Below are 56,838 nucleotides of genomic sequence, written 5' to 3'. Positions count from 1 at the left end.
GGCACCCGCCAGGAGGTCAGGGCCGGGGGATCCAGCGGGGAGTCCTCGGTGATCGCCGCGCCCTCGCCGAACACCCAGATCCCACCGGTGTGCACGTACGGCTTGTCGCTGCCCTCGAGCCCGGCGAGTACCGCGGTGACGAAGGCGTCGTCGGTGGGGGCGCTCGACTCGTCGCCCGGGGAGGCGAGGTGGATGACGCCGTCGCTCTCGAGGGCGAGGTGGGTCACGATCTCGCGATCGGTGAGCTCGCCGAGCACGGCGCGGGCGCCCAGCGCCTCGACCGCCTCGACGGCGGAGGAGGAGCGCACGAGGGCGACGACGTCGCGACGCTGGTCGCGGAGCTGACGGAGGACTGCGGAACCGATGAAGCCGGTCGCGCCGGTGAGGAGGATTGCCATACCCCGATTCAACAGCCAGACCGGCCCCTCATTCCAGACGTGGCAGAATAAGTCCCTGCGATCGTGCGCGTCCGTCCGGCGCCGATCACACCGACACTCCAGAGGAATGCGTGAGCCCCAAAGCCCTGAAGGCCCTCCAGCCGGCCTCCACCGACCCGGCATTCATCCGCAACTTCTGCATCATCGCGCACATCGACCACGGCAAGTCGACGCTCGCCGACCGCATGCTCGGCATCACGGGTGTCGTCAGCGACCGTGACATGCGCTCGCAGTACCTCGACCGCATGGACATCGAACGCGAGCGCGGCATCACCATCAAGAGCCAGGCTGTGCGCATGCCCTGGGCGCTCGACGGCCAGAGCTACGCCCTGAACATGATCGACACCCCCGGCCACGTCGACTTCTCCTACGAGGTCTCCCGCAGCCTCGCCGCGTGCGAGGGCGCCATCCTGCTGGTCGACGCGGCGCAGGGCATCGAGGCACAGACGCTCGCGAACCTCTACCTCGCGCTCGAGAACGACCTCACGATCATCCCGGTGCTGAACAAGATCGACCTGCCGGCGGCCGACCCCGAGAAGTACTCGAAAGAGCTGGCGAGCCTGATCGGCGGCGACCCGGCCGACGTGCTGCGGGTCAGCGGCAAGACCGGCGAGGGCGTCGAGGCGCTGCTCGACCGCGTCACCCAGCTCATCCCCGCCCCGGTGGGGCAGGCGGATGCTCCGGCCCGCGCCATGATCTTCGACTCCGTCTACGACGCCTACCGCGGCGTGGTGACCTACGTGCGCATGATCGACGGCAAGCTCAGCCCGCGCGAGCGCATCCAGATGATGTCGACCCGTGCCACCCACGAGATCCTCGAGATCGGTGTCTCCAGCCCCGAGCCGACCCCCAGCCAGGGCCTCGGCGTCGGCGAGGTGGGCTACCTCATCACGGGTGTGAAAGACGTGCGGCAGTCCAAGGTCGGCGACACGGTCACGACCGCGGCGAAGCCGGCGACGGATGCTCTGCCGGGCTACACCGAACCCCTCCCCATGGTCTTCTCGGGCCTCTACCCGATCGACGGCAGCGACTACCCGGTGCTGCGCGAGGCGCTCGACAAGCTGAAGCTCAGCGACGCCGCCCTCGTCTACGAGCCCGAGACCTCCGTGGCGCTCGGCTTCGGCTTCCGCTGCGGCTTCCTCGGCCTGCTGCACCTCGAGATCATCACCGAGCGCCTCGAGCGCGAGTTCAACCTCGACCTGATCGCCACCGCCCCGAGCGTGATCTACGAGGTCACCACCGAAGACAAGCGCACCGTCACGGTGACGAACCCGAGCGAGTTCCCGGGCGGCAAGATCGTCAGCGTCAGCGAGCCCGTCGTGAACGCGGCCATCCTGGCGCCGAAGGACTACGTCGGAACGATCATGGAGCTCTGCCAGCAGCGCCGTGGCACCCTGCAGGGCATGGACTACCTCGGCGAGGACCGGGTGGAGATCAAGTACACGATGCCCCTCGGCGAGATCGTTTTCGACTTCTTCGACAACCTCAAGTCGAAGACCGCGGGGTACGCCAGCCTCGACTACGAGCCCGCCGGCGAGCAGGACGCCGACCTGGTGAAGGTCGACATCCTGCTGCAGGGCGAACAGGTCGACGCGTTCAGCGCGATCGTGCACCGCGACAAGGCCTACGCCTACGGCGTGCTGATGACGGGGCGCCTGCGTGAGCTCATCCCGCGACAGCAGTTCGAGGTGCCCATCCAGGCGGCCATCGGAGCGCGCATCATCGCGCGCGAGTCGATCCGCGCCATGCGCAAAGACGTTCTGGCCAAGTGCTACGGCGGTGACATCAGCCGCAAGCGCAAGCTGCTCGAGAAGCAGAAGGAGGGCAAGAAGCGCATGAAGATGGTCGGCCGCGTCGAGGTGCCCCAGGAGGCGTTCATCGCCGCGCTCTCGGGCGACGTCGAGAAGAAGGACAAGAAGTAGCGGTGTCGGCCACGCTTCCCCGCCCGGCCGCCGAGACCCCGCTCAGCTACGCGGCCGTCGGGGCGACCCAGGCGCCCGACCTGCTGTACTTCCCGCCGAAGGGCTTCCGGCCCATGCAGGTGCGCGCCCGGCTCGGCAGCGGGCAGGCCCGCTTCGAGGAGGCGTCGTCGCGGCTGATGGCGTGGGGTGTGCAGCGGGGGGCCGGCATCCGCGTGGGGGAGATCCAGCCGCCGGCTCCGTCCGAGACCGACTGGGCCGGGCTGCGGTACGACGAGACGGGGGCCCCGCTCGGGCCGCTCGCCGCGCATCCGGAGCAGGCCTACGGCGCAGACGGCACCCCGCTCGTTACGGCCGGCACCACGGCCGAGCTCACCATCTCGGCGTTCGGTCTCAAGGTCACCGCCCCCGTGCGGGTCGTCTACCTCGTCGACGAGCCCGGTCGTCTCGGCTTCGCCTACGGCACGCTGCCCGGCCACCCCGAGTCGGGCGAGGAGAGCTTCGTCGTCGAGCGCCTCGCCGACGACTCGGTCTGGATCGTCATCCGCGCCTTCTCGCGCCCGAGCAGCTGGCTCTACCGGCTCGGCTACCCCGTGCTGCGGTTCATGCAGTGGCGCTACACCCGTCGCTACCTGCGCTCGCTGCTGCCGGGCCGGGTGCCGCTGGCACCGGCCAAGGCGGCCGACGACACGCTCGGCAGCAGCGCCACCGGCAGCAGCGCCACCGGCCGCATCACCGACGGTCGCTGACCGTGCCCTCCGCCCTCCCGCTCGGCGACCCGGCTCCGGCCGACGGTCTGCTGCCGCCCCCCGCCGATCGCGCCGCCGGGGCCGCGCACCGCGACTTCGGTCTCTACGTGCACGTGCCGTTCTGCCGGGTGCGCTGCGGCTACTGCGACTTCAACACCTACACGGCCACCGAGCTGCGCGGCGCGAAGCAGGCCGACTACTGGCAGGAGGCCGTGGCCGAGATGCGCTTCGGCGCCGAGGTGCTCGATCGCTCGGGCTACGCGCCGCGGCCGATCTCGACCGTGTTCTTCGGGGGCGGCACCCCGACGCTGCTGCCCGCCGAGCAGCTCGTCGGCATGCTGCACGCGGCCCGTGACACCTGGGGCTTCGCCGACGGCGCCGAGATCACGACCGAGGCGAACCCCGACTCGGTCGACGCGGCGTACCTGCAGACGCTCGCCGACGCGGGCTTCACCCGGGTCAGCTTCGGCATGCAGTCGGCGGTGCCGAGCGTGCTGGCCACGCTCGAGCGCACGCACGACCCGGAGCGGGTGCCCGACGTGGTGCGCTGGGCCAAGGACGCCGGGCTGCAGGTCAGCCTCGACCTGATCTACGGCACCCCCGGCGAGACGATCGACGACTGGCAGCGCTCGCTCGACGCGGTCGTCGCCGAGCGGCCCGACCATGTCTCGGCCTACGCGCTGATCGTCGAGGAGGGCACGAAGCTCGCCCGGCAGATCAAGTCGGGCGTGGTGGAGGCCCCCTCCGACGACCTGCAGGCCGACATGTACGAGCGGGCGGATGCGACCCTCGGCGACGCGGGCTACGACTGGTACGAGGTCAGCAACTTCTCCACCGGCCCCGAGACCCGCTCGCGCCACAACCTCGGCTACTGGGTCGGGCACGACTGGTGGGGCGTCGGCCCCGGTTCGCACAGCTACGTGGGCGACACCCGCTGGTGGAACGTCAAGCACCCCGCCGCCTACGCGCAGCGGATGGCCGCGGGCGAGTCGCCTTCGGCCGGCCGCGAGACCATCGACGCCGACACGCACGAGCTGGAGCGCATCCTGCTGCTCAGCCGCGTGCGGGGTGCGCTGCGCACCGACTCGCTCGGCCCCGAGGCGCGCCGCGAGGTCGCCGGGCTGATCGCCGACGGTCTGGTGGACGGAAGAACGGCCCTCCGGGGCGAGATCACTCTCACCCTGAAGGGCCGTCTGCTGGCCGACGCCGTGGTGCGGCGTCTGACCTGACTGCTCGACGGAGCAGCCGGCGTTACTTGATGAAGCGGAAGGTGAACGGGTAGCGGTAGGTGCCGCCCGCGTTGACCTTGACACCGGCGATGATCGCGAACACGACGCCCACGATCTGCACGGCCCAGGCCAGGAAGTAGAACAGGAAGCCGATCAGCACCACCGAAAGGATGGTGCCGAGGATGTAGAGCGCGACGACCGCGATGGCGACGGAGATCTGGAAGTTCAGCGACTCCTTGCCCTCCTGGTTGGTGAGCGGGCCGCGGTCTTTGAAGATCAGCCAGATGATCAGCGGCGGCAGGAAGCCGAGGATGCCGCCGAGCTGGGCGAGGAACGCCCACTGCTTGTCGTCGGCCGGGGAGAGCGGGGCCTGCGGGGCGGCCTGCTGGTAGCCGGGCTGCTGCTGGTAGCCGGAGCCGGGCGGCGGGGCCTGGTAGCCGGGCGGGGGCGCCTGGTAGCCGGGAGGCGGAGCCTGGTATCCGGGAGGCGGCGTCGGCTGGCCCGCGGCCGGATCGTTCGGCGTCGTGTTGGGGTCGGTCATGGTGTCGCCTTTCAGACGGATGGGCGGGGTCGTACACGGACAAGATAGCGCTCGGCCCCGAAGCGAGCAATGATTTTCACTCACTGTGTCTCCGGCCGATGTCGGTCCCGGCGCGATATGATTGGCACTCAGCCCGTCAGAGTGCCAGAAGGAGGTGGTCGTCATGGTCTCCGAACGCAGCCTCGAGGTGCTCCGCGTGATCGTGCAGGACTACGTCGCCTCCCGAGAGCCCGTCGGGTCCAAGAGCATCGCCGAACGCCACTCCTTCGGCGTCTCGGCCGCGACCATCCGCAACGACATGGCGCTGCTCGAGGAGGAGGAGCTGATCACGGCCCCGCACACCTCGAGCGGTCGCGTGCCCACCGACAAGGGCTACCGGCTCTTCGTCGACCACCTCTCCGAGGTGCGCCCGCTCACCCCGGCGCAGCGGCACGCGATCGAGGCCTTCCTCGACTCCAGCGTCGACGTCGACGACGTGCTCGCGCGCACCGTGCGCCTGCTGTCGCAGCTCACCCGCCAGGTCGCCCTGGTGCAGTACCCGCTGCGCTCGCAGGCGCGGGTGCGGCACATCGAGGTCGTCGCACTGGCGCCGCGCAAGCTCATGACCGTCATCATCACCGATGCCGGGCACGTCGAGCAGCGCATCGTCGACGTGCCCTCCGACATCGACGACGCGCTCATCGGCGAGCTGCGCCAGCGCTTCAACGAGGCGGTGGGCGGCAAGGGCCTCGTCGAGGCGGCGGGCGACCTCGACGGCGTGCCGGAGCGCTTCCCGGCCGAGTCGGCGGCGACCGCATCCGTCGTCGCCGTCACGCTGAAGGAGCAGGTCTCGGCCAACCGCCAGGAGAAGCTGCTGATCGCCGGCGCCGCCAACCTCGTGCGCACGGAGGACGACTTCCACGGCAGCATCCTCCCCGTGCTCGAGGCGGTCGAGGAGCAGGTGGTGCTGCTGCGCCTGTTCAGCGAGCTCGAGGCCGACCAGCGGGGCCTCGTGGTCTCGATCGGCCGTGAGAACGAGTCGTTCGGGCTCGGCGAGACGTCGATCCTCGCCAGCGGCTACACCGGCATCGGCAGCGCCATCTCGCGCCTCGGCGTACTCGGCCCCACCCGCATGGACTACTCGAACAACATCTCCGCGGTGCGCGCGGTCGCACGCTACCTCTCCCGCACCCTCGGCGAGACCGGCAGCGCGAGCTGACCGGCGATCCGACCGCAGACCCGACATGACCGACGACCCGACCTGACGACCCCTACCGACTCCCACGACTCTCGAACGACAACGAAGGAGAAGCCCCTGGTGGCTGACCATTACGACGTGCTCGGCGTCTCGCGCGACGCGACGACCGAAGAGATCAAGAAGGCCTACCGCCGACTCGCCCGCGAGCTGCACCCCGACGTCAACCCGAGCCCCGAAGCCCAGGAGACGTTCAAAGCGGTCACCCACGCCTACGACGTGCTGAGCGACCCCGGGCAGCGACGCGACTACGACCGCGGCCCGCAGCAGGGCTTCGGCGGCGCAGGCGGCCAGGGCTTCGGCGGCTTCGGCGACATCTTCGAGACCTTCTTCGGCGGGCAGGGCGGCGGCAACCGCGGCCCGAAGTCGCGCGCCGAGCGGGGTCAAGACGCCCTGCTGCGGGTCGAGGTCGACCTCGGCGAGGTCATCTTCGGCACCCACCGCGACCTCGAGGTCGACACCGCCGTGCTCTGCGAGACCTGCAACGGCTCGTGCTGCGCCCCGGGAACCTCGCCGGTCACCTGCGACATCTGCCACGGCTCCGGCTCCATCCAGCGCACGGTGCGGTCGCTGCTCGGCAACGTCGTGACGAGCGCCCCCTGCGGCACCTGCCGCGGCTACGGCACGATCATCCCGAACCCGTGCCCCACCTGCCAGGGCCAGGGCCGCGTGCGCGCCCGCCGCACCCTGCCGGTCGACATCCCCGCGGGCGTCGACACCGGCCTCCGGCTGCAGCTGCCCGGCCAGGGCGAGGTCGGCCCCGCCGGCGGCCCCCAGGGCGACGTCTACCTCGAGATGAAGGTGCGTCACCACGACGTCTTCTCCCGCAACGACGACGACCTGCTCTGCACCCTCGAGGTGCAGATGTGGGACGCGGTGCTCGGCACGACCACCACCGTCAAAGCACTCGACGGCGACATCGAGCTCGAGCTGAGGCCCGGCATCCAGAGCGCCGAGGTGCTCACGGTCAAGGGTCGCGGCGTCACGCACCTCAGGGGCAACGGCCGCGGCGACCTGCGGGTCGGCATCCAGGTGGTCACGCCCACGAAGCTCGACCACAAGCAGAAGGAGCTGATGAAGCAGCTCGCCGCCGCCCACAAGTACCCGGCGCCCTCGCTCGGGCAGTTCCAGCAGGGGCTGTTCGCGAAGCTCCGTGACCGCTTCCTGAACGTCTGAGGCACCGATGAGCTCCCTCTTCCTGCTCGACGAGCTGTCTGTGGTACCGCACCAGCAGGGTGACGTGGTCACGCTGGGCGGCGACGAGGCACGCCATGCGGCGACGGTGAACCGGATGCGCGTGGGCGAGCACACCGCGATCGGCGACGGTCGCGGGCTGATCGTCGAGGGCGTCGTGGTGCGGGCCGAGGCCAAGGAGCTCGACCTCGCGGTCGAGCGGGTGCACGAGCATCCGGAGCCCTCGCCCCGCATCGTGCTGGTGCAGGCCCTCGCCAAGGGCGACCGCGACGAGCTCGCCGTGCAGACGGCCACCGAGCTGGGCGTCTCGGGCATCGTGCCGTGGCAGGCCGAGCGCTCGGTCTCGCGCTGGGCCGGCCCCAAGGCCGCCAAGGGCGTGGAGCGCTGGCGCAGCATCGTGCGCGAGGCGGCCAAGCAGTCGATCCGGCCGTTCGTGCCGGCGGTCGGCGACCTGGTCGACCTGCCCGAGCTGATCGCCGAGACCGACGGCTGCCGGATGCTCGTGCTCGAGCCGAGCGCGACGACGCGACTCACCTCGCTGACCTTCGGGGCCACCGCCGGGGGCGACGCCGACGACCGCTCGATCATCCTCGTCGTGGGGCCGGAGGGCGGCATCTCGCCGCGGGAGCTCGAGAAGCTCGACGAGGCGGGCGCGGAGACCGTGCGGCTCGGCGAAGAGGTGCTGCGCACCTCGAGCGCGGGGCCGGCGGCGATCGCGGTGCTGAACGTGGCGCTGGGGCGCTGGTAGCGCGGCTGCACGCTCAGAGCGAAACCCGCGGATCGGCGCCGTCGACCCCCTCCTCGGTGTCGGCGGTCGAACCTAAGATGGAATCATGTCCACCGAAACCGAGTCCCCCTCGATCTTCTCGCGCATCGTGGCCCGTCAGATCCCGGCCACGATCGTGCGCGAGACCGACCGCGTCATCGCCTTCGAGGACATCGCGCCCCAGGCCCCCGTGCACGTGCTCGTGGTGCCGAAGACCGAGCAGTACCGCGACGTGGTCGAGCTCGCCGCGGGCGATCCGGGCCTGATGGCCGAGATCGTCGACACGGCCCGCTCGATCGCCGAGGAGCGCGCCGACGGCGAGTTCCGTCTCATCTTCAATACCGGCGAGAACGCCGGTCAGACCGTCTTCCACGTGCACGCCCATGTTCTCGCGGGCGGGCTGAAAGAGTAATTTGGCTCCCACCGAACCCACCCCCCAGGCCTCGCAGGGCGACCGCGCCGAACGCTCCGGCCGCTCCGAGGCGAAACTGCACATCGACGGCATCGAGATGGTGCGACTGCTCGGCCCGCAAGACCGGCTGCTGACCACCGTCGAGCGGCGCTTCCCCGAGGTCTCCGTGCTGGTGCGCGGCAACGACATCACCATCTCGGGGCCGGCCGACCAGGTCGACAGCGCCAGGCGGCTCGTCGAGGAGCTGCTGCAGATGGTGCGCAACGGCCATGACCTCACGCCCACCGAGGTGTCGTCGTCGGCGCGCATCCTCGAGAACGACCGGGGCTCGAGCCCGGCCGAGCTGCTCAGCCAGGCCATGGTCACGGCGCGCGGCAAGAGTGTGCGCCCGAAGACCCTCGGCCAGAAGGAGTACGTCGACTCGATCGACGAGAACACCATCGTCTTCGGCATCGGCCCGGCCGGTACTGGCAAGACCTACCTCGCCATGGCGAAGGCCGTGCAGGCGCTGCAGCGCAAGGAGGTCGAGCGCATCATCCTGACGCGTCCGGCCGTCGAGGCGGGGGAGCGGCTGGGCTACCTGCCCGGCACGCTCACCGACAAGATCGACCCCTATCTCCGACCGCTCTACGACGCGCTGAACGAGATGATGGATCCGGAGATCGTGCCGAAGCTGCTCGCCGCCGGCACCATCGAGGTCGCGCCCCTGGCCTACATGCGCGGGCGCACCCTGAACAGCTCCTTCATCGTGCTCGACGAGGCGCAGAACACCACGCCCGAGCAGATGAAGATGTTCCTCACCCGCCTGGGCTTCGGCTCGAAGATGGTGGTCACGGGCGACATCACCCAGGTCGACCTGCCGAACGGCACCTCGGGCCTGCAGGTCGTCAGCCGCATCCTCGACCGCATCGACGACATCCACTTCGCGCTCCTGACGAGCGCCGACGTGGTGCGGCACACCCTGGTGGGCCAGATCGTCGACGCCTACACCGAGTACGACCAGGTGCAGTTGGCCCGCCAGCAGGGGCACGACTTCACGAGCGAGCGCGATCGTCGCTACACCAAGGGAAAGCGGTAGACACCCCGTGTCGATAGAGGTCAACAACGAGTCGTCGGTCGACGTCGACGAGACGGCGCTGCTCCGGCTCGCGACGTTCGCGCTCGACTTCCTGCACGTGCATCCCGACGCCGAGCTCGCCATCGTGCTCGTCGACGAGGCGGCCATGGAGCAGCTGCACGTCCAGTGGATGGACGAGCCCGGCCCCACCGACGTGCTCAGCTTCCCGATGGACGAGCTGCGCCCGGGCACCGAAGACGCACCGACGCCGGCGGGCCTCCTCGGCGACGTCGTGCTCTGCCCGCAGGTCGCCGAGGCGCAGGCGCAGACCGCCGGCCACTCCACCCTCGAGGAGCTGCTGCTGCTCACCACCCACGGCATGCTGCACCTGCTCGGCTTCGACCACGCCGACGCCGAGGAGGAGCGCGAGATGTTCGGCATCCAGCGCGACATCCTGGTCGGCTACGCGATGAGCGAGCGCCGCCGCCGGTAATGACGATCGTCGTCTTCCTCCTCGCCGCCGTGGTGCTGGTCGCCCTCGGCGGCCTGTTCGCGGCGGTCGACTCCGCGATGACGTCGCTGTCCCGCGGCGACCTGCTCGATCTCGCCGAACGCCACCGGGCGAAGCGGTCGCTCCGGGCGATCGCCAACGACGTGGGCGCGCACCTGAACGCCGCGAACTTCGCCCGCGTCGTGTTCGAGACGACGGCGGCGGTGCTCGTCACCATCTCGTTCGCCTTCACGATCGACGAGCTGTGGATCGCGCTCGTCGTCTCGGCGGTGGTGATGATCGTGGTGTCGTTCGTGCTCGTGGGGTCGAGTCCGCGCAGCGTCGGGCGCGTGCATCCGCGCATCGTCGTGCGCTACGGCGCCGTCCCCGTGCACATCGTGCGCGTGTTCCTCGGCCCCATCGCCACGTTGCTGGTGGCGATCGGCGACCGCGTCACCCCGGCCCGCGCCCGCTCGGCCGGCTTCGCCTCCGAGGAGCAGCTGCTCAGCATGGTCGACGAGGCCACCGAGCTCGACGTGCTCGAGGAAGACGACCGCGAGCTCATCCACTCCATCCTCGAGTTCAACGACACCGTCGTACGCGAGGTGATGATCCCGCGCACCGACATGGTCACCATCGACGACGACGCCACCGTCGGGCACGGGCTCGGCCTCTTCCTCAGCAAGGGCGTCTCACGCATCCCCGTCGTGGTCGACGACGACGTCGACGAGATCGCGGGGGTGCTGCACCTGCGCGACGTCGCCCGGGTGAGCTACGAGCGCCCGACGCTCGTCGACACGATGCCGGTGCGCGAGCTCGCCCGGCAGCCCCTGTTCATCCCCGAGTCGAAGAAGGTCGACGACACCCTGCGGCAGATGCAGACCGAGTCGAACCACCTGGCGATGGTGGTCGACGAGTACGGCGGCATCGCCGGGCTCGTCACGCTCGAAGACCTGATCGAGGAGCTCGTCGGCGACATCTCCGACGAGTACGACCGCGACGTGGTGGAGGTCGAGCCGCTCGACGACGACGCCGGCTTCCGGGTGAGCGCCCGCCTGCCGGTCGACGAGCTCGGCGAGCTGTTCGACCTCGAGCTCGACGACGACGACGTCGACTCGGTGGGCGGCCTGCTCACGAAGGCCCTCGGCCGACTGCCCGAAGCGGGTTCCACCGCCGAGGCGCTCGGTCTCGTGCTCACCGCCGACCGCATCGACGGCCGGCGCAAGCGGGTCGTCACGGTGCTCGTGCACCGGGCCGAGCCCGCGCACCCCGACAATGGTGAGGTGCCCGCCGACGCCCCCGACGACGACGCGGCCGGCGCCGCCCCGGGCAGCACGCCCCGCACCACCCCCAGCAAGGAGAACGCATGACCGACACCGGCACCCCCGCCCCCGACGACTTCCGGGCGGGCTTCGTGACCTTCGTCGGCCGCCCCAACGTGGGCAAGTCGACCCTCACGAACGCGCTGGTGGGCGAGAAGGTGGCCATCACGAGCCCCAAGCCGCAGACCACCCGCCAGACCATCCGCGGCATCGTGCACGACCCGGCCGGTCAGCTCATCCTCGTCGACACCCCGGGAATGCACCGCCCCCGCACCCTGCTCGGCGAGCGGCTGAACTCCCTGGTGCAGTCGACCCTCGGCGACGTCGACGTGATCGGCTTCTGCCTGCCCGCCGACGAGAAGCTCGGCCCGGGCGACCGCTTCATCAACGAGCAGCTCGACCAGTACCCGAAGGCCAAGAAGGTGGCGATCGTCACCAAGATCGACTCGGCCTCGAAGCAGCAGGTGGGGGAGCAGCTGCTCGCGATCTCCGAGCTCCGCGACTGGGAGACGGTCATCCCCGTGTCGGCGACCAGCCGCATCCAGCTCGACGTGCTGACCAGTGAGCTCATCCGCCTGCTGCCCCGCTCCGAGCGGCTCTACCCCGACGACCAGTACACCGACGAGGGCATCGAGAGCCGCATCGCCGAGCTCATCCGCGAGGCCGCGCTCGAGGGCGTGCGCGACGAGCTGCCGCACTCCATCGCCGTGACGATCGACGACATGCGCCAGCGCGACGACAAGGAGATCGTCGAGATCTACGCGAACCTCTTCGTCGAGCGCGACAGCCAGAAGGGCATCATCATCGGCCCCAAGGGGTCCCGGCTCGGCGAGGTCGGCGCGCGGGCGCGGGCCGAGATCGAGCCCCTGCTCGACAGCCAGGTGTATCTGAACATCCGGGTCAAGGTCGCGAAAGACTGGCAGCGCGACCCGAAGCTGCTCGGCCGGCTCGGCTTCTGAGCGGGCATCCGGCTGCCCGGCCTTCTCGCCCGGGCGTCACGAACCGATACCCTGTAGACGTGTCATACGCTTCGAACCCGTTCGGCCAGGTGCTGGTCGCCATGGTCACCCCGTTCACCGCCGACGGCGAGGTCGACTGGCCCGGCGTCGAGAAGCTCATCGACGACCTCATCGTGGGCGGAGCCGACGGCATCGTCGTCTCGGGCACCACGGGCGAGACGTCGACCCTCACCGACCCCGAGAAGATCCGTCTCGTCGAGGTCGGCAAGTCGGTCGCCGGGGGGCGCGCCAAGATCATCACGGGCGGCGGCTCGAACGAGACGGCGCACGCCATGCAGCTCGCGCGGCAGAGCGAGAAGGCGGGTGCCGACGGCAACCTCGTCGTCACGCCGTACTACAACAAGCCCACCCAGGCCGGCATCCTCACGCACTTCCGCATGATCGCCGACGCCACCGACCTGCCGGTCATCCTGTACGACATCCCGGGTCGCACCGGGGTGCCCATCAAATACGACACCATCCTCCGGCTGGCGAAGCACCCGAACATCCTCGCCGTCAAAGACGCGAAGGGCGACTTCAGCGAGGTCAGCCGGGTGCTGAACCAGACGAGCCTGCTCTACTTCTCGGGCGACGACGCCAACGTGCTGCCGCATATGGCGATCGGCGCCGCCGGGCTTATCGGGGTCACCGCGAACATCGCGCCGGCGCCCTACCGGGTGATCGTCGACGCAGTGAACGCGGGCGACCTCGCCACCGCCACCACGGCGCATCAGGCGCTCGAGCCCCTCGTGCGTGCGGTCATGACGCACGTGCCGGGCACGGTCGCCGCGAAGTACATCCTGCACGGGCTCGGCCGCATCGCCAGCCCGCGCGTCCGCCTGCCCCTCGTGGGGCCCGAGGAATGGGAGGCCGCGCAGATCGAGAGCGAGATCGATCTCGTGCGCGACATCCCGGGTCTCGACCTCGGCAACTTCCGCCCCGACCGCAACGCGGCCGCCGGCGGAGCGCTGCCCAAGGTGGCGGGCACCACCCGCTGAGGCGGGTGCCATCAGCCACAGCGCGCACGACGCGCGCACCTGCATCAGAAGAAGAACAAGGAGGGCCCATGCAGACCCCCATCATCACTCCTCCGCCGCTCGAGAACGGAACACTCCGCGTCGTCCCCGTGGGCGGCCTCGGCGAGATCGGCCGCAACATGACGGTCTACGAGTTCGGCGGCAAGCTGCTCGTCGTCGACTGCGGCGTGCTGTTCCCCGAGGAGCACCAGCCCGGCGTCGACCTGATCCTGCCCGACTTCAGCGTCGTGCGCGATCGCCTGCGCGACATCGTCGGCATCGTGCTCACCCACGGCCACGAAGACCACATCGGCGCCGTGCCCTATCTCCTGAAACTCCGCGAGGACATCCCGCTGATCGGCTCCGCGCTGACCCTCGCGCTGGTCGAGGCGAAGCTCAAAGAGCACCGCATCAAGCCCTACACGCTCGACGTGGCCGAGGGCCAGGTCGAGAACCTCGGGCCGTTCGAGTGCGAGTTCGTGGCCGTCAACCACTCCATCCCCGACGCCCTCGCGGTGGCCATCAAGACGCCTGCCGGCCTCGTGCTGCACACCGGTGACTTCAAGATGGACCAGCTGCCGCTCGACGGCCGGCTCACCGACCTGCGCGCCTTCGCCCGCCTCGGCGAGCAGGGCGTCGACCTGTTCCTGCCCGACTCCACCAACGCCGACGTGCCGGGCTTCACGCCCACCGAGCGCGACATCGGACCGGTGCTCGAGTCGATCATCGAGCGCGCGCCCCGTCGCGTCATCGTGGCCAGCTTCTCCAGCCACGTGCACCGCGTGCAGCAGGTGCTCGACGCCGCCGCCGCGAACGGCCGCCGGGTCGCCCTGCTCGGCCGCTCGATGGTGCGCAACATGACCATCGCCGCCGAGCTCGGCTACCTCAAGGTGCCCGACAACGTGCTGGTCGACTTCAAGAAGGCCGGAGACATCCCCGACGACAAGATCGTCTACATGTCGACCGGGTCGCAGGGCGAGCCGATGGCCGTGCTCTCGCGCATGGTCAACCTCGAGCACCAGATCGAGGTGGGCGAGGGCGACACCGTCATCCTCGCGTCCAGCCTCATCCCGGGCAACGAGAACGCGGTCTACCGCATCATCAACGGCCTCACCAAGCTCGGCGCGAACGTCGTGCACAAGGCCAACGCCAAGGTGCACGTCTCGGGCCACGCGGCCGCCGGCGAGCTGCTCTACTGCTACAACATCCTGAAGCCGAAGAACGTGCTGCCCGTGCACGGCGAGTACCGTCACCTGGTCGCGAACCAGAAGCTGGCGATCGAGACCGGCATCCCCGCCGAGAACACGATCATCGGCGAAGACGGCACCGTCATCGACCTGAAGAACGGCGTGGCGAAGGTGGTCGGTCAGTACGACCTCGGCTTCGTCTACGTCGACGGCTCGACGGTCGGCGAGATCACCGACGCCGACCTGAAAGACCGTCGCATCCTCGGCGAGGAGGGTTTCATCTCGATCATCACGGTGGTCGAGTCGCAGACCGGCCGCATCGTCTCGGGTCCCGACATCCACGCCAAGGGCTTCGCCGAGGACGACAAGGTCTTCGACGCCCTGAAGCCCAAGGTCAGCGCTGCGCTGGCCGAGGCCGCGCAGAACGGCGTGCGCGACAGCCACGCCCTGCAGCAGGTCGTGCGCCGGGTCGTGGGCCGCTGGGTCAGCGCCTCGTTCCGCCGTCGGCCGATGATCGTGCCGGTCGTCATCGAGGCGTAACGCGCACCATTTCGCAACACCCGCGGCCGGTGACCCCTCGCTGTCACCGGCCGCGGGTAGCGTGAAACCATGGCCACCAGCAGTAAGTCGACGCCCCGCAAGCCGGCGTCCACCCCGCGCGCGACGCGTGCGACGGCCGCGACGCCGCGCAAGGCGCCCGCCCGCACCACCGCCGCCCAGAAGACCGTGAAGTACCCGGTCATCCAGGAGGAGAAGGGCCCGAACCCGCTCGTCTCCCTGTGGCTCGGCCTCGCCCACGTCACGGGTGGCGCCGCCCGCGCCTTCGGCAGCGAGACGCTCGCGAAAGAGGAGCGTCGTGACGGCCTGCCGTTCCTGTTCTTCGTGCTCGCGGTCGCCGGCGCGATCACCGAGTGGTTCCTGGCCTCGAACGCGGTGGCCGTCGCCATCAACGCGTGGACCTTCGGCGGCCTGTTCGGCCGCGTCTCCTACGCGCTGCCGGTCATCCTGATGCTGCTGGCCGTCTGGCTGTTCCGTCACCCGAGCTCGGTGCACGACAACGGGCGCATCGGCATCGGGCTGAGCGTGTTCCTCGTCACGGTGTCCGGCCTCTGCCACATCTTCAGCCAGGCACCCGACCCCTCCGAGGGCATGGAGGTGCTCGCGCTGGCCGGCGGCGTCATCGGCTGGATCGCCGCGGCCCCCCTGGCCGCCCTGATCACCCCGGCCGGGTCGGCGGCGGTGCTCATCGTGCTGCTCGCCCTGTCGCTGTTCATCATCACGAAGACGCCGCCGAACCGCATCGGGCGGCGGCTGCGGGAGTTGTACGTCTACCTGTTCGGGGCGCACGACGAGGCTGGTGACGGCGGTGCGTCCGACGGTGCCGGTGGCTCTCCTGATGCGAACGCCACCGCTCCCGTCGCCGCCAAGCGCGGCCGCCGCGGCCGCTCGTCCGAGACCGACGACCCGAACATGCTCGACCTCGACGCCACCCCCGAGGAGTCGGGCGCGCTGCCCTGGTGGCGCCGCAACTCCAGCGGCCGCGAAGAAGACCCGGAGTCGTCGGCCCCGCCCCTGCAGCCCCGCATCGAAGACCGCACGCCGGCTCCCGAGGGGCCGTTCGAGAGCCCGGCCGAGGTCGTGCACCCCACCGACCTCGACAGCACCGAGAGCTTCGGCTCGGGCCTGCTGCACGACATGGAGGCCGCCGAGCAGGCGATCAAGCGGGTCACCGGCGAGATCCTGCCCGGTCGCCTGCAGACCACCGGGCTGCTCGACGACGAGTCGACCGAGGGCCTGCCCGCCTTCGCCACCCCGATCCCGGATGCTCCGCTCGACCTCTCGGGCACCGGCGCCGTCCTCGGCGCGGGCGAGGGCATGCCCACGCCGCCCCCGGCCTCCGACCCCGCGAACTACCGCCTGCCGTCGGTCGCGAACCTCTCGGTCGGAGAGCCGTCCAAGGCGCGCTCGGCCGTGAACGACGACATCGTGCGCGCCATCACCGACGTGCTGAAGCAGTTCTCGGTCGACGCCACGGTCACCGGCTTCTCCCGCGGCCCCACCGTCACCCGCTACGAGATCGAGCTCGGCCCGGGCGTCAAGGTCGAGCGCGTCACCGCGCTGTCGAAGAACCTCTCCTACGCGGTGGCCTCGAACGAGGTGCGCATCCTCTCGCCCATCCCGGGCCGGAGCGCCATCGGCATCGAGATCCCGAACACCGACCGCGAGACGGTCTCGCTCGGCGACGTGCTGCGGTCGCAGAAGGCGATGAACGACCCGCACCCGATGACCATCGGCGTCGGAAAAGACGTCGAGGGCAAGTTCGTGCTCGCCAACCTCGCGAAGATGCCCCACCTCCTCGTGGCCGGTTCCACCGGTTCCGGCAAGTCGAGCTTCATCAACTCCATGGTCACCTCGGTGCTCATGCGCGCCAAGCCCAGCGAGGTGCGCATGGTGCTGATCGACCCGAAGCGGGTCGAGCTCACCGCCTACCAGGGCGTGCCGCACCTGATCACCCCCATCATCACCAACCCGAAGAAGGCGGCCGAGGCGCTGTCATGGGTGGTGAAGGAGATGGACATGCGGTACGACGACCTGGAAAGCTTCGGGTTCCGGCACATCGACGACTTCAACCGCGCCGTCATCAACGACGAGATCCAGCTGCCGCCGGCCTCGCAGCGGGTGCTGAAGCCCTACCCCTACCTCCTGGTCGTGGTCGACGAGCTCGCCGACCTGATGATGGTCGCCCCGCGCGACGTCGAGGACTCGATCGTGCGCATCACCCAGCTCGCACGTGCGTCGGGCATCCACCTCGTGCTCGCCACGCAGCGGCCCTCGGTCGACGTCGTCACGGGTCTGATCAAGGCCAACGTGCCCTCGCGGCTCGCCTTCGCGGTCACCAGCGTCACCGACTCGCGCGTCATCCTCGACCAGCCGGGCGCCGACAAGCTGATCGGCCAGGGCGACGCCCTGTTCCTGCCGATGGGCTCGTCGAAGTCCATCCGCGTGCAGGGCGCCTGGGTGAGCGAGCCCGAGATCGCCAAGGTCGTCGAGCACGTCACCCGCCAGGCGCGGCCCGAGTACCGCGACGACGTGGCGGTCACCGCCGAGAAGAAGCAGATCGACGCCGACATCGGCGACGACCTCGAACTGCTGCTCGCGGCGGCCGAGCTGGTCGTCAACACGCAGTTCGGCTCGACCTCGATGCTGCAGCGCAAGCTCAAGGTCGGCTTCGCCAAGGCGGGCCGGCTGATGGATCTGCTGGAGTCGCGCGAGATCGTCGGGCCGTCGGAGGGGTCGAAGGCGCGGGACGTGCTCGTCACGGCCGAGCAGCTGCCCGAGGTGCTGTCGATGATCCGCGGAGGGTCGACGGCGGGTGCTGCTGCTGCTGGTTCAGGTGCTTCTGCTTCTGCTTCTGCGGGTGCGGCTGCGGCCTCCGCGGGCGTTCCGGCGTCAGGCGCCGACGACCGCTACGGCTCCGATGCGGTGGGTGACGCGCTCTCCCAGTACCCTGAGGTCGAGGCGGACTCGTCCGAAGAGGACGCCTGGGGACTGACCGGCAGGGAGTAGCACGTGAGCAGCACCGAGCACAGCGGCGGCGCGGTGGCGAAGCCGAGCAACTGGAACCTGCCGAACGCGATCACGGTCGTGCGCATCCTGCTGGCACCGGTGTTCTTCGTCATGCTGCTGGTCGACAACGGGGCCGACGGCGGGCTGCGCTGGGCCGCCGCGGTGCTTTTCATCCTGGCGATCGCCACCGACGGCATCGACGGGCACATCGCCCGCAGCCGCAACCTCGTCACCGACCTCGGCAAGCTGCTCGACCCGATCGCCGACAAGGTGCTCACCGGGGCGGCGCTCGTCGGCCTCTCGATCCTCGCCGAGCTGCCGTGGTGGGTCACCATCGTCATCCTGGTGCGCGAGGTCGGCATCACCGTGTGGCGCTTCGTGCAGCTGAGCGACCGGGTCATCCCGGCGTCGCGCGGCGGCAAGCTCAAGACGCTGGCGCAGTCGGTCGCCATCTCGCTCGCCCTGCTGCCGTTCCCGAACCTCCTCGGTGACTGGGTGAACTGGGTCAACGCCGTCTTCATGGCCATCGCCCTCGTGCTCACCGTCGTCACCGGCATCGACTACATCGTGCAGGACCGGCGCTTGAACCGAAGCCCGAAGCGCACCGCGTGAGCACGGCTCCCTCGCCCACCTTCGACCTCGCCCGGCGCATCGTCGAGACGCTGACGGCCCGGCACGTCACGATCGGTGTCGCGGAGTCGCTCACCGGTGGGCTGCTGGCCGCCGCGTTCGTCGAGGTGCCCGGGGCGTCCGCCGTCCTTCGCGGGGGAGTGGTGGCCTACGACACGGCCGTCAAGCACAGCCTGCTCGGTGTCGATGCGGAGGTGCTCGCGGCCCACGGCCCCGTGCATCCGGACGTCGCCGTGCAGATGGCGGTCGGGGTGCGCACCGCGCTGATGCTCGACGGTGAGGAGCCGTGGATCGGGCTGTCGACCACCGGTGTCGCCGGGCCCGACGCGCAGGACGGTCATCCGCCCGGAACGGCCTTCATCGGGCTCGCGATCGGCCACGAGGTGCGGTTCGTCGAGCTGCACGTCGACGGCGATCGCTCGGCCGTCAGAGCCGCCGTCGTGGCCCGGGCGCTGAGCGCGCTGGAGGAGTTCCTGTGAGCCGGCAGAGCGCTTTCCCCGCCTCCCGTCAGGCGGGAATGCACCGCGTTTCGATCTCGTTACATCTGATGTCATTCACAAGATATGTCCAGTCCCCGTCGCTTAGAGTTTCTGCTACGAACCACAGGCAACCGCGGTTCGAGAGCCACTCGAGAAGACCGTGACTGAACGCAAGGAGGGTCCAGTGATTCTAGTTCGTCAGGAGATCGGCGACGTGCTTCGGGACTTCCGCCTGCAGAAGGGCCGCACCCTTCGTCAAGTGGCAAGTAAGGCGAGCGTCGCGCTCGGCTACCTGAGCGAGGTCGAGCGTGGTCAGAAAGAGGCCTCGAGCGAGATCCTCGCATCGGTCGCCGATGCTCTCGACACGCCCATCTCGGTGATCATGCGCGAGGTCGGAGACCGGCTCGCCGTGGTCGAGGGCATCGATCCCATTCCCGACACCATCCCCGACGAGTTCGTCGCCGACTTCGACGCCGACCTCGTCGCCCGCTGAGAGTGCGCCTGAGCGAGTTCCGGCAGGCGGTCAGCGACGAGTTCGGTGACGCGTACGGTCAGGTGGTCACGAGTGATCTCACCCTCGTCGATCTCGGTGACCGCACCGCCGCGCAGGCTCTGAAGGCAGGGATCTCGCCGCGAGAGGTGTGGCTCGCGGTCTGCCGAGCGGCCGACGTGCCTCGTGAGCGATGGCACGGGGCGGGTCTGCCGGCACAGCCTCGCGGTTGACCTCGCACTGATTCACGAAAGGGCCCCCGGATGCTCCGGGGGCCCTTTCGCGTGCCCGACACGCCGGGCGCACCGCTCGAACATACCTTCGGTTCTGAGTAGGCTTCTGCACATCGAGAGAATCGAAGACGTTCTCCACAGATGGTGCAGGCCGACGACCGATGTCGGTGGTCCTGCCTAGCGTGGAGCATGTTCGATGAACTCCCGAGAACGCCCTGTCGTTGCCCGATCGAGAGATCACCCGCACACGACAGCCTGTGGGCACACCATCGCGACACCGGGCCGCCGAGCCCAGGCCGCACGACAGAAGGAAGACGCCATGCCGTCAGACGCAAACCGCGAAAAAGCACTCGAGACCGCGCTCGCCCAGATCGACCGTCAGTTCGGCAAGGGGTCGGTCATGCGCCTCGGCAGCGACGACCGTGCACCCGTCGAGGTCGTGCCCACCGGTTCGATCGCGCTCGACGTCGCGCTCGGCATCGGAGGCCTGCCGCGCGGCCGCATCGTCGAGATCTACGGCCCGGAGTCCTCGGGAAAGACCACGCTGACGCTGCACGCCATCGCGAACGCCCAGCGCGCCGGGGGCATCGCCGCCTTCATCGACGCGGAGCACGCCCTCGACCCCGAGTACGCCAAGAAGCTCGGCGTCGACATCGACTCCCTGCTGGTGTCGCAGCCCGACACGGGTGAGCAGGCCCTCGAGATCGCCGACATGCTCGTGCGCTCGGGGTCCATCGACCTCATCGTCATCGACTCCGTCGCAGCGCTCGTGCCCCGCGCCGAGATCGAGGGTGAGATGGGCGACTCCCACGTGGGTCTGCAGGCCCGCCTCATGTCGCAGGCCCTCCGCAAGCTCACCGGTGGTCTGAACCAGACCAACACCACGATGATCTTCATCAACCAGCTGCGCGAGAAGATCGGTGTGTTCTTCGGCAGCCCCGAGACCACCGCCGGTGGAAAGGCGCTGAAGTTCTACGCCTCGGTACGCCTCGACATCCGCCGCATCGAGACCCTGAAAGAGGGCACCGAGGCCGTCGGCAACCGCACCCGCGTGAAGGTCGTCAAGAACAAGATGGCGCCGCCCTTCAAGCAGGCCGAGTTCGACATCCTCTACGGTGTCGGCATCTCCCGTGAGGGCAGCCTGATCGACTTCGGTGTCGAGCACGAGATCGTGCGCAAGTCGGGTGCCTGGTACACCTACGACGGCGACCAGCTCGGCCAGGGCAAAGAGAACTCGCGTCGCTTCCTGAAAGAGAACCCCGACATCGCGCTCGAGATCGAGAACAAGATCCTCGCGAAGCTCGGCGTCGGCGAGGCGGGCGCGGCCGCCCTGGCTGCGTCCACCGCGTCCGCCGCGTCCGCGACTTCGGCGGCGAACGTCGAGCCGATCGCCCCGAAGCTGGCCGCCGGCGCTCCCAAGGCCGCGGCCGCTCGCAAGGGCGCCTAGGAGTCGCGTGAACGACATCATCAGCCTCGACGCCGCCCGCCGCGCTCGCGAGAAGCGCCCCGCGGGCGGCCCGGGTGCTGATCACCCGTCGAAGGGCCGCGCCGCCGCCGACGCGGTTGCTTCGCCGACCGTCGCCTCGCCGACCGTCACTTCGACGCCGGCACGGGCCACGTCGTCGGTGGGCGAACCCGCCGTGCAGACAAAGGGTGCCGGGTCGTCGCTCGGTGCCACGTCGCCCGGGGCTGCCGCGTCGGGCGAAGCCTCTCCGGGCAAGGCCCCGTCGGGCAGCCAGACGTCGTCGGGTTGGTTCCCGTCAAGCGGCGATGCATCCGAATCCGCCACTTCGGGCTCGGTTTCGACCGGCTCCGCGACCTCGGGTGCCGGCAAGCGCTCGACGGTGACATCGATGCGGTCCGTTCCCTCTCGGAGGTCGGCGGCGTTCGACGACGGTGACGACGACGACTTCGACGACGAGCCGCAGCTGTCCGACGAGGAGCGGCTCGCCCGCGTCAGTGACACGGTCGTGCGGGCGCTCGGTCGTCGGCAGCTGTCCGCCGGAGAGACGCAGGCCCTGCTCGAGGCGCAGGGAGCGTCGAGCGACGAGGCCGAGACCCTCGTGGCCCGCTACGAGGAGCTCGGCTACCTCAACGACGCGGCGCTGGCCGAGACCCTCGTCGAGCGCATGTCCGACCGCGACCACAAGAGCCGCGGGGCGATCGCGCGGGAGCTGTCGGCCCGCAAGATCCCCGGCGAGCTCGTCACGGCCGCTCTCGAGGGCCTCGACGACGACCACGAGTTCTCGCTGGCCCTCGACGCCGCCACGAAGCGCGTCGGCCAGCTCAGCGCCTACGACGACCAGACCGTCGAGCGCCGCCTGATGGGCTTCCTCACCCGCCGCGGCTTCAACTCCACGATCGTCCGCGAGGCCACCCGCCGCGCCCTCGCCACCCGCAAACGCTTCGGCGGCCCCCGCTTCCGCTGACGCCCCCGCCTGTGGGGCGGCGGCGGGGGCGGGCGGGGTTTCGTAGACTGGGGCGATCATGAGCACTGTGAGCGAAGCCCCCACGATCATCGAGGCGTCCGCCGCGTCCCGCGGTGCCGACGGGCGGGCCCGCACCTACGAGGTGCGCACCTTCGGCTGCCAGATGAACGTGCACGACTCCGAGCGTCTGAGCGGCTCGCTCGAGGCCGCCGGCTACGTCAAGGCCGAGGGCGTCGAGGCCGACGTCGTGGTCATCAACACCTGCGCCGTGCGCGAGAACGCCGACAACAAGCTCTACGGCAACCTCGGCCACCTGGCCTCGGTGAAGCGCCGCCACGAGGGCATGCAGATCGCCGTCGGCGGCTGTCTCGCCCAGAAGGACAAGAACGTCATCCTCGACAAGGCCCCCTGGGTCGACGTCGTCTTCGGTACCCACAACATGGGCGCCCTGCCGAGCCTGCTCGAGCGGGCCCGGCACAACGACTCGGCCGAGATCGAGATCCTCGAGTCCCTCGAGACGTTCCCCTCGACCCTCCCGACCAAGCGCGAATCCACGTACAGCGGCTGGGTGTCGATCTCGGTCGGCTGCAACAACACCTGCACCTTCTGCATCGTGCCGGCGCTCCGCGGCAAGGAGAAGGATCGGCGCCCGGGCGAGGTGCTGGCCGAGATCCAGTCGCTCGTCGACGACGGCGCCATCGAGGTCACGCTGCTCGGCCAGAACGTGAACTCCTACGGGGTGGAGTTCGGCGACCGTCTCGCCTTCGGCAAGCTGCTGCGGGCGGCCGGAACCATCCCGGGGCTCGAGCGCATCCGCTTCACCAGCCCCCACCCGGCGGCGTTCACCGACGACGTGATCGACGCGATGGCCGAGACACCGAACGTCATGCCGCAGCTGCACATGCCGCTGCAGTCGGGGTCCGACCGTATCCTCCGTGCGATGAAGCGCTCGTACCGCTCGGCGAAGTTCCTCGGCATCCTCGATCGGGTGCGCGAGAAGATCCCGAACGCGGCCATCTCGACCGACATCATCGTCGGCTTCCCCGGCGAGACCGAGGAGGACTTCCTCGAGACGATGCGCGTGGTGGAGGCCGCCCGCTTCGCCTCGGCGTTCACTTTCCAGTACTCCATCCGCCCGGGCACCCCGGCGGCCACCCTGCCCGACCAGGTGCCGCATGAGGTCGTGCAGGAGCGCTACGAACGACTGGTCGCGCTGCAGGAGGGCATCAGCCTCGACGAGAACCGCCGCCTGATCGGCCGCCGCGTCAACGTGCTCGTGGCGAACGGCGAGGGCCGCAAAGACCAGGCGACCAACCGCCTGAGCGGACGCGCAGAGGACAGCCGCCTCGTCCACTTCGAGGTGCCCGAGGGCTCCGAGCGCCCGCGCCCCGGCGACGTCGTCTCGGTCACGATCACGCAGGCCGCGCCGTTCCACCTCATCGCCGACACCGACGGAGCGCCGCTCGCGGTGCGCCGCACCCGCGCGGGTGACGCCTGGGACCGTGCCGAGGCCGAGTCCTGCGGTGTCCCGGCGACGGGTGGCCCGACCGACGGGGTCCGCCCCGTCTCGCTCGGCCTGCCGACCCTCCGCATCGGGGTTCCGGATGCCCGACTGAGCTTTCCGGGGCACGGGGTCGCCACCGTCCCGATCTACAGCCCCACCGACGATCTGCGCGGGTAGGAGTGGCAACCGAGCGCGAAGACGGCGATCGTCGTGCCTGAGCCGCAGGCGGGCAGACCGGCCGTGATCGCCGTCGTCGGCGCCACCGGCACCGGCAAGTCCGAGCTCTCGCTGGCGATCGCCGAGCGCATCGCCGCGCGGGGCGGGTTCGCCGAGGTCGTCAACGCCGACGCGATGCAGCTCTACCGCGGCATGGACATCGGCACCGCCAAGCTGCCGCTGCACGAGCGCCGCGGAGTGCCGCACCACCTCCTCGACGTGCTCGACGTCACCGACGAGGCCTCCGTCGCCGCCTACCAGCCGGCCGCGCGCGCCGCCGTCGACGACATCGCCGGGCGCGGCGGCACGGCGATCCTCGTCGGCGGATCCGGGCTTTACGTCTCGTCGGTGCTCTACGACTTCCGCTTCCCGGCCCGCGACGAGGCGGTTCGCGCCCGGCTGGAGGCCGAGCTCGAACTCGGGGGAGTGCGGGCGCTCTACGATCGCCTCAAGGCGATCGACCCGGCCGCGGCGGCGTCGATCGGGCAGTTCAACGGACGCCGCATCGTGCGGGCACTCGAGGTCGTCGAGCTGACCGGCGAACCCGTGTCGGGCACGCTCCCTGAGGAGCCGGTGCTCTGGCGTGAGGCCTCGATCGTGCGGCTCGGCATACCGCGTGAGCACCTCGTCGAGCGGCTCGACGCCCGGGTCGAGCGCATGTGGGCCGCGGGACTCGTCGACGAGGTCGCCGGGCTGGTGCAGCGGGGCCTCCGCGACGGTGTCACCGCATCCCGGGCCATCGGCTACGCCCAGGCCCTCGCCCAGCACGACGGTACGACGCCCGAGGCGGACGCGATCGCTGAGGCGCAGGCCCTCACCCGCCGCTACGCCCGCCGCCAGGTGAGCTGGTTCAAGCGCTACCCGAACGCCCTCGACGTCGACGCCCTCGACCCGGATGCGCTCGAGGCCGCCGTCGGCTCCGTGGCCGAGGCGTAGCCCGCCGACCGCGCCGCCGAGCATCCGCCCGCCCTGCCCGCACGCCCCGCCGAGCATCCGCCCGCCCACCCCGCCGCCCTAGACTGAGCAGATGCCAGCCGAGTTGCACTTCACCAAGGGTCAGGGCACGGGCAACGACTTCGTGCTCTTCACCGACCCCGAGGGCGAGATCGACCTCACCCCCGCCCAGATCGCCGCCATCTGCGACCGTCACTTCGGTGTCGGTGCCGACGGGGTCATCCGCGCGGTGCGCTCGGCGAGCCTCGACGCCGGGGCGGCGGCCCTCGCCGAAGACCCGGCCGCCGAGTGGTTCATGGACTACCACAACGCCGACGGCTCGCTCTCCGAGATGTGCGGCAACGGCATCCGCGTCTACACCCGCTACCTCATCGACAACGGCCTCACCACGCTGGCCCCCGGCGAGACCCTCGTCATCGGAACCCGCGCCGGCGTGCGCGACGTGCAGCTGAATGCCCTCGGCTTCCAGGTCGACCTCGGCCGCTGGTCGCTCGACGGCGGCGAGCCCCTCGTGCGCGCCAAGAACCTCCAGGTCGCCCGCCCCGGTCTCGGCATCAACGTGGGCAACCCGCACGTGGTGGTCGCCCTCGCCGACGACGAGGAGCTCGACTCGGCCGACCTCGCCTTCATCCCGCACCTCGAACCGACACCGGTCGACGGCGCCAACGTCGAGTTCGTCGTGCCCGCCGACCCTCTGGTGCGCGACGCGGTCGGCCACATCCGGATGCGCGTGCACGAGCGAGGCAGCGGCGAGACGCTCAGCTGCGGAACGGGCGCGGCCGCGGCAGCCCTCGCCACCCGCCACTGGGCCGGCCAGGGCGCACCGAACCACTGGAACGTCACCGTGCCCGGAGGCGTGGTGGGCGTGCGCATGTTCCCCGCGGAGGACGGCGAGCACGTGGCGCTGTCGGGCCCGGCCGAGCTCGTCTACGAGGGCGACCTGGCGATCGCCTAGCGCGCGACCAGCCGGGCGACCGCTCGCCCGCCGGCAACGGCCCGCGTGCCCGAGAGCGCCCGAACGCTACCCGCGCATCCGCGCCCGCAGCACCCGGAACGCCTTGCTCGTCGCCTCCCGCTGCACGGTCAGCTCGGGGAACTCCCCGTCCATCCACCGCTGCAGCGAATCCGACCCCAGGTTCTTCTGCACCACGAGCCACGCCTCGGTGCCGGGCTCGAGCCGCGGCAGCCACTGCCGCAGCATCGAGTGCAGCGCCTCCTTGCCGACCCGGATGGGCGGATTCGACCAGATCGTCATGAATCGCACGTCGTCGGGAACATCCTCGGGCCGCACGGCGTTGACATTATCGAGACCCATGATGTGAGCATTACGACGAACCAGATCCAGAGCACGCTCGTTGACATCCACGGCCCACACCGTCGAACGCGGTGATTCCAGGGCCAGTGTGAGCGCGATCGGCCCCCAACCGCACCCGAGATCGAGAAGATTCCCCCCGGGCGGTGGGTGAGGCACGTTCGCGAGCAGCACCTGGGTACCGGTGTCGATCCGATCCGGGCTGAAGATGCCCGATGCCGTCGTGAGGCGGTGATCCGACCCGGCCAGCGTGACCGTCATCTCGCGGAGCGACAGCTCCCCCGCGGGCTGCGCAGAGAAGTAGTGCTCGCCATCCATAGAGGGAATCTAGCAAACAAGGAGACTAGTCTTGACGCCAATGTCAGACCACGAGATCACAGAGAACACCACCGAGAGCGACGCCGCCGTCGCCCGGGTGCTCGCCGGTGCCGAGCAGCGCTCGAGCGGCTACTCGCTCTTCGAGCAGGGCTCGGCCCAGGCTCTCCAGCGTCCCGCCACCACGGGTGAGCGCGAGGGCTCGAGCTACGACGGCGACCAGTTCGACCGCGAAGACCGTCAGTCGCTCCGGCGCGTCGCCGGGCTCTCCACCGAGCTCGAAGACGTCACGGAGGTCGAGTACCGGCAGCTGCGGCTCGAGAACGTCGTCATCATCGGCGTCTACTCGCAGGGCACCCTGAGCGACGCCGAGAACTCGCTGCGCGAGCTCGCCGCGCTGGCCGAGACCGCCGGAGCCGTCGTGCTCGACGGCCTCCTGCAGCGCCGGCCGCATCCCGACCCCAGCACCTACTTCGGCAAGGGCAAGGCCGACGAGCTGCGGATGATCGTCGCCAACCTCGGTGCCGACACCGTCATCGCCGACACCGAGCTGGCCCCCAGCCAGCGGCGTGCGCTCGAAGACGTGGTGAAGGTCAAGGTCATCGACCGCACCGCCGTCATCCTCGACATCTTCAGCCAGCACGCCAAGAGCCGGGAGGGCAAGGCTCAGGTCGAGCTCGCCCAGCTCGAGTACCTGCTGCCGCGTCTTCGCGGCTGGGGTGATTCGATGTCGCGCCAGGCCGGTGGCCAGGTGGGTGGCGCGGGCGCCGGAATGGGCTCGCGCGGCCCGGGTGAGACGAAGATCGAGCTCGATCGACGCCGCATCCACACCCGTATGGCGAAGCTGCGCAAGCAGATCAAGGAGATGAAGCCGGCCCGCGACGCCAAGCGCGCCAACCGCAAGCGCAACGCGGTGCCGAGCGTGGCGATCGCCGGGTACACCAACGCCGGCAAGTCCTCGCTGCTGAACCGCATCACCAGTGCGGGCGTGCTGGTCGAGAACTCGCTGTTCGCGACCCTCGACGCCACCGTGCGCAAGAACGTGACCGAAGACGGCCGCCCCTACACGATCGCCGACACCGTCGGATTCGTGCGGGCGCTGCCGCACCAGCTGGTCGAGGCGTTCCGGTCGACCCTCGAGGAGGTGGCCGACTCCGACGTGGTGGTGCATGTCGTCGACGGCTCCCACCCCGACCCCGCGAGCCAGATCACCACGGTGCGCGACGTCATGGGCGAGGCCGGTGCGCGGGGCATCCCCGAGATCGTCGTGTTCAACAAGGCCGACCTGGTCAGCGACGACGACCGGCTCGTGCTGCGCGGTCTCGAGCCGACGGCGGTCTTCGTCTCGGCCCGCACCGGCGAGGGCATCCCCGAGCTGCTCGCGGCGCTCGACGCGATCCTGCCGCGGCCGAGCGTCGAGGTCGACCTGCTGGTGCCCTACGAGCGCGGTGACGTCGTCACCCTGCTGCACGAGAAGAACACGGTGCTGAGCACCGACTACGAAGAGGGAGGCACCCACGTGCGCGCCCTGGTGAACCCCGAGTTCGAGGAGCGCCTGGTCGAGTTCGCGCGCTGACGCGAACACCGTGGGGTCGCTGAGATCTCGACGAACAGCGGATGCCCGCTGCCGGATGCCCCGGGCCCACCGCGGCCCGGGGCATCCGTCGTTCCTGCGCATCCGTCGTTCCCGGGCATGCGCGTGTCCGGGCATCCGTCGTCATAGTGCGTCACAACGCTTCCTGCGGCTCCGCGCCTCTCCTAGAGTCGACCCATCGTCAGCCGCACCGCGTGGCTCATGGTGCGACAGCCGAGCCCGGCACCCGCCCGCGATCGCCGTCAGTCGTGCGTGCGAACGGAGGGAGAGAGTAGATGACCGGGTTCTCGTTCGAACTGTTCCCGCCGCGCTCCGAGGCGTCGGCCGTGGCGGTGCGGGCGACCGTTCGCGAACTCGCCGCGGTGGGCCCGCAGTTCATCTCGGTCACCTACGGAGCGAACGGCACGAGCCGCGACTCCTCGCTCGACCTGCTGCGCCACATCCACCGCACCACCTCGGCGCGGGCGCTGGCCCACCTCACCTGCGTCGGCAACTCGCACGCGCAGGCGGCCGTCGTCATCCGCGAGTTCATCGAGGCGGGGGTGACCAGCTTCCTCGCCCTGCGGGGCGATCCGCCGGCCGGGGTGCCCGAGGACGAGATCGAGCTGGGCGACCTGGCCAGCGCCAGCGAGCTGGTCCAGCTGATCCACCGGGTGCAGGCCGAACGGGTGCCGTACACCGAGGTCGGACTCCCGGGGCTGCCCGGGACGAGCCGCGTGGAGCCCAAGCGGCAGAAGCTCGAGGTCTCGGTCGCGGCCTTCCCGAACGGGCATCCGCGCAACCGCTCGGGTTTCGACGACGTCGACGCCCTGCTGGCCAAGCAGGTGGCCGGGGCCGACTTCGCGGTCACCCAGCTCTTCTTCGAGGCCGACGACTACCTCGGGTTCGTCGCCCGGGCGCGGTCGGCGGGGGTGACGATGCCGATCATCCCGGGCATCATGCCGGTCACCAGCGCGGCACGCCTGCGCCGGGTGGCCGAGCTCTCGGGCGAGACCGTGCCCACCGCTCTGCTCACCGGTCTCGAAGACGCTCCCGACGAGCTCGCCCGCCGCGAGATCGGCGTCGAGCACGCCACCCGCCTCGCCCGTGCCGTTCTCGCGGGCGGCGCCCCCTCGCTCCACCTCTACACGTTCAACCAGCACGAGGCCGCCCTCGGGGTGCTCCGCGAATGCGGCCTCGTCTCACCCTCGATCAAGGAATACGCATGACGAATCAGACCTCGTTCCCCGCCGGCACCATCCTCGGCTACCCCCGCATCGGGCGCCGGCGTGAACTCAAGAAGGCGGTGGAGGCCTTCTGGGCCGGCCGCATCGACGCCGCCGAGCTCGAGACCACGGCCGCCGGGCTGCGCTCGGCCACGCGGGCCCGCCTCGTCGAGCTCGGCCTCGGACAGAGCGACTCCTCGATCCCCGAGAGCTTCTCGTTCTACGACCAGGTGCTCGACGCGGCCGTGACGGTCGGGGCGATCCCGACCCGCTTCGCCGACCTCGTGGGCGACGACGGACGCATCGACCTCGCCGGCTACTTCACGGTGGCGCGCGGCGAGGGCGCCCGGGCCCCGCTCGAGATGACGAAGTGGTTCGACACGAACTACCACTACCTCGTGCCCGAGATCGGCCCGTCCACCGTGTTCTCGCTGGCGAGCGACCGCCTGCTCGACGAGTTCCTCGAGGCGAAGGCCGAAGGCTACCTCACCCGCCCGTCGATCGTCGGGCCGGTCACGCTGCTGCTCCTCAGCAAGCCGAGCGACGACGCCCCCGAGGGCTTCCGGCCGCTCGACCGCCTCGAGGAGCTGCTGCCGGTGTACGCCGAGCTGCTCGCGAAGCTGGCGGATGCGGGGGCCGAGTGGGTGCAGCTCGACGAGTCCGCCCTCGTCAGCGAGAGCATCGACGTCGACCGCGCGACCACGCTCGAGGCGACCCGCCTCGCCTATGCCGCACTCACCGCGGGGGAGCGCCCCTCGATCTTCGTGGCCGCCGCCTACAACAGCCTCGACGACGCCCTGCCGGTGCTCGTCGACTCGGGTGTCGAGGCGATCGGCCTCGATCTCGTGCGGGGTTCGCTCCCGACACACGTCGAGCACCTCGGCGAGACCGTTCTCGTCGGCGGTGTCGTCGACGGCCACAACATCTGGCGCGGCGACCTCGCCGCCGCCTACGACAAGCTCGAGGCCCTCGGCACCCTCACCTTCAACGTCTCGGTCTCCTCGTCGACCTCGCTGCAGCACCTGCCGCACGACGTCACCGACGAGTCCAAGCTCGACCCGCGCCTGGTCTCCTGGCTCGCCTTCGCCGACCAGAAGGTGCAGCAGATCGCCACCCTGGCGCACGGTCTGAGCGGCGGGCGGGTGGCCATCCAGTCCGAGCTCGACGCGGCGACGGATGCTCTCGCCGACCGTCTGGCGGCACCGGGCGTCCGCGACGGCGACGTGCGCCTCCGCGAGGCGGCGCTGACCGAGGGCGACTTCGCCCGCGCGGCCTACGCGGATCGACTCGAAGCCCAGGAGGCGGCCCTCGGCCTCCCGTTCCTGCCCACCACGACGATCGGCTCGTTCCCGCAGACCGGCGACATCCGCCGCGCCCGCGCCCGCTTCGTCAAGGGCGAGCTGAGTGCGGAGGAGTACACCGAGCTGATGCGTGCCGAGATCCGCCGCGTCGTGGAACTGCAGGAGGAGATCGGCCTCGACGTGCTCGTGCACGGCGAGCCGGAGCGGAACGACATGGTGCAGTACTTCGCCGAGAACCTCGACGGCTTCGCGGTGACCGAGAACGGCTGGGTGCAGTCCTACGGCAGCCGCTGTACGCGACCGTCGATCCTCTGGGGCGACGTCTCTCGGCCGGCGCCGATCACGGTGGACTGGTCGGTGTACACGCAGTCGCTCACCCCGAAGCCCGTCAAGGGCATGCTGACCGGGCCGGTGACGATCCTCGCCTGGTCGTTCGTGCGCGACGACCAGCCGCTGGGGGAGACCGCGCGGCAGGTGGCATTCGCGCTCCGCGACGAGATCGCCGACCTCGAGGCGGCCGGCATCGGCATCGTGCAGGTCGACGAGCCGGCGCTGCGGGAGCTGCTGCCGTTGAAGCAGCGGGACCAGCCCTCGTACCTCGACTGGTCGGTCGGGTCGTTCAAGCTGGCGACCGCCGGTGTGCGGTCGGAGACGCAGATCCACACGCACCTCTGCTACTCGGAGTTCGGCGTCGTCATCGACGCGATCCGCGAGCTCGATGCCGACGTGACGTCGATCGAGGCGGCGCGCTCGCGCATGGACGTCGTGCACGACATCGAGTCCTCGGGCTTCGACCACGGAGTCGGCCCGGGCGTCTACGACATCCACTCGCCGCGCGTGCCGAGCGTCGACGAGGTCACGGAACTGCTCGAGAAGGCACTGAGTGCGGTGCCCGAGCGCCAGCTCTGGGTCAACCCCGACTGCGGCCTCAAGACCCGCGGCTACGACGAGACCGTCGAGTCCCTCAAGAACGTCATCGAGGCCACGAACCGCGTCCGCACCCGCGTCGCCACCCCCGCCTGACCCTCCTCCGCTCACGCCGAGTGGTCACTTTCGGCGCCACCCTCCCGGTTTCGGCGCCAGAGATGCCCACTCGCGCAGGAGGGACGGGGGCGCCTGCGGGTCACGAGTTTCCGCGGCGCTGATTGCGGAGGAAGTCGTCGGCGGCGCCGGGGGTACAGGTGACGGTCGCGATGAACTCCGACGACGACCAGACGCTGCCGTGCCAGAGCACGGCGGTGACGGCCGTATCGAATCGGCGCACCAGCTCGCGGCTCGTCGCGGCGCGCACCGTCTGCACCAGCCGGTCGAGCGAGACCCAGACCGGGTGGTCGACGGCGAAGCGGATGGCGTCAGCGGCACCGTCGAACTGACTCGCACGGGCGCCGAAACCCTCACACGTCTCGGTTACCACGCCGCGGCAGCACTCGATCATCTCGGCGGACAGCACGCCACGCCTCGCGGCGGTGACGAGCACCACCTCGCTCTGCAGGGAATGGACGACCGAGCCGCCCGTCCGAAGCTGAGCGGACAATCGCGCGTTCATGAGGAAAGCTTACTACGCGCCTACCTCACGAGAGGTCAGACGGTGCGGAGGACCGCGACGACCTTGCCGAGCACCGTGGCGTAGTCGCCGAGGATGGGCTCGAAGTTGCTGTTGCGGGGGAGCAGCCAGGTGTGGCCGTCGCGCTGGCGGAAGACCTTCACGGTGGCCTCCTCGTCGAGCATGGCCGCCACGATGTCGCCGTTCTCGGCCGTGTTCTGCTGGCGGATCACGACCCAGTCGCCGTCGCAGATGGCCGCGTCGATCATCGACTCGCCGACGACCTTCAGCATGAAGAGGTCGCCGTTGCCCACCAGCTGGCGGGGGAGGGGGAACACCTCGTCGACCTGCTGCTCGGCCGTGATCGGGATGCCCGCGGCGATGCGGCCGACCAGCGGCACCAGGGTGGCATCGCCCACGGGGGGAGCGGAGTCGGCGTCGGGTGACGGCGAGTCGTCGAGCGACGGCACGTCGATGAGCACCTCCATCGCGCGCGGCCGGTTCGGGTCGCGCCGGAGGTAGCCCGAGAGCTCGAGCTGGTTGAGCTGGTGGGTGACGCTCGAGAGGGAGGCGAGGCCCACGGCGTCGCCGATCTCGCGCATGCTCGGCGGGTAGCCCCGCGACACCACCGAGCGCTGGATGACGTCGAGGATGGCGAGCTGCTTGTCGCTCAGACTCTTGCGCCGTCTGGTGCGGCCGGTGTCGTTCGCCACGTTCGCCTGCGCTTCCTCCACCGATGTCGGTGGTTGGTGATGTGATTCAGCTGTCGATCGAAACTGTATCCGAGAACTGCTCGAAAACGCATCTGTGTTCGAGTGTGTCGCCGATTCCGGTGAAGATCGCCACTTGACCGGAACCAGATTCGAATATAGATTCGGAACATAACTTCGCACCGGCGGTCCCGGCCGACCGTCGGTGCGAACCCTCAGGAGGAATCATGAGCATCGCAGCAGCGAACGTGAGCACCACCCCCAGCACCCACCTGCGCATCACCGCGCGGGGCCGCAAGGTCCTCGCTGCCGTGGTCGCCGCACCGATCGTCGCCGCGCTCAGCGTCGCGGCCCTCGCCGCGGGTGGCTCGGCGGTCGCCACGGGCTCCTCGGTCACCACCGAGTTCGACTACCTGACGGTGCAGGCCGGCCAGTCGCTCTGGAGCATCGCCGAGACGATCGCACCCGAGTCCGACCCGCGCGACGTCATCGCCGAGATCCGCAGCCTCAACCAGCTGCCCACCTCCTCGGTGCAGCCGGGCCAGCGCATCGCCGTCCCGGCCGACATCGCCGACTAGCAGCGACCACGCCGCGCAGGGCGATGCCCCGGTGCCGGATCGGTAGAATTCCGGGGTGACCTCCCTCGACGAGCTGCCCATCCGCGACGACCTCCGCGGTCTCGAGCCGTACGGCGCCCCGCACCTGCACCTGCCGGTCGAGCTGAACGTCAACGAGAACACCCACCCGATCCCCGAAGACGTCGCCCGCGACATCATCGAGTCGATCGCCCGCGAGCTCATCACGGTCAACCGCTACCCCGACCGCGAGTTCACCGCCCTCCGTGAGTCCCTCGCCGGCTACCTCGAGGGCACCGAGCCGGGCTCGGGCATCACCCGCGAGCACATCTGGGCGGCGAACGGCTCCAACGAGATCCTGCAGCAGATCCTCATGGCCTTCGGCGGCCCCGGCCGCTCCGTGCTCGGCTTCCCGCCCACGTACTCGATGCACTCCATCATCGCCAAGGGCACCGGCACCGACTGGATCGCGGGCGACCGCGACCCGGGCTTCCTCATCTCGCCCTCCACGGCGGTCGAGTGGATCCAGAAGACCACCCCCGACATCGTCTTCTTCTGCGCCCCCAACAACCCCACCGGCACTGCCCTCGGCCTCGACACCATCCGCGCGGCCTACGACGCCTTCGACGGCATCGTCGTGGTCGACGAGGCCTACGCCGAGTTCGCCCCGGCCGGCGAGCCCACCGCGCTCTCCCTGCTCGAGGGCCGCCCCCGCCTGATCGTCTCCCGCACCATGAGCAAGGCCTTCGCCTTCGCGGGCGCCCGCCTCGGCTACCTGGCCGCCGACCCAGCGGTGACGGATGCGCTGCGACTCGTCCGCCTGCCCTACCATCTGTCGGCGCTGACCCAGGCGGCCGCCGTCGCCGCGCTCGCGCACGCCCCCGAGATGCTCGCCATGGTCGACGACATCAAGGCGCAGCGCGACCGCATGGTCGCCGAGCTCGGCGAGCTCGGCTACTCGCCCTGGCCGACGGCGGCGAACTTCGTGCTCTTCGGCGGCGTCGACGACCCCGAGACGCTCTGGCAGCAGCTGCTCGACCGCGGCATCATCATCCGCAACCTGAGCATCCCGGGACACCTGCGGGTGAGCGCCGGCACCTCGGCCGAGACCACGGCGTTCCTCGATGCGATGCGCGAGCTCACCCCGCCCCGGGCCTGACCCACGAGGGGGCCGGCAGGGGCGCGAGCCCGAGCGGGCCCGGCCCCGCGGCCACCTCGGTACGATAGAGGGTATGACCGCACCCCGCACCGCCCGCCTGCAGCGCGAGACGAGCGAGTCCTCGATCGAGCTCTCGCTCGACCTCGACGGCACCGGCGTCTCCGACATCCAGACCTCGGTGCCGTTCTACGACCACCTGCTCACCGCCTTCGCGAAGCACTCCCTCACCGACCTCACGGTGCGCGCCACGGGCGACACCCACATCGACGTCCACCACACGGTGGAGGACACGGGCATCCTGCTCGGCCAGGCCATCCGCCAGGCACTCGGCGACAAGGCCGGAATCTCGCGCTTCGGCGACGCCCTCGTGCCGCTCGACGAGGCCCTCGTGCAGGCCGTCGTCGACATCTCGGGCCGACCGTTCCTGGTGCACTCCGGCGAGCCGGCCGGCTTCGAGTACCACCTCATCGGCGGTCACTTCACCGGCTCCATGGTGCGCCACGTCTTCGAGGCCATCACGTTCAACGCGGGACTCACCGTGCACGTCACCGTGCTCGGCGGGCGCGACCCGCACCACATCGCCGAGGCCGAGTTCAAGGCCTTCGCCCGCGCGTTCCGCCAGGCCAAGGCCCTCGACCCGCTCGTCCAGGGCATCCCCTCGACGAAGGGCGCGCTGTGAGCACGAAGGGCCGCCCCGGCGTCGTCGTGCTCGACTACGGCAGCGGGAACATCCACTCGGCGGCCAAGGCCCTCGAACGCGCCGGAGCCGACGTGACCGTCACGGGCGACCGGCAGAAGGCGATGGACGCCGACGGCCTCCTCGTCCCGGGCGTGGGTGCCTTCAGCGCGGTGATGGACCAGCTCACCGCCGTGCGCGGGGGAGAGGTCATCGATCGCCGCCTCGCCGGTGGGCGCCCCGTGCTCGGCATCTGCGTCGGCATGCAGGTGATGTTCGCCGACGGCATCGAGCGCGGCGTCGACACCGAGGGGCTCGGCGAGTGGCCGGGTGTCGTGGAGCCGCTGAAGGCCGAGGTCGTGCCGCACATGGGCTGGAACACCGTCGACGCCCCCGAGGAGTCCGTGCTCTTCGACGGCATCCGCGACGAGCGCTTCTACTTCGTGCACTCCTACGCCGCGCAGGACTGGCACATCGACCCCGACCCCAAGCGCCGCCCGGCGCAGGTCACCTGGGCCGACCACGGCGGCCGCTTCATCGCGGCGGTCGAGAACGGCCCGCTCTCGGCCACCCAGTTCCACCCCGAGAAGTCGGGCGACGCGGGCATCCGCCTGCTGCAGAACTGGATCGCCTCGCTCCGCCGCTGACGACCCCGAGACGCCGGCGGTCTCAGACGAGCGGATGCGCGGCTCCCGTTTCGCCGCCGGCCGCCCGAGTCGCTACGATCGCGGGGGGCATCCACCCCACCGCACCCAGCAAGGACATCTCATGAGCGAGTTCAACAAGGCGCCGGCCCTCGTGCTGCTGCCCGCCGTCGACGTCTCGGGCGGCAAGGCCGTACGACTCACCCAGGGCGAAGCGGGCACCGAGACCTTCCACGGCGACCCGGTCGACGCGGCCGTCGACTGGGTCTCACAGGGCGCCGAGTGGATCCACCTGGTCGACCTCGACGCCGCCTTCGGCCGCGGCAGCAACCTCGGCGTGATCAAGAAGGTCATCCGCCAGGCCAAGGGTGTGAACGTCGAGGTCTCGGGGGGCATCCGCGACGACGAGAGCCTCGAGACCGCGCTGGAGTCGGGCGCCAAGCGCATCAACCTCGGCACGGCCGCCCTCGAGAACCCCGAGTGGGCCGCGAGCGTCATCGCGCAGTACGGCGACGCCGTCGCGGTCGGCCTCGACGTGCGCGGCACGACGCTGGCCGCCCGCGGCTGGACGCAGGACGGCGGCGACCTGTGGCAGGTCATGGACCGCCTCGAGGAGGCCGGCTGCGCCCGGTACGTCGTCACCGACGTCACAAAGGACGGCACGCTGAAGGGCCCGAACGTCGATCTCCTGCGCCAGGTGATGGAGCGCACCTCCCGCCCCGTGATCGCCTCGGGGGGCATCTCGAGCCTCGACGACCTCGTCGAGCTGCGGGCCCTCGTGCCCCTCGGCCTCGAGGGCGCCATCGTCGGCCGCGCCCTCTACTCGGGCGCCTTCACGCTCGCCGAGGCGCTGGACGTGGCTTCTGACTGACGACGGCGTGCCCGGCCGGGCCCTGCCCGCGCACCTCGCCGACTCGGCGGGGCAGCCCTGGCAGGGGCGGCACTTCGAGTCCCACGGCGCCCCGAGCGACGACGACGGCACGGCTCCGCCCGCACTCCTCGCGGCGCTCCAGGCGTTCCGCGCGGGCGAGGGGGCACCGGATGCGGTGGTCGACGCCGTGCGCGAGGTGCGCCTGCTCGTCCCGCTCGTGGCCCATGCCGGCGACGAGGGCGTGACGGAGGCGGGTCTGCGCGTCGACAAGACGCAGGAGCTGTCGCTCGTCACGGTGGCCGGCCCCGGCGGTCGCACGGTGCTCCCCGCCTTCACCTCGGTGGCGGCACTGAGCGCGTGGAACCCGACGGCCCGCCCGATCCCGGTCGCCGCACCCCGGGCGGCCCTGGCGGCCGTCGCCGAGGGCACCGAGCTGATCGTCGTCGACCCGGGCTCGGACACCGAGTTCGTGCTGCGCCGCCCGGCGGTCTGGGCGATCGCCCGCAGCACGCCGTGGCGCCCGGCGGTCGACGACCCCGAGGTGGTGGCCGCCTTCGAGGCGAGCATCGCCGACGAGCCCTCGGTGGCGGCCCTGCGACTCGTGCCGGGCGATCCGGGCTACCGGATGCTCGGGCACGACGTCGTGGTCGCGCTCGCCCTGCTCCCCGGTCTCGACCAGGCGGCGCTCGGCGCGCTGACGTCCCGGCTGCAGCAGCGCTGGGCCGAGCATCCGCTCATCGCGGAGCGCGTCGACTCGCTCGGGGTGCGCCTGACCGCCGCCGGATGACCGACCGCCGCCGGATGACCGACGGACGTCTTGACGCCGAAGTCAGCTGACCGGGCCGGTGTACTTCTCGCCCGGGCCCTCGCCGATCGCGTCGGGCACGGCGGACGCCTCGCGGAACGCCAGCTGCAGCGAGCGGAGACCGTCCCGCAGGCTCCGGGCGTGCTGGTCGCCGAGGAACGGCGCGGACGCCGTGACCAACCCGGCGAGAGCGGTGATGAGCTTGCGGGCCTCGTCGAGGTCGAGCTCCAGATCGGGGTCGTCGGCCAGGCCGCACTTCACGGCGGCCGCGCTCATGAGGTGCACCGCGGTGGTCGTGATGACCTCGACGGCCGGCACCTCCGCGATATCGCGGATGGCATCTGAACTGTCGTCGAAGTGGCTGGAATCGCTCATCGCGAAGAGGTCCTTACTGTTGGGGTCGAGTCTCTGCTAGACTCTCCGAGGCTCTGGGGTCATCGGCCCCAGTACGAAAGTGGAGAATCTCCCACCCGCGCATACCGCTTCATCAGGTTACCGGGTCTGCACACCCCTCCCGTTCCGGCGGGAAGACAGGGTGTGACGTGCCGTGATGCGAATGAGAATTCGCGAGCGCGCGTGGTTCCTGGCTTTCGCCCACACACGAAACTAAGGAGCAACGCATCAGCGATCCCCGTACCAACGACCGTATCCGTGTCCCCGAGGTCCGCCTCGTGGGCCCCGGTGGCGAGCAGGTCGGCGTCGTCAGCATCGACGTCGCGCTTCGGCTCGCCCAGGAGGCAGACCTCGACCTCGTCGAGGTCGCACCCAACTCCAAGCCCCCGGTCGCGAAGATCATGGACTACGGAAAGTTCAAGTACGAAGCCGCGCAGAAGGCCAAGGAGGCCCGCCGCAACCAGGCGAACACCATCCTCAAAGAGGTGCGCTTCCGCCTGAAGATCGACGTGCACGACTACGAGACCAAGCGCAAGCGCGCCGAGGGCTTCCTCAAGGCGGGCGACAAGGTCAAGGCGATGATCCTCTTCCGCGGCCGTGAGCAGTCGCGCCCCGACCAGGGCGTCCGTCTGCTGCAGCGCTTCGCGGAAGACGTCTCCGAGTTCGGCACCGTCGAGTCGACCCCGACCATCGACGGCCGCAACATGGTGATGGTCATCGGCCCGCTGAAGAACAAGTCAGAGGCCAAAGCCGAGCAGAACGCCAAGCGCGACGCGAACAAGGCCCGCGCCCACGAGCAGCCCGGCGACGAGCCTGCCCCCACGAACCCCGGCGACGAGCCGGCAGCTCCGGCCACCTCGGCCGAGCAGTAATCCCAGCCGGCCGCCACGGCCGCGACAAGCCCGAACACACAAGGAGAACCATGCCCAAGCAGAAGACGCACTCCGGTGCCAAGAAGCGTTTCAAGGTCACCGGCAGCGGCAAGATCATGAAGCAGCAGGCCGGTATGCGCCACAACCTGGAGGTCAAGGCTCCCGGGCGCAAGGCTCGCCTGAATAAGGACCAGGTGCTGTCCAAGGCCGACACCAAGGTCGCCAAGAAGCTTCTCGGCCTGTAGCCCCCGCTGCAGCAGCCGACCTAGACCAGAAAGAAGAAGAGCAATGGCAAGAGTGAAGAGGGCTGTCAACGCCCACAAGAAGCGTCGGGTCATCCTCGAGCGCGCCGAGGGCTACCGCGGTCAGCGGTCGCGTCTGTACCGCAAGGCCAAGGAGCAGGTCACCCACTCCCTCGTCTACTCGTACCGTGACCGCCGTGCGCGCAAGGGCGACTTCCGCCGCCTGTGGATCCAGCGCATCAACGCCGCGTCCCGTGCGAACGGCCTGACCTACAACCGCCTCATCCAGGGTCTCGCCCTGGCCGGCATCGAGGTCGACCGCCGCATTCTGGCCGAGCTGGCCGTGAACGAGCCCGCCACCTTCGCGGCCATCGTCGCGAGCGCCAAGGCCGCTCTTCCCGCCGACACCTCGGCTCCGAAGACCGCCGCGTAGCTTCGGCCGCTGCACGAAACACAACAGAAGAGAGTCAGCCGCATGCTCGACAATCCGCGATCACCGCGCGTTCGGGCTGTGGCGAAACTCGCCAAGAAGGGAGCCCGGTCCGAGACCGGGCTCTTCCTCTTGGAGGGTCCGCAGGCCGTGGCCGAGGCGCTGACGTTCGCGCCGCACCTCGTGATCGACCTGTTCGCGACCCCCACGGCGCTCGAGCGCCACGGCGACATCGCCCGCCGGGCCTCCGAGGCCGAGATCGAGGTCGAGTTCGTCACCGAGCCGGTGCTCGACGCGATGGCCGACACGGTCACCCCGCAGGGCTTCGTGGCGGTCTGCCGCCAGTTCCCCACGGCCGTGAAAGACATCTTCGCGGCCGGGCCGCGGCTCGTGGCGGTGCTCGAGGAGGTGCGTGACCCGGGCAACGCCGGCACGATCATCCGGGCCGCCGACGCCGCCGGGGCCGACGCCGTGATTCTCACGGGGCGCTCGGTCGACCTGTACAACCCCAAGGTGGTGCGGTCGACGACGGGCTCGCTGTTCCACCTCCCGGTCGCCGTCGAGGCGACCCTCGACGACGTGCTGAGCCGGGCCCGAGAGGCCGGCCTGCAGGCCCTCGCGGCCGACATCAAGGGCGACGACCTGCTCGACGTGCGCACTGCCGGCCTGCTCGCGAAGCCCACCGCCTGGGTCTTCGGCAACGAGGCGAGAGGCCTCACCGACGACGACCTCGCCGCCGTCGACCGCGCCGTCTCGCTGCCGATCTACGGCCAGGCCGAATCATTGAACCTCGCCACCGCCGCGTCGGTGTGCCTCTACGAGAGCGCCTTCGCCCTCCGCTCCTGAGCATGTTTCGCTTCGGTTACAGAAGCGGGTTGCTCGTTGCACCCCCCTGAACGGGTGTGGTTGGGTGTTCAGCATGAGTTCCGCCGATACCCCTGTTCGAGTGTCAGACGGAGCCGACGGCCCGCTCGTCGTGATCGACCGCATCGACAAGCACTTCGGTGAGCTGCACGTCCTGAAAGACATCTCGACCACCGTCGCCCGCGGCGAGGTCGTCGTGGTGATCGGTCCGTCCGGCTCCGGCAAGTCCACCTTCTGCCGGGCCATCAACCGGCTCGAGACCATCGACTCGGGCACGATCACCATCGACGGCACCGTGCTACCGAGCGAGGGTCGCGAGCTCGCGACGCTGCGCGCCGACGTGGGCATGGTGTTCCAGTCGTTCAACCTGTTCGCGCACAAGACGGTGCTCGAGAACGTCACGCTCGCGCCGATGAAGGTGCGCGGGCTCTCCCGGCGCGACGCCGAGGCGCGCGCCATGACCCTGCTCGAGCGCGTGGGTGTCGCCAACCAGGCGAAGAAGCTGCCGGCGCAGCTCTCGGGCGGTCAGCAGCAGCGCGTGGCCATCGCCCGCTCGCTCGCGATGGAGCCGAAGCTCATCCTGCTCGACGAGCCGACGAGTGCGCTCGACCCCGAGATGATCAACGAGGTGCTCGACGTCATGGTCGGGCTCGCCAAAGACGGCATGACGATGATCGTCGTCACCCACGAGATGGGCTTCGCCCGCAAGGCCGCCGACCGCGTGCTCTTCATGGCCGACGGCCGCATCGAGGAAGAGGCGGCCCCCGAGCAGTTCTTCGGCAACCCCCAGTCACCGAGAGCGAAAGACTTCCTCTCGAAGATCCTCGCCCACTAGGCGGGTACCATCCCCGCGCGTCTGCCGCGGGGTACACAGCACACGAGAGGTACGACCAATGAAGCACACGAAGCTATCGTTCTTCGCACTCGCGGCGGCCACCGCCCTGGTCCTGACGGGATGCGCGGGGTCCGACGACGCCGCCGACAGCGAGGAGACGCCTGAGGCGGCGCCCACCTTCGCGGCCGGCTCGACCATGGAGCGGCTGTCCAGCGCCGGGGAGATCACCATCGGCACCAAGTTCGACCAGCCCCTGTTCGGGCTCGTCGGCCCCGACGGCACCCCTGAGGGCTTCGACGTCGAGATCGGCAAGATCATCGCCGACAAGCTCGGCATCGACGACGACAAGATCACGTGGGTCGAGACGGTCTCGGCGAACCGCGAGCCCTTCATCCAGAACGGTGAGGTCGACATCGTGGTGGCGACCTACACCATCAACGACAAGCGCAAGGAGGTCATCTCCTTCGCCGGCCCGTACTACACCGCCGGTCAGAGCATCCTGACGCTCAGCGACAACGACGACATCAAGACGGAAGACGACCTGGTCGGCCAGAAGGTCTGCTCGGTCACCGGCTCCACCCCGGCGGCCAACCTCGAGGCGCTCGGCGCCGACGTGGTGCTCACCGACACCTACACCAACTGCCTCGAGCCGCTGCGCACGGGCCAGGTCGTGGCGGTGTCGACCGACAACGTCATCCTCGCCGGTCTCGCCGCGCAGAACGAGGGCGAGTTCCAGGTCGTCGGCAAGCCCTTCACCGAGGAGCCCTACGGCATCGGCCTCGCGAAGGACGACACCGACTTCCGCACCTTCATCAACGACACGCTCGAGGAATCGTACGCCGACGGCTCCTACGAGGAGGCCTGGAACGAGACGGCCGGCGCGGTGCTGCCGTTCGTCGAGCCCCCGGCGGTCGACCGCTACTGATCCATCCGGTGGGGGGCCGCACACGCGGCTCCCCGCCTCCCTGTCCCGGCACGCCCGCCACCACCCACCACCGTCCCGTCGACTAGAGAGGAGTGCGAGTGAACGTCGTCATCGACAACCTGCCGGCCTACCTCGAGGGCTTCGGCCAGACGCTCTCGCTGCTGCTCATCGCGGGGTTGGGAGCGCTCGTGGTCGGCACGGTCGTCGCCGCCATGCGCATCTCGCCCGTGCCCGCGCTCTCGAGCGTCGCCGCCGTCTACACCGAGCTGCTGCGCAACACCCCGCTGACGCTCGTGCTGTTCTTCTGCGCGATCATCCTGCCCTACCTCGGGTCGGAGCTGCCCTACTTCTGGTGCGCCATCATCGGCCTCACCGCCTACACCTCGCCCTTCGTGGCGGAGGCGCTGCGCTCGGGCATCAACGGCGTGCCCGTCGGTCAGGCCGAGGCAGCCCGCAGTCTGGGTCTCGGCTTCGGCCAGACGGTGAGCATCGTCATCTTCCCCCAGGCGTTCCGGATGGTCATCCCGCCGCTGATCAACGTGCTGATCGCCCTCACCAAGAACACCTCGGTGGCGGGCGGCTTCTTCGTGGCCGAGCTGTTCGGCGTCGGCCGCACGCTGGCGAACGCGAACGGCAACGCCGTGATCGCCGTTCTACTGGCGGTGGCCACCTTCTACCTCATCATCACCATCCCGCTCGGCATCCTCGCCGGGCGGCTCGAGAAGAGATTCGCGGTGCAGCGATGAGCGCCTCCGTCCTGTTCGACGCCCCGGGGCCGCGCGCGAAGCGCCGTTCCCGCGTCGCGTCGGTGATCGTCATCCTGGTCGTGCTCGCCGGGCTCTCCTGGATCGTCTACACGCTCGCCCAGCCCCGCGAATCCGGCGGCATCATCGTGCCGGGCTACTTCGACTGGACCAGGTGGGAGAAGCCGGTCACCGACCCCGAGTTCTGGGGCGCGGTGGGCCGCGGTGTGCTCGGCACGCTGCAGGCCGCGGCCATCGCGGCCGCCGGCGCCATCGCGATCGGCGTGCTGTTCGCCCTGCTCCGCACCTCGCCGCTGGCCCTCGTGCGGGTGCCGACCACCATCGTGCTCGAGTTCTTCCGTGGCATGCCCGTGCTGCTGATGATGCTCTTCATCCTGCTGGTGGCCTCGACCGGCGCGTTCTGGGCCGTCGTGATCGCCCTGGCGGTCTACAACGGAGCCCTGATCGGCGAGGCGCTGCGAGCGGGGATCGTGTCGCTCCCGCGGGGCCAGCGCGAGGCGGGGCTGAGCCTCGGCCTCACGCGGCTGCAGACCAAGCTGCAGATCGAGTTCCCGCAGGCGTTCCGGCAGATGCTGCCGATCATCGTCGCGCAGCTCGTCGTGCTCTTGAAAGACACCAGCCTCGGCTACATCGTCGGCTACAACGAGCTCATCCGCACGACGATGAACAACCTGTCGAGCTTCTACGGCAATCGCTATCTGATCACGCTGTTCATCATCACGCTCGTGATCTACCTCGCGATCAACCTCTCGCTGTCGTGGGTAGCGCGGCGGCTCGCCCGCCGTCGCTCGCCGAAGGCACTGAAAGCAGCGGGCCCCGAGAACCCCGAGAACGCGGCGACGGAGTAGCGCGGACGACGCACCCGCACCGCACCCCGTAAACTTGTGCCTCGTGTCTGAACCCATCGCCATCACCGAGCAGGCGGTGAGCGACGCGGTCGACGCGGCGCTCGCGGCCCTCGAGTCCGCGTCCGACTCCGCCGCCCTCCGCGCCGTGCGTTCCGCCCACGCGGGGGAGGGCTCGCCCCTCGCCGCGTTCAACGCGCAGATCAAGGCGCTCCCGGGAGACCAGAAGGCCGCGGCGGGCAAGCTCGTCGGCCAGGCCCGCGCCCGCGTCAACCAGGCCATCGCCGCCCGCGAGACCGAGGTCGTGGCCCTCGAGGAGGCCGCGAAGCTCGCCGCCGAGACGGTCGACGTGACGGCCCTGCCCAGTCGCCGCCGCATCGGCGCGCGCCATCCGCTCTCGCTCTTGCAGGACCGCATCGCCGACATCTTCGTCGGCATGGGCTGGGAGGTCGCGGAGGGCCCCGAGGTCGAGAGCGAGTGGTTCAACTTCGACGCCCTGAACTTCGACGCCGACCACCCCGCCCGCGCGATGCAGGACACCTTCTTCATCGACCCGCCCGAGTCGCACCTGGTGCTCCGCACCCACACCAGCCCGGTGCAGGTGCGGAGCCTGCTCGAGCGCCCGCTGCCCGTGTACGTCATCGCCCCCGGTCGTGTGTACCGCACCGACGAGCTCGACGCCACGCACACGCCCGTGTTCAGCCAGGTCGAGGGCATCGCCATCGACAAGGGCCTGACCATGGCGCACCTCCGCGGCACGCTCGAGCACTTCGCCACGCAGATGTTCGGCGAGGGCGCCAAGATCCGCCTGCGGCCGAACTACTTCCCGTTCACCGAGCCCAGCGCTGAGATGGACGTCTGGCAGCCGGGCGCCAAGGGCGGTGCGCGCTGGGTCGAATGGGGCGGCTGCGGCATGGTCAACCCCAACGTGCTCCGCTCGGCGGGCATTAACCCCGACGAGTACTCGGGCTTCGCGTTCGGCATGGGCATCGAGCGCACCCTGCAGTTCCGCAACGACCTCAACGACATGCGCGACATGGTCGAGGGCGACGTGCGCTTCTCCCAGCAGTTCGGAATGGTGGTCTAGTCATGCGGGTTCCTCTGTCCTGGCTCGCCGAGTACGTCGACCTCCCCGTCGGTGCCTCGATCGCCGACGTCCACGCCGCCCTCGTCAAGGTCGGGCTCGAAGAGGAGGGGTCGCACGACTTCGACCTCCAGGGCCCGATCGTCGTGGGCCAGGTGCTCGAGTTCGTGCCCGAGCCGCAGTCCAACGGCAAGACCATCCGCTGGTGCCAGGTGCGCGTCGCGCCCGAGGGTCAGCCCGCCGCCGACGGCGGTGCGGACGTGCGCGGCATCGTCTGCGGTGCCGACAACTTCTTCGAGGGCGACAAGGTCGTGGTGACGCTGCCGGGCGCCGTGCTGCCCGGCGGCTTCGCCATCGCGGCCCGCAAGACCTACGGTCACGTCTCCGACGGCATGATCGCCTCGGCGCGCGAGCTCGGCCTCGGCGACGACCACGACGGCATCCTGCGCCTCGGCACGCTCGGCCTCGACCCCGAGGTCGGCACCGACGCGCTGCCGCTGCTCGGTCTCGACGACGAGGCCGTCGAGGTCAACGTCACCCCCGACCGCGGCTACGCCTTCTCGATCCGCGGCATCGCCCGCGAGTTCTCCAACTCCACCGGTGCGGCCTTCCGCGACCCGGTGGCCCGGGTCACCCCGGTCGCGGCGAACGGCTTCCCGGTCGCCATCCACGACGAGGCGCCCATCCGCGGCCGCGTCGGCGCGACGGTGTTCGTCACCCGCGTGGTGCGCGGCGTCGACCCCACCCGGCCGAGCCCCGCCTGGCTGGTGTCGCGGCTGAAGCTCGCCGGCATCCGCTCGATCTCGCTCATCGTCGACATCACCAACTACGTGATGCTCGAGTTCGGGCAGCCCATCCACGGCTACGACCTGGATGCTCTGCAGGGCGGCCTCGTCGTGCGCCGCGCCGCCCCGGGCGAGACCCTCGAGACCCTCGACGGCCAGACCCGCACGCTGAACCCCGAAGACCTCGTGATCGCCGACGACCGCGGAGCCATCGGCCTCGCCGGTGTGATGGGCGGCGCGTCGACCGAGATCGGCGACGCCACCACGACCGTGCTCGTCGAGTCGGCGAACTTCGACCCGGTGTCGATCGCGCGCACGGCCCGCCGGCACAAGCTGCCGAGCGAGGCCTCCAAGCGCTTCGAGCGCGGCGTCGACCCCGCCGTCGCGCAGCCCGCCGCGGCCCGCGTGGTCGAGCTGCTCGAGACGCTCGCCGGCGGAACGGCCGACGACGGTCTCGGGTCGGTGCACCACGAGCATCCGGAGCCCGGCTCGATCGTGCTGCCCTTCGGCTTCGTGCAGCGTCTCGTCGGCGTCGACTTCACGAGCGACGAGACCGCGCACGCCCTGGCCGAGATCGGCGCCGCCGTCGAGGAGACCTCGGCCGGCTTCGTCGTCACCCCGCCGTCGTGGCGCCCCGACATCACCGACAAGGCGTCGCTCGCCGAGGAGGTGGCCCGCATCGTCGGGTACGACCGCATCCCGTCGATCCTGCCCGTCGCGCCTCCCGGCCGCGGGCTCACCGTCACGCAGGTGACGCGCCGGCGCACCGCCGACGTGCTGGCGGCGGGAGGCCTCACCGAGGTGCTCGCCTACCCCTTCGTCGGGGCCGTGATGAACCGCACCTTCGGCAGCCCGCGCGACGAGGAGGCCTCTGCCATCCGCGTCGCGAACCCGCTCGACGCCGAGGCGGCCCTGCTCCGCACCTCGCTCATCCCGGGACTGATCGACATCGCGCGCCGCAACCTCTCCCGCGGTCTGACCGACCTCGGCCTGTTCGAGCTGGGGCTCGTCTTCCGCCCCGAGGCCGGCCGCGAGTACGGCCAGCCCGCGCTGCCCGCCGGCGCCCGGCTGCCCGACGACGCGGAGCTCGCCGAGCTGCACGGCGGCATCCCGCCGCAGCCGCGTCACGTCGGCGTGCTCCTGCTGGGCAACGCCGTCGACAAGCAGCCCGGCCAGCCCGCCGTGCCCGCCGGCATCGCCGACGTGCTCGACGTGGTGCGCCTCGTCGAGTCGGCCCTGGCCGTCGAGCTGCGCGTCGCCACCGGGACGCACAAGGCCCTGCACCCCGGCCGCACGGCCGAGCTGTTCGTCACGGGTGCCGACGGCGCCGAGCGGAGCGTCGGCTTCGCCGGTGAGCTGCTGCCGACCCTGACGCACGAGCTCGACCTGCCGCGCGTGGTCGCGGTGGCCGAGCTCGACCTCGACGCGCTGCTCGCCGCCGCCGGGGAGTCGATCGAGGTCGCGCCGATCTCGGGCTACCCGGCCGCCACGCAAGACCTCTCGCTGGTCGTCGACGCCGCCGTTCCGGCCGGCGAGGTCGAGCGCGCCGTGGTCGAGGGCGCGGGCGAGCTGCTCGAGAGCATCCGCCTGGTCGACGACTACCGCGGCTCGGGGGTGCCGGATGCCGCGAAGTCCCTGACGTTCGCCCTCCGTTTCCGGGCTCCCGATCGCACCCTCACCGCCGCCGAGGCGAGCGAAGCGAAGCTCGCCGGAGCGGCGACGGCCGGCGAGCGCTTCGGCGCCACCGTGCGCGAGTAGCCGCAGCCGGTGCGCGAGTAGCCGCAGCCGGTGCGCGAGTAGCAGCGGCCCGAGCGCCCTCTGCGTGCGACGCCCGTCGCGAAAGGGGGCGCCCGCTACCGGCTAGATTTGACCCATGGTCTATTCAGTTGCGGTCGCGGGTGCCTCCGGGTACGCCGGAGGCGAGGTCCTGAGGCTCCTCAGCGCGCATCCGGAGTTCGAGGTGCGAACCGTCACGGCGCACAAGAACGCCGGCCAGCCGCTGATCGAGGTGCAGCCGCACCTCCGCTCCTACGCTGACCTCGTGCTGCAGGACACCTCGGCCGAGACCCTCGCCGGCCACGACGTCGTCTTCCTCGCACTTCCGCACGGCCACTCCGGAGCGCTCGCCGCCGAGCTCGGCGACAGCACCCTCGTGGTCGACTGCGGCGCCGACCACCGGCTCACCGACGAGAACGCCTGGCTCGAGTTCTACCGCTCCGAGTACCACGGCTCGTGGCCCTACGGCCTGCCCGAACTGGTGCGCCTGAACGGCGGCAAGCAGCGCGAATCCCTCGTCGGCGTGAACCGCATCGCGGTGCCCGGCTGCAACGTCACGGCCGTGAGCCTCGGCCTCGCGCCGGGCCTCCGCGCCGGCGTCGTGCAGGCCGCCGACCTGGTCGCGGTGCTCGCCGTCGGCCCCTCGGGGGCGGGCAAGACCCTGCGCACCGACCTCCTCGCGAGCGAGCTGCTCGGCTCGGCCCACGCCTACGGCGTCGGGGGAGTGCACCGGCACATCCCCGAGATCGTGCAGAACCTCGAGGGCGCCTCGGGCGAGAAGGTCACCGTCTCCTTCACCCCGATGCTCGTGCCCATGTCGCGCGGCATCATCGCCACCTCGACCGCCCGTCTGCAGGCCGGCGTCAGCGCCGCCGACGTGCGCTCGGCCTGGGAGCTCGCCTACGCCGACGAGCCGTTCGTGCATCTGCTGCCCGAGGGCTCGTTCCCCAAGGTCGCCGACGTGATCGGCTCGAACTCGGCGCTGATCGGCCTGGCCGTCGACGAGGCCGCCGAGCGCGTGGTCACCGTGACGGTGCTCGACAACCTGGTCAAGGGCACGGCCGGAGCCGCCCTCCAGTCCACCAACATCGCCCTGGGCCTGCCCGAGACCCTCGGCCTGCCCGTGAACGGAGTCGCCCCGTGAGCGTCACCCATCCCGCCGGCTTCACCGCCTCGGGCGTCGTCGCCGGCCTGAAATCCACCGGAGCGCGCGACCTCGCCCTGGTCGTGAACCAGGGTCCGCTTCAGCACGCGGCCGCCGTCTTCACCTCGAACCGCGCTAAGGCCAACCCGATCCTCTGGTCGGAGCAGGTCATCCGCGACGGCCGCGTCTCGGCCGTCGTGCTCAACTCCGGTGGCGCGAACTGCTTCACGGGGGCCTTCGGCTTCCAGACCGCCCACGCCACGGCCGAGGCCGTCGGCAGCGCGCTCGGCGTCTCGCCCGGAGACGTGCTGGTTTGCTCGACGGGGCTGATCGGTGTCGGCGACCAGAGCTTCCGCGACGCGATCCTCGAGAACGTGCCGGCCGCAGCCGAGGCCCTCGGCGCCGACGGCGGCGAGGCGGCCGCGCTGGCGATCATGACCACCGACTCGCGCCCGAAGCAGGCCGTCGTCGAATCGAGCGGCTGGTCCATCGGCGGCATGGCCAAGGGGGCGGGGATGCTCGCGCCCGGCCTCGCGACGATGCTGGTGGTGCTCACCACCGACGCCGTGCTCCCGCCCGCTGCCCTCGACCGGGCACTCCGGGCGGCCACCCGTGTCACCTTCGACCGCCTCGACTCGGACGGCTGCATGTCGACCAACGACACCGTCGCCCTGATGGCGAGCGGAGCATCCGGGATCGACGCCGACGAGGCCGACTTCACCGAGGCGCTCACCGCCCTCTGCCGCGATCTCGCACTGCAGCTGCAGGCCGACGCCGAGGGTGCGAGCCACGACATCGCGATCGAGGTCGTCAACGCCGCGAGCGAGGACGACGCGGTGGTGGTCGGCCGCGCGGTCTCCCGCAGCAACCTGCTGAAGGCCGCCATCTTCGGCAACGACCCGAACTGGGGCCGGGTGCTCGCCGCGCTCGGCACCACCGACGCGGCCTTCGATCCCTACGCCATCGACGTCTCGATGAACGGCGTGATGGTCTGCCGCAGCGGCGAGCCGGGCGACGACCGTGAGCTCGTCGACCTCTCGCCGCGGGCCTGCACGATCCTGATCGACCTCAAGGCGGGCGACGCCACGGCGACCATCTTCACCAACGACCTCACGCACGACTACGTGCACGAGAACAGCGCGTACGCCAGCTGATGGCCGAGTACAGAACCGCCGGCGCGGCCGACTCCGAGCTCGCGCACGTGAAGGCGAACACCCTGATCGAGTCGCTGCCCTGGCTCAAGCGCTTCCACGGCGAGATCGTCGTGATCAAGTTCGGCGGCAACGCCATGGTCGACCCCGAGCTGCAGCGCACCTTCGCCGAGGACATCGTCTACCTCCGTTACGCGGGCATCAAGCCCGTCGTCGTGCACGGGGGCGGCCCGCAGATCTCGAAGATGCTCGACCGGCTCGGCATCGCGAGCGAGTTCCGCGGGGGTTACCGTGTCACGAGCCCCGAAGCCATGGACGTGGTGCGCATGGTGCTCACCGGGCAGATCAGCCGGGACATCGTGGGCAACATCAACCAGCACGGCCCGCTCGCCTCCGCGGTCTCGGGTGAGGACGCCGGACTGTTCGAGGGCCGGCGTCGCGGGGTCGAGATCGACGGCGAGCTCGTCGACCTCGGGCTCGTCGGCGACGTCGTGGGAGTGAACCCCGCCGGTGTGCGGGCGCTGCTCGACGCCGGCCGCATCCCCGTCGTCTCCTCGATCGCGCCCGATCTCGATTCGCCCGGCCAGGTGCTGAACGTGAACGCCGACGCCGCGGCCGCCGCCCTGGCGGTGGCGCTCGGGGCCGCGAAGCTGGTCGTGCTCACCGACGTCGCCGGGCTCTACAGCGACTGGCCGAACCGCGACTCGCTCGTGTCCGAGATCGACGGCGAGGAGCTGCGCGCGCTGCTGCCCGAGCTCGAGTCGGGCATGATCCCCAAGATGGCCGCGTGCCTCGAGGCCGTCGACGGCGGAGTGCCCAAGGCCGCCATCATCGACGGGCGCGAGGCGCACTCGGTGCTGCTCGAGATCTTCACCCCCGGCGGCTTCGGCACCGAGGTCGTCGCGGCACCCGCCGACTGACTCCGCCCGCCCCCACCCCGACCCGACCCGGAAGGCCCGTCTTGTCCTCCTCCCCGTGGAAGAACCGCTTCGACGAATCGCTCATGCGCACCATGGGCATGCCACTGCGCTTCCTCGTGCGCGGCGAGGGCGCGTGGGTCTGGGACGACGAGGGCAACCGCTACCTCGACTTCCTCGCCGGCATCGCGGTGAACTCGCTCGGTCACGCGCATCCGGTGTTCGTCGAGGCGGTCAGCCGCCAGGCCGCCACGCTCGCCCACGTGTCGAACTACTTCTCGACACCGCCGCAGCTCGAACTGGCCGAGCGGCTCAAGCGCCTCACCGGAGCGGGTGAGGGAGGCCGCGCCTACTTCTGCAACTCGGGCGCCGAGGCGAACGAGGCCGCCTTCAAGCTGGCCCGCCTGAACTCGAACCCCGCCCGCCGCCGCATCGTCGCGCTCGAGAACGCTTTCCATGGCCGCACCATGGGGGCGCTCGCGCTCACGGGCAAGCCGGCCATGCGCGAACCGTTCGACCCGATGCCCGGGGGAGTGGAGCACATCCCGAGCACCATCGAGGCCCTCGAGGCCACGATCGACGACTCGGTGGCCGCCCTCTTCCTCGAGCCCGTCAAGGGCGAGGCCGGCGTGATCGACCTGCCGGCCGGCTACCTGAAGCGGGCGCGCGAGCTCACCGAGCAGCACGGGGTGCTGCTCGTCCTCGACGAGATCCAGACCGGTGTCGGCCGGTCGGGCGCCTGGTTCGCCTACCAGAACGCGGGCATCGTGCCGGATGCCGTGACCATCGCCAAGGGCATGGCCGGCGGCTTCCCCATCGGCTCGCTGGTCACCTTCGGCTGGGCGTCGGAGCTCTTCACCCGCGGCCAGCACGGCAGCACCTTCGGCGGCAACCCGCTCGCCACCGCGACGGCGAACGCCGTGCTCGGCCACATCGAGCAGGCCGGACTGGTCGACAACGCGCTCGTGCGGGGCGAGCAGCTGCGCACGGTCATCCGCGAGATCGACTCGCCGCTCGTCGAGCAGGTTCGCGGCCAGGGTCTCCTGATCGGTGTCGGTCTCCGCGAGCCCGTCGCGGCGCAGCTCTCCGACGCCGCGCTGCAGTCGGGCCTGATCATCAACGCCCCGAACGACTCGAGCCTGCGCATCGCGCCGCCGCTGATCATCGGCGACGACGAGGTGCGCGAGTTCGGCAACCGTCTGCGCGCGTCTTTCGCGCTCGTCGAGGCGCTCTGACCCCTCGGCCGGGCCGCGTCCGGCGTGCTCCCGGTGCGAGCAGCGGATGCGCGAGCGCCCTCTCCCGCTATCCTGAACCTTTCGGCGCAGTCCGATCCGCGCCCGTCCTACCCCAGTCCCACCCTGTCCCCACCCCTGAGGCGAGCATGACCAGGCACTTCCTTCGTGACGACGACATCACCCCGGCCGAGCAGGCCCAGATCCTCGACCTCGCCGAGCGCCTCAAGGCCGACCGCTTCCAGGCGCGTCCGCTCGAGGGCCCGCAGACGGTCGCGGTGATCTTCGACAAGTCCTCCACGCGCACCCGCGTCTCGTTCGCGGTGGGCATCGCCGACCTCGGCGGCGTGCCGCTGATCATCTCCACCGCCTCGAGCCAGCTCGGCGGGAAGGAGACCGCGAGCGACACCGCCCGGGTGCTCGAGCGCCAGGTCGCGGCCATCGTCTGGCGCACCTACGCCCAGTCGGGGCTCGAGGAGATGGCCGCGGGCACCCGGGTGCCCGTCGTCAACGCGCTCTCGGACGACTTCCACCCGTGCCAACTGCTGGCCGACTTCCTCACCATCCGCGAGCACCGCGGAAACCTCGCCGGGCTCACCGTCACGTTCCTCGGCGACGGCGCGAGCAACATGGCGCAGTCCTACCTGCTGGCCGGCGCGACGGCCGGGATGCACGTGCGCATCGCCTGCCCCGAGCAGTACGCCCCGCATCCGGAGGTCGTCGCCGACGCCGAGCGCCGTGCCGCCGAGACCGGCGGCTCGGTGGTCGTGCTCACCGACCCGGCGGCTGCCGCGGCCGGAGCCGACGTCATCGTCACCGACACCTGGGTGTCGATGGGCAAGGAGGACGAGAAGGCCGAGCGCGTGGCGACCTTCGGCGGCTACCAGGTCGACAGCGCCCTGATGGCGACGGCCCAGCCCGACGCGCTGTTCCTGCACTGCTTGCCGGCCGACCGTGGCTACGAGGTGGCGGCCGACGTGATCGACGGGCCGCAGAGCGTGATCTGGGACGAGGCCGAGAACCGGCTGCACGCGCAGAAGGCGCTGCTGGTGTGGCTGTTCGAGCAGAACGCGGCGGGTACCGACGCGACCGCCACCGCTTCGGCCGCCACCGCGGCCGTCTGAGGAGGACGACATGACCGACGACGTCTCGAACCGGGCCGCTGAAGCAGGGGCCCTCTGGGGCGGCCGCTTCGCCGGCGGCCCCGCGCCGGAGCTCGCCGAGCTCAGCCGCTCCACCCACTTCGACTGGCAGCTCGCCCAGTACGACATCGAGGGGTCGCGCGCCCACGCCCGCGCGCTCGCCCGGGCCGGGTACCTGACCGCCGGCGAGCTGGAGGGCATGCTCGCGGCGCTCGACACGCTGGGCGCCTCGGTCGACAGCGGCGAGTTCGCCCCGCTCGCGAGCGACGAGGACGTGCACTCGGTCCTCGAGCGCAGCCTGATCGAGATCGCCGGAGCCGAGCTCGGCGGCAAGCTGCGCGCCGGACGCAGCCGCAACGATCAGATCGCCACCCTCGTGCGCATGCTGCTCCGCGATCACGCGGCCACGATCACCCGCCAGCTCGTCGACCTGATCGACGCCACGGCGGCCCAGGCCGACGCGCACTTCGATGCGATCCTCCCCGGACGCACGCACCTGCAGCACGCCCAGCCCGTGCTGCTCGCCCACCAGCTGCTGGCGCACTGCTGGCCGCTGGTGCGTGACCTCGAGCGCTTCCGGGACTGGGACCGCCGCGCGAACGCCTCGCCCTACGGGTCCGGCGCCCTCGCCGGCAACACCCTCGGCCTCGACGCCGAGCTCGTGGCGCACGACCTCGGTTTCGCGCACGGCGTCGAGAACTCGATCGACGGCACGGCCGCCCGGGACGTCGTGGCCGAGTTCGCCTACATCACGGCCCAGATCGGCATCGACCTCTCGCGCTTCGCGGAGGAGATCATCATCTGGAACACGAAGGAGTTCGGCTTCGTCACGCTCTCCGACTCGTACTCCACGGGCTCGTCGATCATGCCGCAGAAGAAGAACCCCGATATCGCCGAGCTCGCGCGCGGCAAGTCGGGCCGGCTGATCGGCAACCTCACGGGGCTGCTCGCCACACTCAAGGGCCTCCCGCTCGCGTACAACCGCGACCTGCAGGAGGACAAGGAGCCCGTCTTCGACTCGATCAAGACCCTCGAGGTGCTGCTGCCGGCCTTCACCGGCATGGTCGCGACGCTCACGTTCCACACCGAGCGCATGGCGGAGCTCGCACCACAGGGCTTCTCTCTCGCCACCGACGTGGCCGAGTGGCTGGTCAAGCAGCACGTCACCTTCCGCGACGCGCACGAGATCACGGGTACCCTCGTCAAGTTCGCCGAAGACCACGGTCTCGAGCTCGACGAGCTGACGGATGCGCAGTACACCGACATCTCACCCCACCTCACCCCGGCCGTGCGCGAGGTGCTGACGATCGAGGGCTCGGTCGCCAGCCGCGACGGCTCCGGCGGCACCGCCGGAGTGCGCGTGCGGGAGCAGCTCGCCGCGCTCACCGAGCGGGTGCGCGCGCTCGTCACCCAGAGTGGCGAGATCACCGGAGGGACTCGATGAGCCCGGCCGGCCCCGCGAAGCCCGAACGCGACCCCGGCGACCCCGGCTTCTGGCGCCGCCCCCTGTCGAACCGCGTGGTCTGGACGATCATCGCCGTCGCCGCGGTGGTCGTGGTGGCCGGCGTGATCGTTAGCCTCGCGCTCGGCGTGCGGCTGTTCTAGGCGCGTGCCCGTGATCGATCTCTCCGCCTCCGCGGTCGAGGTCGCGCCCCTGCTGCTCGGGGCCGTGCTCGCCCACGACTCTCCCGAGGGGCGGGTGTCGGTGCGCCTGACCGAGGTGGAGGCCTACCTCGGCGAGGGCCTCGACCCGGGATCGCACTCCTTCCGGGGCCGCACCCGCCGGAACGCCTCGATGTTCGGCGAGCCCGGCCGGCTCTACACGTACTTCACCTACGGCATGCACGTCTGCGCGAACGTCGTCTGCTCTCCCGCGGGGGAGGCGTCGGCCGTGCTGCTGCGCGCCGGCGAGGTGGTCGAGGGTGTCGAGCTCGCGCGCTCGCGGCGCCCGACCTCCCGCTCCGCGATCGACCTGGCACGGGGCCCGGCGCTCTTGGTGAAGGCCCTCGGGATCGCGCTGAGTGACGACGGCGCCGACCTCGGCACCCCGCCGTTCTCGCTCGCACCGGCGGCTGGCCGCGCATCCGGGATCGCCACCTCGCTGCGCACGGGAGTGAGCGGCGACGGCGGGAGGGCGCCGTTCGCCTGGCGGTTCTTCCTCGAGGGCGACCCGACCGTCTCGCCCTACAAGCGCCACCCCAAGCTCGCCGCGAGCTGACGAGGCCCCCGCTGGTAGGCTCGATTCCCGTGTCAGACCTCATCGACCCCGCCGCTCTCGTGCCGCAGAACGATCCCTCGTTCGACGACATCTGGGACGAGCTGAACTATCGCGGGCTCGTGCACGTCTCGACCGATGCGGCGGCCCTGAAGGAGCTGCTCGCCGGACCGCCGATCACGTTCTACTGCGGCTTCGACCCCACGGCGCCGAGCCTGCACCTCGGCAATCTCGTGCAGCTCCTCGTGATGCGGCGGCTCCAGCTCGCCGGCCACAAGCCGCTCGGGCTGGTGGGCGGATCGACGGGACTCATCGGCGACCCGCGGCCCACGGCCGAGCGCTCGCTGAACACCAAGGACACCGTGGCCGAGTGGGTGGGCTACCTGCGCGGGCAGATCGAGCGCTTCCTCAGCTTCGAGGGTGACAACGCCGCCCGCATGGTGAACAACCTCGACTGGACGTCACCCTTGTCGGCGATCGACTTCCTGCGCGACATCGGCAAGTACTTCCGGGTCGGCACGATGCTGAAGAAAGACGCGGTATCGGCTCGGCTGAACTCCGACGCGGGTATCAGCTACACCGAGTTCAGCTACCAGATCCTGCAGGGCATGGACTTCCTCGAGCTGTACCGCAGCTACGGCTGCGTGCTGCAGACCGGGGGCAGCGACCAGTGGGGCAACCTCACGAGCGGCACCGACCTGATCCATCGCGCGGAGGGGGTGAGCGTGCACGCCATCGGCACGCCGCTCATCACGAACTCCGACGGAACGAAGTTCGGCAAGAGCGAGGGCAACGCGATCTGGCTCGATCCCGAGCTGACGAGCCCCTACGCGTTCTACCAGTTCTGGCTCAACACCGACGACGCCGACGTGATCGCGCGGCTGAAGATCTTCACGTTCCTGCCTCGCACCGAGCTCGATCGTCTCGAGCAGGCGGTGGCCGAGGCGCCGTTCCGCCGTGAGGCCCAGCGAACGCTGGCCTACCTGGTGACCGCCTTCGTGCACGGGGTGGAGGCGACCGAGTCCGCGATCGCGGCGGCCGCGGCCCTGTTCGGGCAGGGCGACCTGGCCGAATTGGATGCTCGTACCGTCGCCGCGGCCGTGGCCGAGCTGCCCCGGGCCGAGGTGACGGGGGAGACCTCGATCGTCGAGGCCCTCGTGGCGACCAAGCTGGTCGCCTCGACCAGCGAGGCCCGGCGCGCGATCGCTCAGGGCGGTGTCTACCTGAACAACGTGAAGGTCGACGACGACACGGCGACCGTGGGCGACCGGCTGCTCGCCGGTGGTTTCGCGGTGCTGCGCCGGGGCAAGAAGACCCTCGGCGGCCTGTCGACCAGCGGATGATCGGGGCCCGACACGCCCGGGATGCAAAGTGATTTGCGAGCCCCGGCATCGCGCCGTAATGTTCTTACTCGTCACCCCACAGGTGCGGAAAGCGGAAGAGCTTACCGGCCTCAAGC

Annotated in this window: 58 protein-coding genes (1 of these 58 only partly in view); 51 read left to right on the top strand and 7 right to left on the bottom strand. The window is 70.4% G+C overall.

The genetic code is table 11. The features are described from left to right. On the bottom strand, positions 1-398 hold the 5' end (the start) of the coding sequence (locus NVV95_RS07345; RefSeq protein WP_259485907.1) for an NAD-dependent epimerase/dehydratase family protein. The gene continues 490 nt to the left of window position 1, outside the view; only the first 398 of its 888 coding nucleotides appear in the window; the start codon lies at positions 396-398; its stop codon lies off the left edge, out of view. Between the two features lie 110 nt (positions 399-508). Between NVV95_RS07345 and lepA the strand changes: the two genes are divergently transcribed. From lepA to hemW, 3 genes are read left to right on the top strand one after another with little or no spacing between them, the layout of a single operon-like run. Further along, positions 509-2,359: a translation elongation factor 4 gene (gene lepA, locus NVV95_RS07340; RefSeq protein WP_259485906.1), complete on the top strand. Its 1,851-nt coding sequence runs from the start codon at positions 509-511 to the stop codon at positions 2,357-2,359. Between the two features lie 2 nt (positions 2,360-2,361). Next, positions 2,362-3,105, top strand: coding sequence for a DUF1990 domain-containing protein (locus NVV95_RS07335; protein WP_259485905.1), 744 nt, complete (start codon positions 2,362-2,364; stop codon positions 3,103-3,105). A 2-nt stretch (positions 3,106-3,107) separates the two neighbouring features. Beyond that, positions 3,108-4,334 (top strand): radical SAM family heme chaperone HemW, encoded by a 1,227-nt coding sequence (hemW, locus tag NVV95_RS07330; RefSeq protein WP_259485904.1) that lies wholly within the window; start codon positions 3,108-3,110, stop codon positions 4,332-4,334. A 22-nt stretch (positions 4,335-4,356) separates the two neighbouring features. Here the strand turns inward: hemW and NVV95_RS07325 are convergent, their stop codons facing one another. After that, positions 4,357-4,875 (bottom strand): DUF4870 domain-containing protein, encoded by a 519-nt coding sequence (locus tag NVV95_RS07325; protein ID WP_259485903.1) that lies wholly within the window; start codon positions 4,873-4,875, stop codon positions 4,357-4,359. Between the two features lie 163 nt (positions 4,876-5,038). Between NVV95_RS07325 and hrcA the strand changes: the two genes are divergently transcribed. From hrcA to recA, 16 genes are all read left to right on the top strand, one after another. Then, complete coding sequence (gene hrcA / locus NVV95_RS07320; RefSeq protein ID WP_259485902.1) at positions 5,039-6,073, top strand: heat-inducible transcriptional repressor HrcA; 1,035 nt, start codon at positions 5,039-5,041, stop codon at positions 6,071-6,073. A 99-nt stretch (positions 6,074-6,172) separates the two neighbouring features. After that, positions 6,173-7,285 (top strand): molecular chaperone DnaJ, encoded by a 1,113-nt coding sequence (gene dnaJ, locus NVV95_RS07315; RefSeq protein WP_259485901.1) that lies wholly within the window; start codon positions 6,173-6,175, stop codon positions 7,283-7,285. A gap of 7 nt (positions 7,286-7,292) precedes the next feature. Further along, positions 7,293-8,051 carry a 16S rRNA (uracil(1498)-N(3))-methyltransferase gene (locus NVV95_RS07310; RefSeq protein ID WP_259485900.1) on the top strand — a complete coding sequence of 253 codons (759 nt, stop codon included), beginning with the start codon at positions 7,293-7,295 and terminating at the stop codon, positions 8,049-8,051. An 85-nt stretch (positions 8,052-8,136) separates the two neighbouring features. After that, positions 8,137-8,481: a histidine triad nucleotide-binding protein gene (locus NVV95_RS07305; RefSeq protein WP_259485899.1), complete on the top strand. Its 345-nt coding sequence runs from the start codon at positions 8,137-8,139 to the stop codon at positions 8,479-8,481. 1 nt (position 8,482) lies between these two features. After that, on the top strand, positions 8,483-9,559 hold the full coding sequence (locus NVV95_RS07300) for a PhoH family protein (RefSeq protein WP_375163790.1): 1,077 nt from the start codon (positions 8,483-8,485) through the stop codon (positions 9,557-9,559). A gap of 7 nt (positions 9,560-9,566) precedes the next feature. After that, positions 9,567-10,031: an rRNA maturation RNase YbeY gene (gene ybeY, locus NVV95_RS07295; RefSeq protein WP_259485898.1), complete on the top strand. Its 465-nt coding sequence runs from the start codon at positions 9,567-9,569 to the stop codon at positions 10,029-10,031. Further along, on the top strand, positions 10,031-11,398 hold the full coding sequence (locus tag NVV95_RS07290; RefSeq protein WP_259485897.1) for a hemolysin family protein: 1,368 nt from the start codon (positions 10,031-10,033) through the stop codon (positions 11,396-11,398). Before ybeY ends, NVV95_RS07290 begins: the two co-directional genes overlap by 1 nt. Continuing rightward, positions 11,395-12,309 carry a GTPase Era gene (era, locus tag NVV95_RS07285; RefSeq protein WP_259485896.1) on the top strand — a complete coding sequence of 305 codons (915 nt, stop codon included), beginning with the start codon at positions 11,395-11,397 and terminating at the stop codon, positions 12,307-12,309. Before NVV95_RS07290 ends, era begins: the two co-directional genes overlap by 4 nt. Positions 12,310-12,368: 59 nt before the next feature. Continuing rightward, positions 12,369-13,346, top strand: a complete 978-nt coding sequence (gene dapA / locus NVV95_RS07280) for a 4-hydroxy-tetrahydrodipicolinate synthase (protein ID WP_259485895.1) — start codon at positions 12,369-12,371, stop codon at positions 13,344-13,346. A 68-nt stretch (positions 13,347-13,414) separates the two neighbouring features. Next, positions 13,415-15,091 (top strand): ribonuclease J, encoded by a 1,677-nt coding sequence (locus NVV95_RS07275; RefSeq protein ID WP_259485894.1) that lies wholly within the window; start codon positions 13,415-13,417, stop codon positions 15,089-15,091. Positions 15,092-15,160: 69 nt separating this feature from the next. Beyond that, positions 15,161-18,118 (top strand): FtsK/SpoIIIE family DNA translocase, encoded by a 2,958-nt coding sequence (locus NVV95_RS07270; RefSeq protein WP_259485893.1) that lies wholly within the window; start codon positions 15,161-15,163, stop codon positions 18,116-18,118. A gap of 3 nt (positions 18,119-18,121) precedes the next feature. Then, positions 18,122-18,730, top strand: a complete 609-nt coding sequence (gene pgsA / locus NVV95_RS07265; RefSeq protein WP_259485892.1) for a CDP-diacylglycerol--glycerol-3-phosphate 3-phosphatidyltransferase — start codon at positions 18,122-18,124, stop codon at positions 18,728-18,730. Beyond that, positions 18,727-19,227: a CinA family protein gene (locus NVV95_RS07260; protein WP_259485891.1), complete on the top strand. Its 501-nt coding sequence runs from the start codon at positions 18,727-18,729 to the stop codon at positions 19,225-19,227. The genes pgsA and NVV95_RS07260 overlap by 4 nt, the downstream gene beginning before the upstream one ends. Before the next feature lie 184 nt (positions 19,228-19,411). After that, the gene (locus NVV95_RS07255) at positions 19,412-19,720 is read left to right on the top strand and encodes a helix-turn-helix domain-containing protein (protein ID WP_173183859.1); all 309 of its coding nucleotides are present in this window, start codon (positions 19,412-19,414) and stop codon (positions 19,718-19,720) included. A gap of 2 nt (positions 19,721-19,722) precedes the next feature. Beyond that, positions 19,723-19,950, top strand: coding sequence for a DUF3046 domain-containing protein (locus tag NVV95_RS07250; RefSeq protein WP_259485890.1), 228 nt, complete (start codon positions 19,723-19,725; stop codon positions 19,948-19,950). A 319-nt stretch (positions 19,951-20,269) separates the two neighbouring features. Beyond that, a complete protein-coding gene (gene recA, locus NVV95_RS07245; protein ID WP_259485889.1) occupies positions 20,270-21,397 on the top strand; it encodes a recombinase RecA in 1,128 nt (375 codons plus the stop codon). A gap of 81 nt (positions 21,398-21,478) precedes the next feature. Here the strand turns inward: recA and NVV95_RS07240 are convergent, their stop codons facing one another. After that, a complete protein-coding gene (locus tag NVV95_RS07240; RefSeq protein WP_259485888.1) occupies positions 21,479-21,784 on the bottom strand; it encodes a hypothetical protein in 306 nt (101 codons plus the stop codon). Between the two features lie 19 nt (positions 21,785-21,803). Here NVV95_RS07240 and NVV95_RS07235 point away from each other — a divergent pair, with 19 nt between their 5' ends. The 4 genes from NVV95_RS07235 (at position 21,804) to dapF (ending at position 26,008) form a co-directional block, all read left to right on the top strand. After that, the gene (locus tag NVV95_RS07235; RefSeq protein WP_259485887.1) at positions 21,804-22,379 is read left to right on the top strand and encodes a regulatory protein RecX; all 576 of its coding nucleotides are present in this window, start codon (positions 21,804-21,806) and stop codon (positions 22,377-22,379) included. 58 nt (positions 22,380-22,437) lie between these two features. After that, a complete protein-coding gene (gene miaB, locus NVV95_RS07230; protein ID WP_259485886.1) occupies positions 22,438-24,060 on the top strand; it encodes a tRNA (N6-isopentenyl adenosine(37)-C2)-methylthiotransferase MiaB in 1,623 nt (540 codons plus the stop codon). 33 nt (positions 24,061-24,093) lie between these two features. Then, positions 24,094-25,035 carry a tRNA (adenosine(37)-N6)-dimethylallyltransferase MiaA gene (miaA, locus tag NVV95_RS07225; RefSeq protein ID WP_259485885.1) on the top strand — a complete coding sequence of 314 codons (942 nt, stop codon included), beginning with the start codon at positions 24,094-24,096 and terminating at the stop codon, positions 25,033-25,035. A 91-nt stretch (positions 25,036-25,126) separates the two neighbouring features. Further along, positions 25,127-26,008, top strand: coding sequence for a diaminopimelate epimerase (dapF, locus tag NVV95_RS07220; RefSeq protein ID WP_259485884.1), 882 nt, complete (start codon positions 25,127-25,129; stop codon positions 26,006-26,008). Between the two features lie 66 nt (positions 26,009-26,074). Here the strand turns inward: dapF and NVV95_RS07215 are convergent, their stop codons facing one another. Then, the gene (locus tag NVV95_RS07215) at positions 26,075-26,683 is read right to left on the bottom strand and encodes a class I SAM-dependent methyltransferase (RefSeq protein WP_259485883.1); all 609 of its coding nucleotides are present in this window, start codon (positions 26,681-26,683) and stop codon (positions 26,075-26,077) included. 40 nt (positions 26,684-26,723) lie between these two features. Between NVV95_RS07215 and hflX the strand changes: the two genes are divergently transcribed. The 3 genes from hflX (at position 26,724) to metE (ending at position 31,803) form a co-directional block, all read left to right on the top strand. Continuing rightward, positions 26,724-28,256 carry a GTPase HflX gene (gene hflX / locus NVV95_RS07210; protein ID WP_259485882.1) on the top strand — a complete coding sequence of 511 codons (1,533 nt, stop codon included), beginning with the start codon at positions 26,724-26,726 and terminating at the stop codon, positions 28,254-28,256. 293 nt (positions 28,257-28,549) lie between these two features. Further along, positions 28,550-29,482, top strand: coding sequence for a methylenetetrahydrofolate reductase (locus tag NVV95_RS07205; RefSeq protein WP_259485881.1), 933 nt, complete (start codon positions 28,550-28,552; stop codon positions 29,480-29,482). Continuing rightward, a complete protein-coding gene (gene metE / locus NVV95_RS07200) occupies positions 29,479-31,803 on the top strand; it encodes a 5-methyltetrahydropteroyltriglutamate--homocysteine S-methyltransferase (RefSeq protein WP_259485880.1) in 2,325 nt (774 codons plus the stop codon). The genes NVV95_RS07205 and metE overlap by 4 nt, the downstream gene beginning before the upstream one ends. Positions 31,804-31,903: 100 nt before the next feature. On the opposite strand, the gene NVV95_RS07195 is transcribed toward metE, so the two are convergent. Both NVV95_RS07195 and lexA read right to left on the bottom strand, forming a co-directional pair. Next, positions 31,904-32,326: a transposase gene (locus tag NVV95_RS07195; protein WP_259485879.1), complete on the bottom strand. Its 423-nt coding sequence runs from the start codon at positions 32,324-32,326 to the stop codon at positions 31,904-31,906. A 35-nt stretch (positions 32,327-32,361) separates the two neighbouring features. Further along, complete coding sequence (gene lexA, locus NVV95_RS07190; protein ID WP_259485878.1) at positions 32,362-33,036, bottom strand: transcriptional repressor LexA; 675 nt, start codon at positions 33,034-33,036, stop codon at positions 32,362-32,364. 224 nt (positions 33,037-33,260) lie between these two features. Here lexA and NVV95_RS07185 point away from each other — a divergent pair, with 224 nt between their 5' ends. The 6 genes from NVV95_RS07185 to NVV95_RS07160 all read left to right on the top strand — a co-directional run bounded on the left by NVV95_RS07185 (position 33,261) and on the right by NVV95_RS07160 (position 37,745). Continuing rightward, positions 33,261-33,611 carry a LysM peptidoglycan-binding domain-containing protein gene (locus NVV95_RS07185; RefSeq protein ID WP_259485877.1) on the top strand — a complete coding sequence of 117 codons (351 nt, stop codon included), beginning with the start codon at positions 33,261-33,263 and terminating at the stop codon, positions 33,609-33,611. 55 nt (positions 33,612-33,666) lie between these two features. Next, positions 33,667-34,767 (top strand): histidinol-phosphate transaminase, encoded by a 1,101-nt coding sequence (locus tag NVV95_RS07180; RefSeq protein ID WP_259485876.1) that lies wholly within the window; start codon positions 33,667-33,669, stop codon positions 34,765-34,767. Positions 34,768-34,840: 73 nt separating this feature from the next. Next, on the top strand, positions 34,841-35,446 hold the full coding sequence (gene hisB, locus NVV95_RS07175) for an imidazoleglycerol-phosphate dehydratase HisB (protein ID WP_259485875.1): 606 nt from the start codon (positions 34,841-34,843) through the stop codon (positions 35,444-35,446). Next, complete coding sequence (gene hisH, locus NVV95_RS07170; protein ID WP_259485874.1) at positions 35,443-36,090, top strand: imidazole glycerol phosphate synthase subunit HisH; 648 nt, start codon at positions 35,443-35,445, stop codon at positions 36,088-36,090. The genes hisB and hisH overlap by 4 nt, the downstream gene beginning before the upstream one ends. A gap of 121 nt (positions 36,091-36,211) precedes the next feature. Further along, positions 36,212-36,958 (top strand): bifunctional 1-(5-phosphoribosyl)-5-((5-phosphoribosylamino)methylideneamino)imidazole-4-carboxamide isomerase/phosphoribosylanthranilate isomerase PriA, encoded by a 747-nt coding sequence (gene priA, locus NVV95_RS07165; protein WP_259485873.1) that lies wholly within the window; start codon positions 36,212-36,214, stop codon positions 36,956-36,958. Between the two features lie 7 nt (positions 36,959-36,965). Then, positions 36,966-37,745 (top strand): SseB family protein, encoded by a 780-nt coding sequence (locus NVV95_RS07160; RefSeq protein ID WP_259485872.1) that lies wholly within the window; start codon positions 36,966-36,968, stop codon positions 37,743-37,745. A 42-nt stretch (positions 37,746-37,787) separates the two neighbouring features. Here NVV95_RS07160 and NVV95_RS07155 read toward each other — a convergent pair whose 3' ends face one another. Continuing rightward, positions 37,788-38,138, bottom strand: a complete 351-nt coding sequence (locus NVV95_RS07155; RefSeq protein ID WP_194678768.1) for a DUF1844 domain-containing protein — start codon at positions 38,136-38,138, stop codon at positions 37,788-37,790. A 245-nt stretch (positions 38,139-38,383) separates the two neighbouring features. Here NVV95_RS07155 and infC point away from each other — a divergent pair, with 245 nt between their 5' ends. The 19 genes from infC (at position 38,384) to tyrS (ending at position 56,722) form a co-directional block, all read left to right on the top strand. Beyond that, complete coding sequence (gene infC, locus NVV95_RS07150) at positions 38,384-39,028, top strand: translation initiation factor IF-3 (protein WP_259486454.1); 645 nt, start codon at positions 38,384-38,386, stop codon at positions 39,026-39,028. 50 nt (positions 39,029-39,078) lie between these two features. Then, positions 39,079-39,273 (top strand): 50S ribosomal protein L35, encoded by a 195-nt coding sequence (gene rpmI, locus NVV95_RS07145; RefSeq protein WP_173183874.1) that lies wholly within the window; start codon positions 39,079-39,081, stop codon positions 39,271-39,273. Positions 39,274-39,316: 43 nt separating this feature from the next. Next, complete coding sequence (gene rplT / locus NVV95_RS07140) at positions 39,317-39,703, top strand: 50S ribosomal protein L20 (protein ID WP_259485871.1); 387 nt, start codon at positions 39,317-39,319, stop codon at positions 39,701-39,703. A 42-nt stretch (positions 39,704-39,745) separates the two neighbouring features. Further along, positions 39,746-40,546, top strand: a complete 801-nt coding sequence (locus NVV95_RS07135) for a TrmH family RNA methyltransferase (RefSeq protein WP_259485870.1) — start codon at positions 39,746-39,748, stop codon at positions 40,544-40,546. Positions 40,547-40,619: 73 nt separating this feature from the next. Further along, positions 40,620-41,399, top strand: coding sequence for an amino acid ABC transporter ATP-binding protein (locus NVV95_RS07130; protein WP_259485869.1), 780 nt, complete (start codon positions 40,620-40,622; stop codon positions 41,397-41,399). A 58-nt stretch (positions 41,400-41,457) separates the two neighbouring features. Then, positions 41,458-42,324, top strand: a complete 867-nt coding sequence (locus tag NVV95_RS07125) for a glutamate ABC transporter substrate-binding protein (RefSeq protein ID WP_259485868.1) — start codon at positions 41,458-41,460, stop codon at positions 42,322-42,324. A gap of 98 nt (positions 42,325-42,422) precedes the next feature. Next, the gene (locus NVV95_RS07120; RefSeq protein ID WP_259485867.1) at positions 42,423-43,070 is read left to right on the top strand and encodes an amino acid ABC transporter permease; all 648 of its coding nucleotides are present in this window, start codon (positions 42,423-42,425) and stop codon (positions 43,068-43,070) included. After that, complete coding sequence (locus tag NVV95_RS07115; protein WP_259485866.1) at positions 43,067-43,936, top strand: amino acid ABC transporter permease; 870 nt, start codon at positions 43,067-43,069, stop codon at positions 43,934-43,936. Before NVV95_RS07120 ends, NVV95_RS07115 begins: the two co-directional genes overlap by 4 nt. Before the next feature lie 43 nt (positions 43,937-43,979). Further along, positions 43,980-45,020: a phenylalanine--tRNA ligase subunit alpha gene (pheS, locus tag NVV95_RS07110; RefSeq protein WP_259485865.1), complete on the top strand. Its 1,041-nt coding sequence runs from the start codon at positions 43,980-43,982 to the stop codon at positions 45,018-45,020. Positions 45,021-45,022: 2 nt separating this feature from the next. Continuing rightward, positions 45,023-47,560 carry a phenylalanine--tRNA ligase subunit beta gene (gene pheT / locus NVV95_RS07105; protein WP_259485864.1) on the top strand — a complete coding sequence of 846 codons (2,538 nt, stop codon included), beginning with the start codon at positions 45,023-45,025 and terminating at the stop codon, positions 47,558-47,560. A 115-nt stretch (positions 47,561-47,675) separates the two neighbouring features. Continuing rightward, a complete protein-coding gene (gene argC, locus NVV95_RS07100; protein WP_259485863.1) occupies positions 47,676-48,722 on the top strand; it encodes an N-acetyl-gamma-glutamyl-phosphate reductase in 1,047 nt (348 codons plus the stop codon). After that, positions 48,719-49,876 (top strand): bifunctional glutamate N-acetyltransferase/amino-acid acetyltransferase ArgJ, encoded by a 1,158-nt coding sequence (gene argJ, locus NVV95_RS07095; protein WP_259485862.1) that lies wholly within the window; start codon positions 48,719-48,721, stop codon positions 49,874-49,876. The genes argC and argJ overlap by 4 nt, the downstream gene beginning before the upstream one ends. Continuing rightward, positions 49,876-50,793: an acetylglutamate kinase gene (gene argB, locus NVV95_RS07090; protein ID WP_259485861.1), complete on the top strand. Its 918-nt coding sequence runs from the start codon at positions 49,876-49,878 to the stop codon at positions 50,791-50,793. Before argJ ends, argB begins: the two co-directional genes overlap by 1 nt. Before the next feature lie 41 nt (positions 50,794-50,834). Beyond that, positions 50,835-52,025 carry an acetylornithine transaminase gene (locus NVV95_RS07085; RefSeq protein WP_259485860.1) on the top strand — a complete coding sequence of 397 codons (1,191 nt, stop codon included), beginning with the start codon at positions 50,835-50,837 and terminating at the stop codon, positions 52,023-52,025. 146 nt (positions 52,026-52,171) lie between these two features. Beyond that, the gene (gene argF, locus NVV95_RS07080; RefSeq protein WP_259485859.1) at positions 52,172-53,146 is read left to right on the top strand and encodes an ornithine carbamoyltransferase; all 975 of its coding nucleotides are present in this window, start codon (positions 52,172-52,174) and stop codon (positions 53,144-53,146) included. 10 nt (positions 53,147-53,156) lie between these two features. Then, positions 53,157-54,608 carry an argininosuccinate lyase gene (gene argH, locus NVV95_RS07075; protein ID WP_259485858.1) on the top strand — a complete coding sequence of 484 codons (1,452 nt, stop codon included), beginning with the start codon at positions 53,157-53,159 and terminating at the stop codon, positions 54,606-54,608. Continuing rightward, positions 54,605-54,769 (top strand): hypothetical protein, encoded by a 165-nt coding sequence (locus NVV95_RS07070; RefSeq protein WP_259485857.1) that lies wholly within the window; start codon positions 54,605-54,607, stop codon positions 54,767-54,769. The genes argH and NVV95_RS07070 overlap by 4 nt, the downstream gene beginning before the upstream one ends. Positions 54,770-54,779: 10 nt before the next feature. Continuing rightward, the gene (locus NVV95_RS07065) at positions 54,780-55,382 is read left to right on the top strand and encodes a DNA-3-methyladenine glycosylase (RefSeq protein WP_259485856.1); all 603 of its coding nucleotides are present in this window, start codon (positions 54,780-54,782) and stop codon (positions 55,380-55,382) included. A gap of 29 nt (positions 55,383-55,411) precedes the next feature. Beyond that, entirely contained in the window at positions 55,412-56,722 is a 1,311-nt protein-coding gene (tyrS, locus tag NVV95_RS07060) for a tyrosine--tRNA ligase (RefSeq protein WP_269909037.1), read from the top strand. The last annotated feature ends 116 nt before the right edge of the window (positions 56,723-56,838 follow it).

The organism is Herbiconiux gentiana (assembly GCF_024978135.1).
Lineage (GTDB): Bacteria > Actinomycetota > Actinomycetes > Actinomycetales > Microbacteriaceae > Herbiconiux > Herbiconiux gentiana.
This window is presented reverse-complemented; position numbering and strand designations above follow the sequence as displayed.

What these genes read in the sequence shown, in the direction of transcription:
- NVV95_RS07115 (WP_259485866.1), top strand. Translation starts at nt 43,067, where the DNA reads ATGAGCGCCTCCGTCCTGTTCGACGCCCCGGGGCCGCGCGCGAAGCGC.
- NVV95_RS07215 (WP_259485883.1), bottom strand. Translation starts at nt 26,683, where the DNA reads ATGGATGGCGAGCACTACTTCTCTGCGCAGCCCGCGGGGGAGCTGTCG.
- miaB (WP_259485886.1), top strand. Translation starts at nt 22,438, where the DNA reads ATGAGCACTGTGAGCGAAGCCCCCACGATCATCGAGGCGTCCGCCGCG.
- argF (WP_259485859.1), top strand. Translation starts at nt 52,172, where the DNA reads ATGACCAGGCACTTCCTTCGTGACGACGACATCACCCCGGCCGAGCAG.
- NVV95_RS07270 (WP_259485893.1), top strand. Translation starts at nt 15,161, where the DNA reads ATGGCCACCAGCAGTAAGTCGACGCCCCGCAAGCCGGCGTCCACCCCG.
- era (WP_259485896.1), top strand. Translation starts at nt 11,395, where the DNA reads ATGACCGACACCGGCACCCCCGCCCCCGACGACTTCCGGGCGGGCTTC.
- NVV95_RS07155 (WP_194678768.1), bottom strand. Translation starts at nt 38,138, where the DNA reads ATGAGCGATTCCAGCCACTTCGACGACAGTTCAGATGCCATCCGCGAT.
- NVV95_RS07305 (WP_259485899.1), top strand. Translation starts at nt 8,137, where the DNA reads ATGTCCACCGAAACCGAGTCCCCCTCGATCTTCTCGCGCATCGTGGCC.
- hflX (WP_259485882.1), top strand. Translation starts at nt 26,724, where the DNA reads ATGTCAGACCACGAGATCACAGAGAACACCACCGAGAGCGACGCCGCC.
- NVV95_RS07135 (WP_259485870.1), top strand. Translation starts at nt 39,746, where the DNA reads ATGCTCGACAATCCGCGATCACCGCGCGTTCGGGCTGTGGCGAAACTC.
- NVV95_RS07205 (WP_259485881.1), top strand. Translation starts at nt 28,550, where the DNA reads ATGACCGGGTTCTCGTTCGAACTGTTCCCGCCGCGCTCCGAGGCGTCG.
- argC (WP_259485863.1), top strand. Translation starts at nt 47,676, where the DNA reads ATGGTCTATTCAGTTGCGGTCGCGGGTGCCTCCGGGTACGCCGGAGGC.
- priA (WP_259485873.1), top strand. Translation starts at nt 36,212, where the DNA reads ATGAGCGAGTTCAACAAGGCGCCGGCCCTCGTGCTGCTGCCCGCCGTC.
- rpmI (WP_173183874.1), top strand. Translation starts at nt 39,079, where the DNA reads ATGCCCAAGCAGAAGACGCACTCCGGTGCCAAGAAGCGTTTCAAGGTC.
- hrcA (WP_259485902.1), top strand. Translation starts at nt 5,039, where the DNA reads ATGGTCTCCGAACGCAGCCTCGAGGTGCTCCGCGTGATCGTGCAGGAC.
- NVV95_RS07070 (WP_259485857.1), top strand. Translation starts at nt 54,605, where the DNA reads ATGAGCCCGGCCGGCCCCGCGAAGCCCGAACGCGACCCCGGCGACCCC.
- NVV95_RS07195 (WP_259485879.1), bottom strand. Translation starts at nt 32,326, where the DNA reads ATGAACGCGCGATTGTCCGCTCAGCTTCGGACGGGCGGCTCGGTCGTC.
- NVV95_RS07325 (WP_259485903.1), bottom strand. Translation starts at nt 4,875, where the DNA reads ATGACCGACCCCAACACGACGCCGAACGATCCGGCCGCGGGCCAGCCG.
- pheT (WP_259485864.1), top strand. Translation starts at nt 45,023, where the DNA reads ATGCGGGTTCCTCTGTCCTGGCTCGCCGAGTACGTCGACCTCCCCGTC.
- NVV95_RS07185 (WP_259485877.1), top strand. Translation starts at nt 33,261, where the DNA reads ATGAGCATCGCAGCAGCGAACGTGAGCACCACCCCCAGCACCCACCTG.
- metE (WP_259485880.1), top strand. Translation starts at nt 29,479, where the DNA reads ATGACGAATCAGACCTCGTTCCCCGCCGGCACCATCCTCGGCTACCCC.
- NVV95_RS07290 (WP_259485897.1), top strand. Translation starts at nt 10,031, where the DNA reads ATGACGATCGTCGTCTTCCTCCTCGCCGCCGTGGTGCTGGTCGCCCTC.
- NVV95_RS07130 (WP_259485869.1), top strand. Translation starts at nt 40,620, where the DNA reads ATGAGTTCCGCCGATACCCCTGTTCGAGTGTCAGACGGAGCCGACGGC.
- NVV95_RS07235 (WP_259485887.1), top strand. Translation starts at nt 21,804, where the DNA reads ATGCGGTCCGTTCCCTCTCGGAGGTCGGCGGCGTTCGACGACGGTGAC.
- argH (WP_259485858.1), top strand. Translation starts at nt 53,157, where the DNA reads ATGACCGACGACGTCTCGAACCGGGCCGCTGAAGCAGGGGCCCTCTGG.
- recA (WP_259485889.1), top strand. Translation starts at nt 20,270, where the DNA reads ATGCCGTCAGACGCAAACCGCGAAAAAGCACTCGAGACCGCGCTCGCC.
- dapF (WP_259485884.1), top strand. Translation starts at nt 25,127, where the DNA reads ATGCCAGCCGAGTTGCACTTCACCAAGGGTCAGGGCACGGGCAACGAC.
- hisB (WP_259485875.1), top strand. Translation starts at nt 34,841, where the DNA reads ATGACCGCACCCCGCACCGCCCGCCTGCAGCGCGAGACGAGCGAGTCC.
- NVV95_RS07275 (WP_259485894.1), top strand. Translation starts at nt 13,415, where the DNA reads ATGCAGACCCCCATCATCACTCCTCCGCCGCTCGAGAACGGAACACTC.
- NVV95_RS07310 (WP_259485900.1), top strand. Translation starts at nt 7,293, where the DNA reads ATGAGCTCCCTCTTCCTGCTCGACGAGCTGTCTGTGGTACCGCACCAG.
- argB (WP_259485861.1), top strand. Translation starts at nt 49,876, where the DNA reads ATGGCCGAGTACAGAACCGCCGGCGCGGCCGACTCCGAGCTCGCGCAC.
- NVV95_RS07125 (WP_259485868.1), top strand. Translation starts at nt 41,458, where the DNA reads ATGAAGCACACGAAGCTATCGTTCTTCGCACTCGCGGCGGCCACCGCC.
- rplT (WP_259485871.1), top strand. Translation starts at nt 39,317, where the DNA reads ATGGCAAGAGTGAAGAGGGCTGTCAACGCCCACAAGAAGCGTCGGGTC.